The organism is Kitasatospora sp. NPDC041917 (assembly GCF_055589745.1).
Map to the genome: position 1 here is coordinate 56,660 of NZ_JBVJBI010000002.1, position 57,671 is coordinate 114,330.

Sequence of the window (57,671 nt, forward strand, 5' to 3'; positions counted from 1 at the left end):
TGCTGCGCGTCCAGGACCGCGGCCGTGACCGCCGAACCGACCGCGGTACCGAGACTGACGAGGAGTTCGAACAGGCCGGAGCCGGCCGCGGTCTCCTCGGTGCGTACGGCGTCGACGATGAGGATGCGGGTGGCTCCGGAGATCAGACCCGCTCCGCTGCCGGCGAGGCCGAGGGCCACGGTGAGGTCGGCCGCCTGGGAGTGGCGCAGCAGCAGGGCGACGGCTCCCAGGGCGACGAGGACGGCGCCGAGGACGGTGACCCGACGGTGGCCGATCGCCTGTCCGAGCCTGCTGGTGCAGGCGCTGAAGAGGGTCATGCCGCAGAGGGCGGGCAGGAGGACCAGCCCCACGGCGGAGGTGGGCAGGGCCAGTGCGGTGGGCTGGGTGAGGTAGGTCGAGTAGGACACCTGCCCGCCGAAGACGACGTAGTGGACGCTGCAGCCCACCGCGAAGACCGGCAGCAGCCGGGGCCGCAGCAGCCGGCGGACGTCGATCAGCGGGGCGGGGCTGCCCAGTTGTGTCCGGAACCAGGCCCCGAGCAGGAGCGTTCCGGCCGCGATGCTGCCGAGCGTCGCGGGGCTGCGCCAGCCCCAGGCCGCGCCTTCCTGGAGGGCGAGCACGACCAGGACCAGCGCCGCGGCCAGCAGCAGGGCGGCGGGCCAGTCGACGCGGGCGTCCCGCGCCGGCGGCCGGTCGGCGGCGGCCGGCGTGCGGAGCAGCAGGAGAAGGCCGGCGAGTGTGCCCGCGGCCGGGACCCACAGCACGGCGCCGGTGCCCGCGGCGCGCAGGAGCAGGGAGGAACAGGCGCTGCCCAGGAGGACGCCGAGCATCAGTGCGGCCGACAGATGGGCGACGGCCTTGCGGGTGCTCCGGATTCCGTGGCGGTGCCGGACCAGACCGGTCATCAGGGGCAGGAAGGCGGCCAGGCAGCCCTGCAGGACCCGGCCGGCCAGGAGGAGCGGGTAGTCGGGGGCGATCGCGATCAGTGCGGCGCCCGCGGCGACGACGGCCGTGGTCGCGCGCAGGACCCGCCGGTGTCCGTGCCGTTGGGCGAGTGCGGTGAGCAGCGGGGTGGCCAGTGCCGCGGTGAGTGCGGGGCCGGTGACCGTCCACGCCAGTGCCGTCACGCCGACGTGGTAGCGGTCGCCGAGGGTGTGGAAGAGGGGGGTGAAGTAGCTCTGCTGGAAGCCGGCGAACATCGTGATCAGGAGCAGGGCGGCGAGGGTCCGGCGAAGGCCCCGCGGGTCGGTGCCGTCGTCGGCCGCGCCCTCGACGGTGGCGGCGGGCAGCGGTGGCGCGGTCATCCGACCGGGGCCGTCGCGTCGGGGGTGTGGTGGCGTCTGGTCATGCAGTCCTCCGTGGGTGGGGTGAGGGCACTGCTTGCCGGGGTGGTGGCGCAGGTGGGGTGCGGCGGACCGGTTCCCGGTCGGTCGGCGAGGACGTCGCGGCCGTGTTCGCCGGGCTCGGGGGTGGTCAGGCTCCCCTCCGCTCACCCGGTCTTGGGCAGCAGGAGCCTGGCGATGCCGTTCTTCTGGATCTCCGAGGTGCCGGTCAGCACGCGGAACATGCGCACCTTGCGGAACAGGAACTCGACCTCGTGGCCCTGGGTCAGGCCTTCCTTGCCGTGGATCTGTACGGCTTCGTCGAGGATGCGGAACGCCGTTTCGGCGACGTTCAGCTTGCACATGAAGGCCTCCAGCCGCGGCACGGTGCCGGTGTCCAGGGCTGCCAGCGCGGCGTAGGTCATGGCGCGGGCGGCGTAGTAGGAGGTGGCCATGTCGGCGACCTTGTGCTGGATCGACTGCAGTTCGGCGAGCGGTGCCCCGCCGACGGTGCGCGTGCGGGCCCGGTCCAGGGTCAGTTCGAGCGCGCGGCGGGCCAGGCCGAGCACGCTGGGACAGTGCAGCAGTCGATTGACGTTGACCCGGCCGAGCCCGAGCAGCAGCCCGTCGCCCTCGCCACCGAGCAGGTTCGCGGCCGGGACGCGGCAGTCGGTGAGCACGATGTCGCTCTCGATGTGCTCGCCGGACATCGGCGTGGCTCCGTCGAGGACCTGGCAGCCCGGGCTGTCGAGGTCGACGAGGAAGGCGGAGTAGGTCTTCTCGGTGCCGTCCATGCGGGCGATGACGATGGCGAAGTCGGCGACCGGTCCGGCGCTGGAGAAGACCTTGTGGCCGGTCAGCCGGTAGCCGCCGTCGGCCTCGCGGACGGCGGTGGTGCGCATGGCCCGCACGTCCGAGCCGGCGTCGGTCTCGGTCAGGGAGAAGCAGCAGGCGCGCTCGCCGCGCACCACGGGCAGGAAGTAGCGGTCCAGCTGGTGCGCGGTGGCGGCGGCGAGGATGTCGCCGACCCGCAGCGGACCGCCCATCTCGCCCAGCACGCTGTGCGCCAGGACCCGGCCGCTGGCCGCGGTCTCCTCCTTCAGGGCGGCGAGCTGGGTGTACGTCAGGCCGCGGCCGCCGAGTTCGGCCGGCAGGTGGATGCCGTAAAAGCCGAGTTCGCGGCTGCGGCGCCACACCGGCTCCAGCAGTGCGCGGCTGATCGGGGTCTCCGGGGTGACGGCGTGCTCGTGCTCGTAGTCGGCGAGTTCGCCGTCCAGGTAGGTGCGCAGCTTGCGCACGAGCTCGTCCAGGAGCGGGTCGTGGGAGTGGTCGGGGCGCAGCGAGAAGAGCATCGGGGGCCTTTCAGTTGACCCGGCGCGCGGCGCCGGCCCAGTACGTGTCACGGACGGCCTTGCGGTCGAGCTTGCCGTTGCGGTTGTGCGGGAGCCGGGTGACGAAGTCGACCGAGCGGGGCTTCTTGAAGCGGTCCAGGCGCTCGGCGCAGAAGGCGATCAGTTCCTCGGCGTCCGGCCGGGCGCCGGTGCGCAGGACGACGACGGCGTGCACCGCCTCGCCCCAGCGGTCGTCCGGCACGCCGACGACGCAGGACTCGTGGACGGCCGGGTGTTCGTCGAGGGCTGCTTCGACCTCGGTCGAGTAGATGTTGAAGCCGCCGGAGATGATCATGTCCTTCTTGCGGTCCACGATGAACAGGTAGCCGTCCTCGCGCATCCAGGCCAGGTCTCCGGTGTGCACCCAGCCGTCCACGAAGGTCTCGGCGCTGAGCGCCGGTTCGCGCCAGTACTCGCGCACGCAGTCCTGGCCGCGCACGACGATCTCGCCGATCTCGCGCGGGGCGACCTCGCGTCCCCGCTCGTCGACGACCCGGACCTCGGTGTCGTAGCCGGGCCGCCCGCAGGACTGGAGCAGTTCCGGGTCGTCGGTCACGGCGCGGGCGATCTCGGCCGGGGTGAGGCCGGCGACCACGGAGGTGGTCTCGGCCAGGCCGTATCCCTGGCCGACGACGGGGCCGAACGCGGCGACCGCCTCGCGCAGCCGCTGCGGAGAGATCGGGGCGCCGCCCACGCGCAGGTCGGTCAGGCTGGACAGGTCGTGGTCGGCGAGCCCCGGGTGGGCCAGCAGCATGGTGAGCATGGCGGGCACGAGGAAGGTGGCGTCGATCCGCTCGCGCTGGACGGTGGCCAGGAACGCCGCCGGGTCCCAGGCGGGCAGTACGTGGACGGTGGTTCCGGCGAAGACGCAGGCCAGCAGCGGCATTCCGGTGGCGTGGGTGATAGGCCCGCAGGCCAGGTAGCGCGAGCCGGGGCGCGGGCGCGGCTCGGTCGTCAGCTGCTTGCGCAGGTTGGCGAGGCGGTTGCCGAAGGTCTGCACGGCCGCCTTGAGCGCACCGGTCGAACCCGAGGTGAAGTTGAGCACGCACGGATCGTCCTCGCCGACCTCCACGCACACCGGGCCGGCCGCGCCTGCCGCGTCGCCCGCCACCTCACCTACCGCCTCGTCCGCCGCCTCGCTCTCGGCGAGCAGCGCGGCGAAGCCGGACTCGAACTCGACCGGCAGGCAATCGGTGCCGGAGGCGTCCACAGCGGCGAGCGCGTCCTCGCGGTGCGCGGCGTCGAAGAGCAGCACCTTGACCGGCGCGTAGCCGAGCAGGTGCGTGATCTCGGCGCGGCCCAGGCGCGCGTTGATCGGCGCGCGCACCAGCCCCGCCTTGTACAGGGCGAACTCCACGACGATCAGCTCCCCGCGGTTCCAGGCGAGGCTCGCGACCGCGTCGCCGGGTCCGAGGCCGCGTGCGAGCAGTGCGCGGGCGAGCCGGTTCGCCTCCTCCTCCAACTGCCGGAAGGTCCAGCGCCGGTCGGCGCAGACGAGGGCGGGCTCGTCGGGCCAGTAGCGGGCGCTGCGGGTCAGGTACACGCCGAGGTTCACGACACACCATCCGAATCCAGGAGCCACTCATGGACTCCGCGACCATTTCCAGACAGCGTGTCCAGTAACGGAGCAGCTGTCAAGGTTCGCTAGACTCATCACCGAACAGACCCGGCGAGACGACGGAGGCGAAGTGGCCGAGGACAGGCGCACCCGGCGGACCAGGCGCGCGCTGCGTGACGCACTGGTCGAACTGGCCCTGGAGCGCGGGTACGCGGGACTGACCGTCGAGGACATCACCGAGCGGGCCGACGTCGCGCGGGCCACCTTCTACAGCCACTACCGCGACAAGGACGACCTGCTCACCCGCATCACCGCGGACCTGCTCCAGGAACTGGACGAACGGCTGCACCCGCTCGCCGAGGAGACACAGACCGGCTTCACCGGAAAGCCGCTGACCGAACTCTTCCGTCACGCCCGGCAGGAACGCGGCCTGTACCTGGTGATCCTGCGCGGCGAGGGCGACGGCAAGGCCCTGCGCGCCTTCCACGACGAGTCCGCACGGCGGGTCGGGGAGGTCTTCAGCGCCCGTACGCGGCACAGCGGCGTCACGCCGAGACTGCCCGCCGATCTGCTGGCCCGCGCCTGGGTCGGCGAGCAGCTGGCGGTGCTGCACTGGTGGCTCGAACAGGACCCCGCACCCATGCCGGCCGAGGAGGCCGGCCGCATGCTGCTGGACCTCGCCGTCCACGGCCGCCTGTGGGCCAGCGGCTACGGCAGCCCGTCCTGACCGACCCCGGCGGCGACTCCGCCCGGCGGCGGTCGTTGCCGACCACGACAAGCACGGCGACGCGCAACCGGCGCGGGGGCTTCAGCCGCCCCCGGCCCGGTGCGACCTACGGTCGGTCACGAGGCGGACGCACTGCAGGCGTCGTACACGGCCGACATGTCCGACAGGGCCCTGGCGCTGTCGCTGCGGAACGCCGCGAAGTCCGCCACGTCGAGGTCGGCCGCGGCGAGTCGCTCGTCCGCGGCCATGGCCCTGATGGCAGCGCGAACACGAGGGTCGACCGCATGCGAGGCGGCGACGTCGAGACCCTCCGCGTAGGCCCGCAGGCGCGCTACCGCGGAAGCACCTGACGCAGCGGTGGAGGAGGTGTACGCGCTGATGGCCTGTTCGGCCTCCTGGCAGGCCGGGTCCTCCGCCGGTCCGCGCACCGCGGTGCGAGTGACCACCGGCGCAGGGTAGGTCGGCGGTCGCGCCGGCGCCGCCGACGAAGCCGGGGTGCCGGTGATCTTGGCCTTGAGATCGTTCCAGTCCGCGATCCCCAGCCAGGTGAGGATCGTGACGGCTGATGCCGCCAGGCCGATCCGCACCGACCACTTCCGGATCTCGTGGTCAGGATCCTGCTCCGGCGGATCAGCCACGGCCTCTCCCCCCGAGGGTCGCCCGCGAGCCGACGGCTCGGTCGACTCGCCTACCACCATGCCGGATTGCCAAGGGTTCGCCAAGGAGGAAGGAACGATTCCCCAGCCCCGTCGCGCGGCGTCGCGCTCCGGCCCGCCGTCGGCCGGCCTGCCCGGCCGGCCGACGGCGGACGGCCTGTGGTCAGTGCAGCCAGGGCTGGTAGTGCGGGTTGTCCACGCAGCCCGACTCGACCAGGGAGGCGGTGGCCCGGTCGACCGGGCAGGCCCGGCGGATGAAGTGCCGGTCCACGCCGCCGGGGAACGCGACTTCGACCTGGTCGGCGTACTGGTGCTGGTCGCCGATGGTCGCGTTGACGTCGATGCCGCCGGGGGCGTCGATGAAGTAGTCCCAGGGCACCTTCTTCCACTTCTTGTACAGCTCGGGGTCGTAGGTGGTGCTGACGAACGGCGAGGGCTGGTTCTGCAGGACGTAGCCGGTGATGTCGTACTGGCCGTTGACGGTGTCCTTCGGGCCGAAGCCCTCCTCGAAGATGACGGACGGATCGCGGCCGTCCGAGCGGAAGAGCGGGTGGCAGTTCTTGCGCCAGTGCGGTTCGGGGGTGATGCGGGGTACGTCCACCCGGCGGTCCACGGCGGCGTACAGCGGGTCCGGGCCCTTGGGAAGGTTCTCGAAGGTGCTGGCGGGGAGGGTGACGGCGGGCCGGACGGCGCAGTCGTCGGCGCGCAGTTCGGCCTCGTCGGCGAAGTCGATCCGGCGGCCGTCCAGGAGGATGGCGACGGCCTCGGTGCCGAGTTCACGGACGATGACGCCGTCGCACTGGGGACCGCTCCAGAGCGCCTCCCCGCTGGGGTCGAGGCAGCTGAACGGGGCGGGTTCGGTCGCGGCCGCGGGGGCGGCGACGGCCGGGATCTCGGGGATGAGCACGACGGCGCAGGCGAGGGCGACTGCGCCGGCGGCCGTGCGGATGCGGATGTCGATCACGACCGTTACCCTGGCCGCCCCCTGGCCCGGAGATGCCGCAACTCACCCGATCAGGGGCGTGTCCTCGTCGCCGATTGACGCTCCCGGCCGTCCCGGTCCACTCGGACCCCGGGTGAGCGAAGGACGCGGCCCGCCGCCTCGCGTCAGACGTGGACGACCGGCACACCGGTCAACTCCACTCCCGCCTGGTCGAGTTCGGCAAGGGCCCGGGCAGTGGTGCCGGCGGCGACGCCCGCGGTGCAGTCGGGGAGGGCCGGGCGGCTCGGCACGTCGAGGTCGATCACTGGTCGGTCCCCTCGTCCTCCCGGACCGGCTGGGTCCGCTGGGCCGGGAGGCCGGTGCGTTCGTTCTGCAGGTCCCACAGTTCCCTGAACCGGCCGCCCTCCTCGGCCACCAGCTCGGCGAACGTGCCCTCCTGGAGGACCTTTCCGTCTTCGAGCACCACGATCCGGTCGGCGACGGCCACGTTGGTGAGCCGGTGGGTGACCAGGACGACCGCCCGTTCCCGCGCGACCGCCCGCAGGTTCTGGAAGATCCGGTGCTCGGCGCGCGGGTCGAGGGCGGCGGTCGGCTCGTCCAGGACGAGCAGCCCGGCCTCGCGGTGGAACGCCCGGGCGATGGCCAGGCGCTGCCACTGGCCGCCGGACAGCTCCTCGCCGCCCATCCACTCCACCGCCAGCAGGGTGGACAGCCCCCGGCGGAGCTTGGCGACGACGTCGGCCGCCCCGGAGGCGTCGGCGGCGCGCAGCACCGCCGCGTCCCCCTCGGCGGTGGGCTGGCCCAGCGTGATGTTCTCGCGGCAGGTCAGCGGCCAGCGCGCGTAGTCCTGCGGGACGACGGCGACCTGGCGCCACAGGGCGTGCGGGTCGAGGTCGCGGGTGTCGCGCCCGTCCCACCGCACCGATCCGGCATCGGGCAGGTAGAGCCCGGCCAGGAGCTTGGAGAGGGTGGTCTTGCCGGAGCCGTTCTCCCCCACCAGGGCGAGGATCTCGCCCCGCTCGACGTGCAGGTTCACTCCGTCCAGCGCCTTGCGGTCGGAGGCGGGGTAGGCGTAGCGGAGGTTCTCCACCGCGATCCGGCGCGGCGGCTCGGGGGCCTCGGTGCCGCGCCGGGGCCGGTGGCCGCCGGCGGTGTCGAGGAAGCTCGACCAGTCGTCCAGGTACATGCCGGTGCGGAAGAGGTCCGCGCCGTAGCCGACGATGCCGCGCAGGCTGGTGCCGACCGCGGTCAGGGCGAACACGGCCGCGCCGCCGCGCGGCAGACTCATCCGGCCGGTGCTGACCAGCCACAGCATCGCCGCCCACACCAGCGCGCTGCCGAGGCCGGAGGCGGCGGCCCCGATCACCGACACCCGGGCGCTCTGCATCGCCGCCCGCCGCGAAGTGGCGTCCAGCCGCCGGCCGACCTGGTCGTACTTGACGAGCAGGAACTCGCCCATGGTGTCGGAGCGGACCTGGTCGGCGTTGCGCTTGAGGTGGATGTACCAGCGCAGGTTGGCCATGATCCGGCGGTCGCCGACCGCGGCCCGGTTCGCCAGGAACTGCACCCGGGCGACGTGCACCGACGCGATCCCCTGGGGCAGCGCGGCGAGCACCAACAAGGGCAGGAGGGCGGGGTGGAGCACCGTCAGCACGCCTGCCGCACCGAGGAGCGAGGCGAGGGAGGCGAGCAGGTTCTGCGCCTCCCCGACGATGTCCACGCAGACCTCGGCGCCGCGGTCCGCGGCTTCCAGCTCGTCGTTGTAGCCGGCGTGGTCGTAGGCGGTCAGCTCGGCCGCCACGGTGGCGCGCAGCACCGCGGCTTCGGCCTCGCGGGAGATCCGCGGCGACAGGTGGATGGTGATGGTGCGGATCGTGATGCCCAGCAGGGAGCGGGCGCCGGCCGCCGCCGCGATCACGAGGATCGACGGCGCCGCGTGGGCGAGCTTGTCGTCGACCCGGCCCGGGCCGAACAGCGCCGAGATGGTGCCGGTGGTCGCGAACAGGCCGGCCGCGCCGAGCACCGCGGACACGGCCTGGCAGACCAGGAGCAGCGTGACGGAGGCGCGGTCGATGCGCCAGCCGAGGCGGAACGCGCGGACGACGAGCGCGGGCAGGCGGCGGGCCATCGCGTTGACGCCGATCGCCTCGATCGCCTCGATGCGGCGCCCGTCGGCGAGCCACCGCAGTTCCTCGTCGGCGGCCTCGGCCGGGGTCGCGGCGGTCGCGGCGCTCACGCGATCTCCTCCGTGCGCGAAGCACGGGCCACCAGGGCCGCCGTGACGGGTGGGACGTGGGTCGCCGGGGTGGGGTGACAGGCCACAGATCCTCCAGACGAAGAGCGGTGCGCGGACGCGCGGAAGCACCGGCACCAGCCCGGACGAGAAGCTCAAGTCTGCTTCTGCCAGGCTGAGTTGACGGCATTGACGGAGTCGTTACGGGTGGGTGGCGTCCGATGATGGTGCTGTTCGAGCGCGGCGTTCAAGTGGATTTGCCTCCGGGCGAGCCCGGGTCGAACGGGGACTTTTCGAGCACGTTCCGCATGCGGTCCGGACCGCACGCCACTCGGTCGTCCACGGGATCGGGAGGGCGGCGGAGTCCAGTGCGCAGGCGGCGAGAACGTGTTCGAACGCGGTCTTCCGGCCGGGTCCGAGGGAGCCGCGGACACCCCGGCGGACGAGGCGGCCGCGCAGGGCGGGGCCGCCGCCGGATTCACCCGTTCGGGGAGTCGGGCGCCCGAGCGGGTTTCGGGCGCCGGGCGCACCCGCGCCGGCCGCGCGCCGAGCAACGCGCGACCCTTCGCCTCAGGAGAAGGTGTTCGGAGCGGCACCCGGCCCCAGCGTTCGATTCACCCCACCACGGGCCGGGCCGGACTCCTCGACCCGGCACTGTCAGTGCCCCCCGGTATGTTGCCGGGCATGACCACTGTGACGAGCGCGACCGCGTTCCCCACGACCACCGGACAGCCCACCACGGCCGGGCGCACCCCCGGCACCCCCGCCCACGGCTCCGCCGCCACCGTCGAGGTGATCCCGCTGTGGGCCGCACCGTGGTCCCCGGCCGCGCAGGCCCCCGCGCAGCGCTGAGTCGACCGGCAGCTCGCCGGTCGCCCTGCCGCCGCGGCCGGACGGTGGTTCCCACCGGCCCGTCATACCGGTTCCGGCGGTGCGGTCAGTCCAGGTAGCCGGCCGTGCGGTAGCCGCCGCGGGCCGTGCGCTCCACCTCCGAGGCGCCCCAGGTGTGGGGCACGGCGAGATTCCAGCGGGACCGCAGGATCGTGTGCTCCTCCCGGTTCCGGGTCACGTACCACTGCCCCATCCGGCACCACGCCAGCGGCTCGTCGGCCTCGGTGGCCACCGCCCGCACCAGTTGCGCCGCCTGCCGGGCGACCTGGTTCTCCAGCGCGGCAGCCTGCGCCTCCAGGTACTGGTTCATCCGGTAGGTGGCCTGGTCGCCGTGCTGGAACATGGCGTACTCGGAGTCGGCGGCCATGTGCAGGGTGCCGTTCCCCATGGCCACCGTGCCGCTGCGCACCACCTCCTCCTGGGAGTTCCGTGCGATCCCGCTGTTGAGGCGGTTGAGCAGCTTGGCCTTCTCGGGGGTGGCCTCCGGGATCTGGCCGCCACCGGTGCCGCCCTGCGCGGAGTAGACCTCGTGCAGGTCGTAGTCCCCGGTGTAGAGGTACTGCTTCCACCGCGGGTCGGTCTTCAGCTGGGCCAGCTGCGGACCGCCGTCCGTCTCGTTCATGTCGATCGGCACGTACTTCTCGCCCCTGGGGCCGGTCCGGACGATCTCCGGGTCCGTCATCGTGCCGGGCAGGCGGGCGATCCGGACGCCGGCCAGGCCCTCGGCGTTCCAGTGGCCGACGAAGCCGCTCAGGTCGTGCTGCTCCAGCAACTCCAGTACGCGTTCCGGGTCGCCCTGCGTCTGCCCGGGCCCGGGGCCGTACTTCTTGCGCACGGACGCGGGCTTGATGGACTTCTCCAGGATGGTGTGCGGTTTGGGCTTGGCCCCTTCCGCGATGCGCCGGATGGAGTGTTCGCCGGTCTCACGGACGGCGATGGTGTACTTGTGCTTCCTGCACACCTCGGAGATGGCGGCCCAGTGGTCCTCCCACACGATGTTCCGCAGCTCGGACGACCGTCCGCCGGGTGTGACGGTCTCCCCGTCGTACGTGGCGGCCCCGCAGATCCGCAGCACGTTGTTCGGGTCCATCCGCGTCTGCGGCCTTCGCGGCGCCGCCGCCTGGTCGCCCGCCACGCGTTGGAGGGCCGGCGCCGTCCGGCGGTCGTCCGGGCCGGAGCCGTCCCGCTGCTCCGCGATCATGCGTGCCGTCGTCGCGTTGCCGACCGTGCGCTGCAGGGCCTCGGCACCCCTCGGAAACGCGGCCTCCGCTGCGGGTCGTGTGCCGCTGCCGGACCGTCGGGCGGTGGCCGCGTCGCGATGAGGACGCCCGGCCTTCTGCGACTGTTCCCTTGAGTGCATGCTGAACCCCCTCGGTCCCCTCCGCCTCTTTATACCGGGGATGTCGGCGAACGTGGAGGGCAGTTGCGGCCTGGCGCACGGAAGTTGGCCCCTCAGGGCATCGGTTCTGCACTGCGGGGCCGCGGGCCGGCCGATCAGCCCTGCGGACTCGGCCGATGGCGGCGCTCCCGTCCCCGGACACCGGGAGCTCCACCAGGAGACCCGCGTCCGAGCAGCCGGACGTGCCCGTGGGCGGCGAAGCGAAGAGCCGGCCGGGCGCCGCGGGAACGCGGTGCCCGACCGGCTCGGGGCCGGTGGTCTCCCGGGGCTACGGCGCCGGGCTGAGCTTCTTCCACGGCCGGCCGCCGTTCGCCTCCGCCGTGCCGGGGGCGACCGTGGTGTACCACTGGGCGTACCAGTAGGAGCCCTGGTACTTCACGAACGCGGCCGTCGAGGCGGCCGGGTCGCCGGTGAGCAGGTGGGTCTCCCGGGCGGTGGCGCCGCCGGCGAGTTCGATGTCGTTGCCCGCGGCCGAGCGGAGCTTGAACAGGCCGTTGTGCTTCGGCCCGCCGGGTGCTCCCTCACTGCCGTTGTCGGCGATCGGGACGAGCCGCCACTTCTGTTCGGCCCGCCCGTCGCACCCCACGGAGGCGAGGTCCTGCCGGGAGGCGGTGGCGGTCAGGCACCGGCCGCCGCCGGCGATCGTGTAGAGGCCGCCGCCCGCCGGCTGGATCCGCCAGTACTGGTTGGCGTTCTGTTCCATCAGTTCCACGAGGTGGGCGCGGGACTGGTCGGGGTTGTCGTCGATCATCATGGGCTTGCCGGCGGGGCTGTCGCCGTACTCGAACATCCAGCCCTTGTCCCCCTTGTCGTACATCCGCCACAGCCGTCCGCCGTCGGGCCGGTAGACCTGGCCCTGCTTCCAGTCCGGTGCCTGGCAGGAGTTGCCCGCGGCGGGGGCGGGCGGTGCGACGGTCCGGACGTCGCGGCGCTGGTCGCCGGTCGAGCCGTACTCCCGGCCGCCGATCCTGAACGTCACGTTGGACGGCCCGGTGATCGGCAGGTAGTACTTCAGGTCGATGTCCCGGGACTTGCCCGGCGCCAGGTCCTCGCAGTAGCCGAGGGTGAGGGTGAGCCGGTGGAAGTCCCCCTTGAGTCCGCCCGTGTTGGGGCCGGTGTGGCCGGGGACGAGCCCCTTCATCTCCTTGTAGTCGTTGTCCTTGACGACCGGCGGCATCGAGGTGGGCAGGTCGAGGGCGATCTCGGTGCCCTGGGCGAGCGTGACGCCGGAGTCGTTGGTGATCCGCAGCTTCGGCTGGACGGGATAGAAGTCCTTCTCCCCGGTGGGGAAGTCCACCAGTTCGGCCTTGACGTCGATCACCTCGGCCGGCTGCGGCCGCCCGCCGGCCTTGCTGTTGCCGGTGGCTCCGGCGCCCTTGAAGGCGTTGTCCAGGCGGGTGGTCAGGTCGTAGCCCATGCCCCACTCCCCGCCCGGGCGTTGGGCGTAGTCGCCGGCGAGTTCCCAGATCATCGCGCCGCCGATGCCCTTGTCGACGATGTAGCGGGCCTTGGCGTCGAGCGACTTCTCGTTCTCGGTGGAGAGGAACACCTTCTTGGTGTCGTTCCACAGCCAGGGCGACTGGAGGGCGTCCGAGTACTTCTCCGCGTACGTGCCGGTCAGTCGTCCGCTCGGCAGGTTGGTGTCGACGCCGTAGGACCGCAGGTAGCCGGGGGTCCGGCCGTCCTGGAGGTTCTTGGTGTGCCACAGCGGGTTCGACCCGGCGCCGACCTCCCGCTCGTTCTCCACGTCGTGCCAGACGTTGTCGATCCCGACCGCGCCCGTCCCGCAGGACTGCGCGTTGGCCGGGCCGCGCCCGCCGGTGCCCAGCGGGCACTGGGCCTGGTCCGGCATCGCGGCCGTTCCCCACAGCCCGTCCGTGCCGCCCCGGACGTCGCGCCAGCCGCGGGAGTAGTACGGGATGCCGAGGTTGATCCGGCCGGCCGGCAGCGCGCCGCGGTAGTAGTGGTAGGCCCAGTCGACGTTGAAGTAGCCCTCCTTCCGGAAGTCCTTGGTGTCGGGCGCCTGGTCGTTGTAGATGCCCGCGTCCGCCAGCTCGTTGTCGCGTCCGTCGTCGTACAGCGGGGCCTGCGGGCCGACGAACCTGTTCCAGGAGCCGTGCAGGTCGTAGGTCATGACGTCGACGTAGTCCTGGTACTGCAGTGCCTGTCCGGCGTCCAACCCGCGCACCAGGTAGCCGGAGGAGGAGCCCGCGGACGTCAGCAGGTAGTAGCGGCCCTTGTCCGTGCCGGCCCGGTCCAGCCGTTCCCGCAGCGACTTCATCAGGGCGTTATAACCCTGCTGGAGCCCCTTGCGGCGGGGGTTGGAGACGTCCCAGTCCAGCGGGTTGCCGGTGTTGGGCAGCGCGGTCGGGTACTCGTAGTCGATGTCGACGCCGTTGAACCCGTACCGGTCCAGGAAGTCGGTGACGGAGTCCGCGAACGCGTCGATGCCGGCCTGGTTCACCGACCCGTCGGCGTTGGTGGTCATCGCGTAGAAGTTCCGGGTGCCCGCCCAGCCGCCGACCGAGATCAGCGTCTTCACCGCCGGATGCTTCTTCTTGTACGTGTTCAGCAGGTTGAAGTGCCCCTTGTACGGCAGCGAGGCGTCCATGGCGTTCTTCTCGCCCGGCCAGGTCATGCCGGTCGCCGGGTTGGCCGGGTCGTTCGGGTCGCCGATGCTGATCCGGTTGTCCCGCACCTCGGCGAACGCGTAGTTGACGTGCGTGACCTTCGACCAGGGGATGTTCGACGCCAGGTACGTCGGGTCGCCGTTCGCGCCCGCGCGCCAGCCGGTGAAGTAGCCCACCACGCGCCGGGTGCGGTTGTTGCCGACCCACTCGCGGCCCGCGCCGTCGTACACGTCGCAGTACCGGGCGGCCACGCCCGGGGTGACGGCCATGCCCTCGGGACGGCAGTCCCCCGAGGCGGCCGGCTTGGTACCGCGGTCGTCCGGGGCGGCGTCGAACGGGTCGCCCGCGTCACCACCGTCCGGCTGGCCCACCGGGCGGGCGGACAGCTGCCACCTCTGGGAGTCGCGGCGGTTGCAGTCGTAGATCTGCAACGGCCGGGAGGTGTCCGAGTCGGGGACGTCCAGGCACTTGCCGGAGTTCGGGTTCCGCAGCTCCTGCCGCGCGGTGTAGATCCACTTCTGGGCGGGGCTCCCGTTGCACTCGTACAGCTGGACGGCCGTCCCGTTGTCGGCGCGCCCGCCGTCCACGTCCAGGCACTTGGCCAGCGACTGCAGCGAGCCGTCCGCCGACACCGTCCAGGCCTGGCCGTCGGAACCGGCGCAGTCGGCGAGGCGGACGGGCGTCCGGTCGTCCCGGCTGCCGCCGCGCGGCTCGACGCACTTGCCCTCCAGCCCGCGGATCGTGCCCACCTGCGTGCCCGTCCCGGTCTCCCGGAACTTCCACCGCTGGGCCTGGTTGTTCGCGTCGCAGGCCGTCACCGCGAGCGCCTCGCCCGCGCCTCCGGCCGTCAGGCAGCCGCCGTCGGCACTGCTGACCAGGGTGTACCAGCCGCCGCCGGCGCCCTTCGGCTGCCAGACCTGGTTGGCGTTGCCCTCCTCCGCCCGCACGAGATGGGTGGTGTGCGGCCCGGGATTGTGGTCCACGACCATGTCCGGCTCCGCCGAGGCCGCGATCCGCCAGTTGCCGCCGCCGAGCGAGCGCATCACCCAGCGCTGGGCACCGCTGCCGTCGGGTTCCGCGGCCTGGACGCTCGTCCCGGCGTCGGTGCTGCCACCGCTCAGGTGCGCGGCCATGCCGGTGGCCGAGCGCAGCTCCACCTGCTGGCCCTCGCGCGGGTCCGTGCCGGTGTCGGGTTGGCGGGGGGTGATGACCACGTCGTCGGGGTACTCGATGTACCAGTACTGCTTCTCGTTGATGCCTTGGCCGCAGGAGTCGACACTGGCCCAGTTCTTGTCCTCGGACCGCTTCCCCGGGTCCTGCGTGAGGCAGCCGCTCGTCCCGTCGACATCGTCCAGGGACAGCGCGACCCGGCCGTCACCGGTCGCCGAACGGAACCAACCGCGCTCGATGCCGCCCAGGTACGCCCAGTTCCTGCCGCTGAGGATGTTGTGCCAAAGGTCCAGGTAGCGCCCGTTGTGCTGCGCCTGCAGCGTCACCTTCTCGCCCACGTTGTGCAGCAGCCACCGCTGGCTGGCCCGCCCGTCGTCCGTGCGGGTCACGAGGTAGTCGTCCTTGCCGTCCCCGTCGGCCTCCAGCACCTCGTTCGTCCGGGCGTTGCGCAGCCGGACGATGCCCTCACGCACCGCCGACGCGTCCGGAACGACCTTCATCCCGTCGCCCGAACCAGCGCACGTGAAGATGTACCGGTCGGAGCCGACCGCCGACTTGGCGAACTCGGTCAGGCACTGCGACAACACCTGCTGACCGAACGCGTTCGGGTGAACGGCCTCCTGGACATCGCCCTGCGCGTTGGGGGTGGCCCACCCGGCGCCGGGAACGTACGGCACCCAACGGACCCACTCGGCCCTCGCCGCCGGCAACGGAGCGGCATTGCTGTTGGAGTCCGTCGCCTGCTCCGCCGACTTCGCGCACAACTCGTGCCCGGCGAAGGTGTCCTGCACGTTCAGGAACTTCGCCCCGGCCATGCCCGCGGCCTGCCGCAGCATCTCGGTGATGCGGGGCACCACCGAGTTGCGGGCCCAGTCCACGTCCTCGTCGAGGAAGGGGCATCCCCCTGTCCTGAACCGATCGCTGGTCCTCCCACCCTGCTCGTAGCGGAAGTCGTCCTTGGCCGGGAGCGGGTTGGGGTACGACTGGAGCACGAGTTGGTAGTCCGACTGGCCGGCGTCCCTCATCACGTCCCGGATCGCGGTCAGGGTCTTGCTGACCTCGGCCCGCACGGTTTTCAGCCCGAGGAAGAACTCCGCCTCCTTCTCCTTCCGGCAGGGCGCGGCCAGCCCGAAGAAGGCCTTTCCGCACGTCGTCATGATGTCGGAGAACTTCAGGTCGTTGCCGCCGATGGAGACGACGACCATCCTGATGTCATTGGTGCGGGCGAGGTCGGCCAACTGCTGGATCTGGGGCTTCTCGTTGTTGCGCGACTCCGTGAGGATGTCCTTCGTCGTCGCGCCCGAACAGGCGATGTTGAACCGCCGCTCGACGGGGATGCCCTCGAACTCCGTTCCCTTGATGGGGGCCACGTCGGAGCGGTCGCACCGGTTGCCGCCGTTGCTGTAGGACGTCGTGTCGTACACGCAGTCCTGCTTGTCGTCCGGGCAACGGGAGCGCCGGTCCGTGCCCCAGACGTCCCCCTCCTCCTTGGTGAGCGCATTGCCCGCCCAGCGGCCGCCCTCACCGGAGATGTAGCTGTCACCCATGGACACGATCGCGCCCTGACCGGGAAGCGGGCAGGGGTCGGCCGACGCCTCCGGTGCCGCCGCCTCCAGCGCTGCCGCCCTCGGCCTGGTACAGGGCGCGCCGCCACCGATCCGCCGTCCGTAGGAGACGGTGTCGTGGTCGGCGTAGCCCGTCTGATCCGTCACCCTCCCCAGCACATCGGACATCGACGGGTCGTTGGTGACGACGTAGTCCAACTTGCTCGTGGTCCCGTCGGGACTTCGATGGGTGTATCGCTCCGGCCTGGCGATGTGGACGTCCTGCCCGTTGACTTCGGGACCGTCGAGACGAGCCCTGAGGACGGTCGGGTCCAGGTTGAAGTCGCCGCCGACGTACCAGTTGACCGCATGCCGTTCGTGCTCCTCCGCTTCCAGTCGACCCATCTCGGCCACCAGGCGCCGGAGCATCGGCACGATGTCGCGGCCGCCGTTCCCGGAGGAGGCGTGGAAGGAGAAGTAGTACTCCCCGTTCGCATGGTCCTCGCCGTAGCCCACACCGATCAGGGGGCGCAGCGTCCCGGCCACAGCGGGGATGTAGACCAGGCGCCGGGGCAGTTCGTTGGTCATGATCGCCGAGTTGACACGTCCGGCGGGGTCGTTGCCGATGGTCTGCGCGTGGAACAGGTAGGTGTAGTCCCGTCCCACTCGCCGCTTGTAGCCTCGCACTCCGTCGGGGATGACGAGGTTCTGCAACTCGGCGGCTTGGAGCGGAGCCCAGGACGTGGGCGGGACACCCGCCTCCTGCAGCGCCATCACGACGCGTTTCTGCTCAGCGAGGCCGGCACCGCGGGCGGCGTCGGCGACGGCTCGGCTGTACAGCTGGTTGAGCCGTTCGTAGGTGCTGCCCGTCTCGACCGCGGTCGACCCCTGCATGTTCCAGGTCATGATGTTCCGCTCGCCGGCGAGTTGTAGCGGCGGCACCCAGGGGTTTTCGGCGGCGGCAGCAGCGGGCCCGTTCAGGACGGCCATCATCGTGGCCAGGAGAACCGTGGCGAGCGCGGCCGCGACTGCGCGCAGCAACTGGCCCGGGGTCCGGCGTAGGCCCGGGCGGCGTGTCCGCCCGCTCAGCCCTTGCATGTTCATGTACTCCGTTTTCTCGATGGAATTTCCTCAGCTGGCGGATGGTGCACGAACCCGGTAGACAATCGATCAACGTCTCGTCAATCGCCGCGCACAGGGCCGGCTCCGCTCGCACCGGAGCGGCCGGACCGGGCTTCCGTGACCGCGTGACGGATCCACCACGCGAGGACGTAGAGGGCCAGGGCGGCGATCAGGCCGGCGCCCGCACCTTTCGCCGCGTCGGACAGCACGCCTTCGAGCAGGCCGGCCGCAGACGGCCCGGCCGTCTCCGCCTCCGGGCCGGCGCGCCACCACCAGGCGTGAACAACAGCCCCGGCGGCCGTGAACAGGGCCATCGCGAGCAGGACTTGGCGGCGCGGACCGCCGACCGGCCAGGGGCGACCGGAGCCGGGGAGGAGGTGCTCCCGCCTGCGCCACGCGAACAGCGCGATCGCGGCCAGGCCGCCGATCGTGCTCGCGTGCTGCAGGGCCCGCGCCCAGGTGAGGCCGCCCACCGGCGTGGAGGCCAGCCAGGGTGTGCGGGTGACCACGAAGCCGTCCACGTGGGTGAAGGCGTCCCAGACCAGGTGACTGGCAATACCCACCAGTGCGGACAGGACGATCCACCCGGCCCGCCGGACCGGCGGACCGGCAGCCCCCGACGGCGCCCACGGCACGGACGACGGCAGCAGGAAGGCCAGCGGGCGCCGGGCCGCCCGGAGCAGCGCCCACAGCAGGAGCGCGTACGGCAGGGTGACGCTGACGACACCCGAAACGCCGTGCGTGGTGGTGGCGTTGGCGAAGGGCTCGAACCAGGACTGCGCGCTGACGGGCAGGCCTGTGCTGACCAGGAAGTAGGGCAGGTCCGGTGCGACGGCTCCGGCGACCAGCGCCGTCCGGCTGAAGGGCCGCCGCATCAAGGGCAGTACCGCCGCGGGGTGGGACAGGGTGAACGGCATGGGCATCCTCTCGCAGGACCCAATAGTCCGTCGAACGGAATGCTACGTCAAACGGACTATCAGGGGCGCAGCCGGCCCCTCCGATTCCGGCTTCGATGTTCGACAGCGGCAGGCCGCCGGGACCGACGGGCACTCAGGCCGACAGGCGCAGCTCAGGCCGAGAAACGCACCCGGTTCCGCCGCAGGCGACCGACGAGCAGCATCGCCACCGCGGCCGCCGACACCACGGCCACCAGGCACGCGACGGCAGTGACGTCACCCCACGCGGTGACGCAGGCATGCGCCAGGAGCGGCGGGGACGCCAGGGCGATGGCCGCCGACTCGCGCCCGCCCCGCGACCCGCCGCGCCAGGTCAGCACGACCCCGGCCGCGGCGAGGACGAGCAGCGGCCAGCACCCGTAGTCGGTGCTGACCCACGGCACCACGTGGGAATCGATCAGCGCCCGCGGCACGACCACGAGCGCGACCACGGCACCGGCCATGCCCGCCGGTCCCGCGCGGCCCGCACGACCGCGTTCCACCCGCCGGTCCGGCGGGCAGGCGAGCACCACGGCCGCCGACAGGACCGCCGCGGCCGGGGTGGCCACCGGGTCGCCGAAGGCCGGCCCGCTGACCACCGCGGCCACCGCGAAGGACAGCAGCCCGGCCACCGTGCACGGCACCCCCGCCCGCCACCGTCCGGCCAGGGCCGACGCCGCCCCCACGAAGACGAAGAGGGACGACACGAGCAGCACGCCCCACGCCCCCGACAGGTCCACTCCGAGCCGCAGCCCCCACGGGGCCGGGGACGCGACGAGGCTCGCGTACCAGCGCAGCAGATGCAGACCGCACCCGGCCGCGGCGGCGGCCAGGGCAAAGGGGTGGGCAAGGCCCAGGACCCGCGCGGCCGGAGCCGCCGGGCCCGCCCCCAGCCGCATCCGCAGCGCGTGCGCCGCCAGACCCGCGCCGTCGCGCAGCCGCGAGCCCAGCGGCTCCCCCGCCGTCATCTCCCGGAAGGTCGCGGCGACCTCCTCGCCATGGGCCTGCCGGTAGGCGGCGGGATACAGCCGCACCACACGGTCGATCACGTGGCGGACGGCGACGGCCGCGCGGCGGACAGCCGACGATTGGCCTCCCTCGCCGTCTCGGCCAGCCGCTCGGCCTCCGCCGCCAGCCGCTCCCGACCCGCCGGGGACAGGGTGAAGATCCGCCGGGCCCGGCCGTCGACGATCTCCTCGCGTTCGACCTCGATCATGCCGTCGGCCAGCAGACGGTCCAGGGCCCCGTACAGGGCGCCCGTGCGCAGCGCGACACGGCCGCCGGTCATCGCCTTGACCTCCTGCGCGATGGCGTACCCGTGCCGCGGTGCGTCCGCGAGGGCTGTCATCACCATCACGGTCGGCTCTTGCATCACGCGCTCACTCACCCGACGAAGATAGTCACTCCGCCGGAGCATCTCAACGCGGCGGGCCGCGTCGCGGCCGCCGGGCGGCCCTCAGCGGCTCGCCCGTACCGACGCCACCCCTGCCACGCCACTGCTCCGCTCACACGCCGCCGGCCGCGCGCCGGTAGCTGCGACCGTCGCGGGTCCGGGTGAGCCGACCGCTCTCCACCAGGTAGCGGCGCAGCGCCGAGCAGTCGTCGTGCACGGTGCGCAGGGCCTCGTTGACCTCCGGCTCGCCGTACTCCCGCGCCGGCTCGAAGAGGGTGGCGAGGTGGTCGAGCAGGGCGGTACGGGGGCCCGCCTTGCGCGGGATCGCCGTCAGCCGGCCGTCCCGGAACAGGGCGGCCAGATTCGCGGGCGGCTCGGACATCGGTCGCTCCTGTGCAGGTCGGCGGTTCCTCGGGTGCTTCGTCCGCCGAGGCTGCCAGAGCACGACGCCGTGCGTCATCCGGTTTTCCGCCGGCCGGGGGTTCCGGCCGCTCCACCGCACATCACCGACATCACACCCGGTCAGCCCTCCACCGGAAGCGAGTCGGCACCGAGTTCTGTGGAGCCGTCACAACGCGTGCTGGCTTACGGCGGAGGAATCGGGCCCGGGAACGGCCCGCAGACCCCTCTGGGAGGCCAGAGCCCGGAGGGGAGGTCCTGGTGAGCCCCGAGGAAGTAGTCCACCCCCTCCTCGAACAGCGCCGTCTGGACGACTGCCCGCAGCGGACCCTGAGTCTCGCTGGGAACCGGGTATGCACCGGCCATCATCCACTCGTCATCGCCGAGCTCGAACAGGCCCCTCACCTGGAGGAACTGCTCTCGCGTCACCGTGACGGACGAGCAGAGCCACTCATCGGGGCCGAATCCCTCCAGCACCCACATGAGATTGCGGCCGCCCTCGAACGGACAGTCCTCATTCATCGGCCGATCCTACGGCGTGCACGCTGTCGGCCGCTCGCCCCATCGAACTCGTGCGGCCCGGCGCATCCCTCGCTGCCGGGCCGCACGAGAACCCGCTACCGGCCCGTGCGCCGCACCGGACCCGGCGTCAGGGCCGGGTACGGTGCGGCATGCCGAGTGGGCCGTGCGCCGTGGGTCAGCGCACGGTGACGGTGAACACGGGCGAGGCGGTGCTTCCGCTGATGACGCGCAGCTCGTTCAGGCCCTTGATGCCGAGCTTCACGCCGAGGGAGTAGGAGCCGGTGCTGGTCGTGGCGACGGAGGCGGGCAGGGTGACCCACGCGCCGTGCTGCTTCTGCTGCAGGGTCACCGTGCTTCCCGCCTTGAGGGCGGTGGTCGTGCCGGTGACGCGGAACAGCTGCCACGCCTGGACGGTGGAGACCGACGGCTTGGCGGTGATGCCGGCCTGCGCGGTGGCGGGCACGGGCTGGTTGGCGGGCACGGGCCGGGAGACGGGGGCGGCCGCCATGGCGGTGCCCGCCACGGCGAGGGAGACCGCGGCCAGGGTGGTCACGGCGGCCAGGCGCAGGGAGTTCCGCTTGGAGACGATCACGGTGCGTCCTTTCCAAGGTGGATCCGGCCCGAAGGCACCATCGGTGCGACTCGGGCCCTGTCATCCGTGGAGACGCCCCGCGCCGCACTCGGGTTGTGGACGAAACGTCACCACCTTGTAACAGTAAGCGATTTCGCGGAGCGACGGGCGGTCCGGCGGCTCGACCGTACCGGTTCCGCCCGCAACTCCCGCGGCGGGTCGTCGTCGCAGTCCTGCGGCCGGGGGGATGCGGCGGACTTCCCGCGCACCGCAGGCGAGTTGGCTAGACTGCGGCGGGCCTGGCATGATCACCAATGAAGGGGCAGGGAATGAGCACCGACGAGACCGCGGCGACGGCCGCCGAGTTCGGATCCGATGAATCGGCCGCCCTGCACATACGCCAGGACGTTCCGCACAGCGCCCGGATGTACGACTACTTCCTCGGCGGCAAGGACAACTTCGCGGTCGACCGCGAGGCGGCCGAACGCGTCCTGACCGTCTTCCCCACCATGCGCACCGCGGTCCACGCCAACCGCGCCTTCATGCACCGCGCCACCCGGGCGCTGGCCCGGCGCGGTCTGCGCCAGTGGCTGGACATCGGCACCGGCATCCCCACCTCGCCGAACCTCCACGAGGTCGCCCAGGCCGTGGAACCGGCGGCCCGCGTGGTCTACGCCGACAACGACCCCGTCGTGCTGGCCCACTCCCGCGCCCTGATGACCAGCACCCCCCAGGGCCGCACCGCCTACGTGCACGGCGACGTCCACGACCCGGCCGCCATCCTGGCCACTCCGCAGGTCGCGGCGACCCTCGACCTCACCCGGCCCGTGGTCCTGTCGATGGTGGCCCTGCTCCACTTCGTCCCGGACCTCGGCGACGCCCACGCCATCGTCAAGCACCTCCTGGACCCCCTGCCGTCCGGCTCCGCGCTCGTCCTCTCCCACGCCACGGCCGAACTCGACCCGTCCGGCGCCTCCAAGGTGCAGGAGATCTACAACCAGGCCGGTACCTCCCTGCGGCTGCGCCACAAGGACGAGTTCGCCACCTTCTTCGCCGGCCTGGACCTCCTCGACCCCGGCATCGTCCCCGCCCACCGCTGGCACGGCGACGACACCGACGTCTCCACGGACGCTCTGCCTGCGACCGTCACCGACGCCCAGGTCTCCTTCTACGCGGCCGTCGCCATCAAGCCCTGATGCGCGCGGAGTCGGGGGCATGACGATCCGTGGCGTGAGCACCGGCAGGTGGTCACGCCACGGCCCCGGCCACGCGGACCTGGGCGCGCCACGAGAACCGGGCGCGCCGAGCGCTCAGGGCCGGGCAGCGCGGTCAGGCCGAGCCGGGCGGCCGGGTCGGTGCCTGACGGGCACACCTGCGCCCGGGCGGAGGGAATCGATTTCTCGGACTCCGGGCCCTCGGGGCGGTAGGCGTATTCCACGATCGTGAGTTCCCGGCCGCCGCCGAAGTCCACGAACCGCTGGTGCAGCGGCCCGAAGACGTGGTCGTCGTCGCCCTTGATCACGACCTTCCTCGCATCGCCGGTAGTGCGCGCCGGGACGCGGCCCACCCCTGGGGGTGTCAGCGGCTGCACCTATCCTCTTGATCATGAGCCGCACCACCCCGCCCCGGGTGGCCGCCGGCGCACCGCCCCGTCGCGGGAGCCGGTCCTCCGGGGTGCCGCCTTGTTGAGTCCCGTCGGGTGAATCTCAGGGCGCGGGTTCCGCATCGGCCGGTCGGTTGCTCGCATAGTCGGACCGTCATACCCGCCGATGACCGGACGGTCCGACGATGCGATTACCGCACCGAGAAGTTCTCGCCGCCGCCACCGCCCTGCTGCTCGCCCTCACGGGGTGCGGCGCACCGCAGGCCCGGCAGGGCACACCGTCGCCGCTGCGCGATCCGGGCGCCACGGCCACGCCGACCCCGTCGGGGCCACGGGCGTTCACGCTGGTCGCGACGGGGGACGTCCTGCCGCACACCGAGATCATCCGGCAGGCCGCGGAGGACGCCGGCGGCAACGGCTACGACTTCACCCCGATGCTCGCCGGCGTCAAGCCGGTCATCAGTGCCGCCGATCTGGCCATCTGCCACATGGAGACGGTGTACGGCCCCGACGGTGGGCCCTTCACCGGCTACCCGTCGTTCAAGTCGCCCCCGCAGATCGCCCGGGCGCTCAAGGACGCCGGATACGGCTCCTGCGACACCGCCTCCAACCACACGCTCGACGACGGACCCGCCGGCATCCGGCGCACGCTCGACGCCATGGACGCCGTCGGCCTCAAACACACGGGCTCCGCCCGCGGCGCCGACGAGGCGGGCAGCCCCGCGCTCCTCACGGCAGGCGGCGCCACGGTGGCCCAGCTCGCCTACACCTACGGCACCAACGGCATCCCGCTGCCGCAGGGGCAGCCCTGGGCGGTCAACCTCATCGACCGGGAGCGGATCCTCACCGACGCCAGGACCGTCCGGGAGCAGGGGGCGGACATCGTGGTGGTCAGCCTCCACTGGGGCACCGAGTGGCAGGACACCCCGAACGACCAGCAGCTCGCACTCGCCCGCGACCTGGCCGCCGAGCAGAGCCCCGGCCGGCCCGACATCGATCTGATCCTCGGCACCCACGCCCACATCCCGCAGGCGTACGAGAAGATCGGCGACACCTGGACGGTCTACGGCCTGGGCGACCAACTGGCCGGACACATGTTCAACTACACCGGCGCGGAGGACCCGCGCGGGAACTGGAGCTCGATCGCCCGGTTCACCTTCTCGCCGCCGCCCCGGCCCGGGCAGCGATGGGCCGTCACCAAGGCCGAGTTCGTCCCGCAGCTGACGGACCTCGGCCCGCCCTACCGGGTCCTCGACCTGACCGAGGCCGTCCACCACGCCCCAGGCCGCGGCGACTACGCCCGGGCCCTGGAGCACATCCGGACGGTCGTGCTGAGCCGCGGCGGCGCCTCGGCAGGGCTGACCGCGGCCCCCTGAGCGGACCAGCACCCGAACCGTCCTGCGTGCACGGATGGCACCGTAACCGTCCGACGCGAACCACTCCCGGTGTCACGCCAACAGCGCCTCGAACCGGTACTCGGGCGCGGTCAGGGGCTGCTCGGACCAGATGACCTTGCCCCGGGCCGTGTACCTGGTGCCCCACCGCTCGGCCAGCTGCGCCACCAGGAACAGGCCCCGGCCGCCCTCGTCCGTGGTGGCGGCGTAGCGCAGGTGAGGGGCGGTGCTGCTGCCGTCGGAGACCTCGCAGACCAGGCTGCTGTCCTTCAGCAGCCGCACCCGGATCGGCTCGGCGCCGTAGCGGATGGCATTGGTGATCAGCTCGCTGAGGATCAGCTCGGCCGTGAAGGTCAGCTCCTCCAGTCCCCAGGCCGTCAGCCGCTCGACGCACTCGTTGCGGACGCGGGACACGGCGGCGAAGTCGAACGGCACGTCCCAGACGGCCACGCGGTCCGGATCGAGCAGCCGGGTGCGCGCGACGAGGAGGGCGATGTCGTCGCTGCGCCGCGGTGGGACCAGCGCGTCGAACACGGCCCGGCAGGTGTCCTCCGGGGACCGGTGGTCCTGGGCGCCGGTCAGCGACCGGCGCAGCTCGTCGAGCCCGGTGCCGAGGTCGCGGTCGCGGTTCTCGACCAGCCCGTCGGTGTAGAGGACGAGCGCGGTTCCGGGTTCCAGCCGCAGCTCGGTGGTCTCGAAGGGCAGTCCGCCCACGCCGAGCGGCGGGCCGGCCGGCAGGTCGGCGAACTCCACACCGCCGTCGGGGTGGACCAGCGCGGGCGGAGGGTGCCCCGCCCGTGCCATGCTGCACTGGCCGGAGACCGGATCGTAGATCGCGTACAGGCAGGTCGCCCCAGTGACGGGCGCGTTCTTGCCCTCCTCCGCCGTCCCGGCCTCCTCGTCCTGGTCGAGTCGGGTGACCAGCTCGTCGAGGCGGGCGATCAGTTCGTCCGGGGGCAGGTCGAGGGCGGAGAAGTTGAGCACGGCGGTGCGCAGCCGGCCCATGGTGGCGGCGGCGTGCAGGCCGTGGCCGACGACGTCGCCGACGACCAGGGCCACCCGGAAGCCGGGCAGCGGGATGACGTCGAACCAGTCCCCGCCGACCCCGCGCAGCGCGGGCAGGTAGCGGTAGGCCACCTCCATGGCGCTCTGCTCGGGCAGCCCCCGGGGCAGCAGGCTGCGCTGCAGCGTCTCGGCCATCCTGTGCTCACGGGTGTAGCGGCGGGCGTTGTCCACGCAGATCGCCGTGCGGGCCACCAGTTCCTCGACGACGGAGAGGTCCTCGTCGTCGAACGGCGCGGATTCACCCGCCCGCCAGAAGTTGACCGTGCCCAGGGTCAGGCCGCGCGCCCGCAGCGGCGAGGTGATCAGCGAGTGCATCCCGTCCGGGAACACCCGGTCGGCGGCCTCCGGGGCGCCCGCCCGCCGGGCCTGCTCATGGCGCAGGTCGTCGGCCAGCGCGGCGGGCCCGGTCTTCAGGGCGGTCTCCTGCGGGGCACCGGGGAGCGGGCTGAGCTCCGTGCCCACGGGCATGAACGGCCAGTCCTCGCCGCGCCCGCCGGTGGCCGCGCGGTGGAGTCGCGGGCCGTGCTCGATGCCGAGGTCCGGGTACAGCTCCTCGCCGCGCAGCACGGGCTCGGCGAGGTCGACCGTCGCGTAGTCCGCGAACCGCGGAACCACCACGTCGGCCAGCTCCTGCGCGGTCCGTGTCACGTCCAGGGTGGTACCGACCCGCAGCCCCGCGTCGTAGAGCAGTTGCAGCCGGGCCCGGGCCGCCTCGGCCTGCCCGGCCAGTGCCCGCAGGTCGGTGGTGTCCCGGACGGTCGCGACGCTGCCGGCCCCGCCGCCGAACGGTGCGGTGGGGCGGTTGTTGACGGCGAGCAGCCGGTCCCCGGCCCGGTGCACCTCGTCGGTCGCGGTGCGCCCGGAGGCCAGCAGCCCGGCCAGTCCTGGGACGAGCCCGAGTTCGTCGACCGGCCGCCCTTCCACCCGGGGCGGCAGCTCCAGCAGTCGCCGGGCCTCGTCGTTCGCCAGCAGGACCCGTCCGTCCCCGCCGACGATCAGCACGCCCTCGCGGACCGCGTGCAGCACCGCGTCGTGGTGCTCGTACATCCGCGTCATCTCGGCCGGGCCCAGGCCGTGCGTCTGGCGCCGCAGCCGCCGCCGCACCAGCAGCGCCCCGCCCATGCCGACGGCGAGCGCGACCGCCGCTCCGCCGAACAGCAGCGGCAGCTGGCGGCTCACCGCCGTGCCCACGTGCGCGACGGTGATTCCGACCCCGACCGCTCCGGCGACCGAGCCGTCCGGTCGGGTGACCGGCGCTCCGGACTCCACGACCCGCCCGACGGGCGTCTGGAAGCTGTCGGTGGTCGGCCCCATGAGGGAGCGCGCGAACGGGCCGATCACATGCTTCCCGATCAGGTCGGGGGTCTGGGCCGTGTAGCGGATCCCCTCCGGGTTGGCGAACACGACGTAGTCGAAGCCGCCCTGCATCACGATCTTGTCGGCCAGCGGCTGCAGCACCGCGGTCGGATCGGGGCCGTCCATCGCGCTCACCACACCGGGGGCCTGCGCCAGGGCGACGGCCGCGGCACGGGTACGGCCCGCGGCCACGCCCGTGGCGTAGCTCCGGGCCTGCAGGACGAGCGTCGTCAGCGCGGCTCCGACCAGCAGCGCCACCACGACCAGCAGACACACGAACACCTGGCCGGCGACGCTGTGCACCCGCAGCCGCGAGCGCAGGCCGCCCCGCGGCGGCCGCTCCTGCCCGGGTCCGCCCGGGTCCGTACCCGCGGCGTCATGGCCGTCCGCTGCGCGCATCGGCCCGGATCAGCTTTCGGCGCGGTCGTTCATACCGGTCTCCCGTCGTCCGACGGCTGAGAGGAGTTCCGAGGCAGTGGCACCATCCTCGGCCGGACGCCGCCTCGGCCTTCAGCCTAGTACCGGGCCCTCGGCCGTGCCTCCACAGCCGCCGGGGCCCAGGGCCGCACGGGCGGCGCGGGGCCCGGCTGCCGCCTGCGGTCGTCCGAATCGCCGAGGAGCAGGCGGGCGCCTCACAGGTCCGCCGGGACGGGCCGTCCTGCTCCTCGTGCCCCGACCGGCCAGGGCGGGTGCCGCCCCGGGCGGATGCCTGTCGGACGACCGCCGGGCCGGGCCGGTGCCGGATCGACGGCGGGAGGCTGCCACCTCACCTCTCCCGCCCCCTGGAAGCATGGCCGACGCCCTGTCAAACTGCCTGCCTCACAGCCTATTTGGAGAGGAACGAGCCATGACGAACGGCGAAGCGCACAGACCGCCGGCGCACCGGCTACGGGCGCTGCTCAGCCTGCTGGTCCTCGCCGCGGCCGCGCTGCTGGCCGGTCCGGTGCCGTCCGCCGCGGCGGCGGGCGGCGAGGCGGAGGCGTACTACATCGGGGACGACGGGGGCCTGTGGAGCTACCAGTACTCGGACACCGCCGGCAGCTGGAGCACGGCCGCTCGGCGCGGGCCGGCCTCGCTCGCCCCGCCGGGCGCGCGGGTGGCGGCGGTGCGGACCCCCGGTCACCGGCCCGCGGTCTACTTCACCGCGACGGACGGCTCGCTGTACGAGTACTGCGCGGACAACCCGGGCTCGGCGCCGTTCTCGATCAGCGGCCCGGCCACGGCCGAGCCCGGCGGGCGGATCACCGCCGCGTGGGCGGGCACCCGGCTGACCCTGGTCACCGGCACCTGGACGGGCGCCACAGCGGCGGCGGCACCGGCGGTCCCGCAGTTCAACGACGCGTGCCTCCCGATGACCGTGGACTGGCGCCAGCTCCCCGCCCCCGCCCTTCCGTCCTCGGAGGCGGCCTCCTTCGCCGTCACCGGCCGCGCCGGGATCTTCACGGTCGGCGACAGCGGCGGGGTGACCGTCGGCTGGACGTCGCAGGCCACCGGCGGGCTGACCAGCTACACCATCGCCCCGGCGGGCAGCGCCCGACCGGGCGGCGGCATCGCGGTGGCCCCCGGCACCACCTCCGGCACCGTGTCGGTGTTCTTCGCCGGCCGTGACGGACGGCTCAACCTGGCGACGGTCGGCGCGGGGGCCGGGCGCATCGGCTCCCTCCAGGCGAACACCACCGCCCCGACGGGCAGCGTCCCGGACGGCGCCGTCGTCTCGGCGGCCAGGAACGCGGCCGGCACCGCCGTCGGCTACGTCGCCGTCGACGGCTCCATCACCCTCGCCCACCTGTCCTCCGCGGGCCTGTGGCAGAGCACCGAGGCGATCAGCGCCACCGGCTTCTCCAACCCCGGCAGCTCGGTGGCCATCTCGGACGTCGACGGCTACCCGGCCTGCGGCACCAACGGCCCCCGGGTCGTCCACTTCGGCCCCGTCCGCGGCCCGTCCCCCGATCCGTGGGTCGCGGCCGGCCTGAACGCGACCGTCGGCGCCGCCATGACCTTCGTGTAGGCGCGACACGGTCTCGGGCGCACCGCGGGGCGCCCGGGGGTGCCGGCGGCTGAGCGTCGGCACCCCCGGGCGGCGCCCCGTGGCGGCGGCGCCCGCGGGGCTCAGCCCCGGCTCGCCCGGGCGTGCCGGATGTCGGTGAGCGCGGTCGGGGCGCCGCCGAGCCACCAGGTGGGGTCGGCGCTGCCGTCGGTGGTGCGGCCGTCGCGGTGGACGTAGTGGCGCACGTCCCGTCCGGGGTCGGCGAACTCGCCGGCGAGGGCCCGCTGCAGCCACTCCGCCCCGAACCGGAAGACCTCGGCCGCCACTCCCCCGAGCGGGTGGAACTCGTCCTCGTAGACCCGCAGTTCCTTCGGCGCCCGGACCCGCTCGAAGCTCTCCAGCGCCTGGCCGAGGTCGGTGAGCTCGTCGAACTCGCCGATCCCGTACAGCACCGGGCAGGTGATGTCGGCCACCAGGTCGCCCAGCGGCATCCGCCGGGCCAGGTCACGGTCGAAGGCCTCCTCGTCGGTGTACCCGGCCATGAACATGTAGTTGTTCTTGAAGGTCGGCTGGGCGCGCTCGAAGATCGTCGCGAAGTCCCCGGTGACGGCCTCGAAGGCGGCGAGCGCGGCCAGCCGACGGTCGGTGGCGGCGGCCCGGGATCCCCAGTAGCCGCTCATCGAGATGCCGAACATGCCGATCCGCTCGGCGTCCACCTCCGGGAGCGCGGCCAGGTGGTCGAGGTAACGGCCGATCGCCCGCTCGTAGTTGCCGAGGTCGACGGTCAGTCCGCCGGCGCGACTCTCGCCCTGGCCCGGCCCCTCGATGGACAGCGCGACCATGCCGCGCGAGGTGTAGTAGCGCTCGGCCGCCCAGATGTAGTCCTCCTTGATCATGTCCATCCCGGGGCCGAGGATGACGGCCGGCGCGTTCTCGACCGGCCCGGCCGGCAGGTGCAGCAGGGCGAAGATCCGCGAGCCCTCGAAGTCCAGTTCCACCCGCCGCACCCGGCCGTCGCGCAGCGCGCCCAGGCGCTCCACGCAGTGATCGGCACGCCGGCGCATGGCCGTCTTGCGCGGGTCGGCCGCGTCGAAGATCGAGTACTGCGCCCGGCCCCACATCACCGCCGCCCGCAGGTAGAGGTCGGCGGCGGTCTGCGCGAACCCGCCGCGCTCGTGGTGGGCGGCGCGCTCCTCGGCCTGGCCGGCCACCGTCGCCCACGCCTTGGGCAGCATCGCGCCACTCCTGACCAGCGCGAAGACCTTGGCGAAGTCGGTGTGGTCGTGGCCCAGCTGCTCCATGGTCCCGACGGCCTCGGGGTGCAGCGCGTCGAAGCCGCCCTGGGCGAGGGCGGTGTCCAGGGCCCAGGTCTGGCCGGTCGAACGGATGGTCATGGGTGTCCTCCTGGGGATCCGCTCAGCATTTGGCTAAGCACTTAATGAGTAAGTACTTAGCTATTAAGTACTGAGGCTAGGCTGCTGTCAACCCGCCGAGGAGGACCGACCATGGCCGAGACGCCACCCACCGACGACCGCGCCCGGGCACTCGACCGCCTGGCCCGCGCCGCCTACCGGCTCAGCGCCGCCGACGCCCGGCTGCGCGGACGCGCCACCCGCACCCCGGGCGCACTCTCCCTCACCCACGCCCGGGCCCTGCGCACCCTGGCCGAACAGGGGCCCCTCACCATCAGCGGGCTCGCCGCCGCCACCGAGACCACCGGCGCCGCCACCACCCAGCTGGTCAACGGCCTGGTCACGGCCGGCTACGTCACCCGCACTCGCCAGCCCGAGGACAAGCGCTCCGTCCTGGTCGCCCTCACCGACACCGGCCGGGCCCGGCACGACCAGCGCCAGAACGCGCTGGCCGAGGCCCTGCACACCGATCTGGACGACTACGACGACGCCGCCCTCGACCGGGCCGCCGAGGTGCTGCAGCGCCTGTCCGCCGTCTACGACCGGCTGTGAGGCCGCGGGCCGGTCCGGTCACGGCATCCGGAGTGACCGGTTCCCCTTGCCGCCACCGGCTTTGACGATTCATCGGAAATCCTCAACAGGCGGATGCATACGCCGGACGGTCGGCATCGCCCCGGTGGAATCCGACCAGGAACGGCATCCTGCCCGAAGCGGGTGTCCGGGGGCACGCGAAGTGGTGGTTGATCCCGTACTGGTGGGAGTGGACGGCTCCGGACGCCGTGATCGTCGCCGTCGCGCCGGGAAGGGTGTGGGTTCGCTGTCGGCGGAGACGGGGGCGCCCCGCACACGGATTCCGTACGGGGCGCCCGCTCATGTGCAAGGGGTCAGGCGAGGCGGATGCGCTCCGCCTGCGGGCCCTTCGGGCCCTGCACGACGTCGAAGGTCACCTTCTGACCCTCCTGGAGTTCACGGAAGCCCTGAGCGTCGATGTTCGAGTAGTGGGCGAACACGTCGGGGCCTCCGCCGTCCTGCTCGATGAAGCCGAAGCCCTTCTCGGCGTTGAACCACTTCACGGTGCCGGTGGCCATGCTCTTCTCCTTCGCGGGGACTGATCGGGTCCCACGGGTGCGGGCCCGGAGATGATCGCCTTGGTCCGGAGAGGCATTGAGCAATGAGAACGCCCACGGCGGGTAACCGCGGGCGAGAACTTCGGAACCACGACTGCTTGATCAAAACGTTACACCGCAGAACATCCCGAGGCCAGGAAGTCCAACCGCGCGCGAAGCGGCGTGGTTGTCGCGCCCGCAGGCGATGAGGTCGGCGTCGACCCGCCGGACGCCACCCACCGGGGCGGGGCTCCCTCCCCGAAGAGATGCGGGAGGCCCGGAACTGGCAGACCCTTGGAGGAGATCCGACCTCCGAGGAGAGCGATGACCGGTGCCAGTGCCTCACGGGAACCGAGCGTCATGGTGCACATGTCGATCTCCGGTGCGCCACCGGTGGCGAACGTCGTCGCCGACACGGTGGGGCAGTCGTTCGGGCTTATCGCCGTCCCTGGTCCTGGCTCCGCGAGGGACTATGTCTCCCTCGCCGATCAGGTGGTCCACACCCGCTGGCAGGTGGACACGTCGGCGCCGATCACGGAGACCCCCGCCCGACCGGTTGCCCGCGCAGATGCCGGCTCCGGCCCGGTGAAGGTGGAGCTCGGTGGCAGAGCCGACGCCGTGGCCAAGGTCGCGGCGCTGATCCGCGCCCGTTTCCGCACTGGACCCCCGGCGGGATTCTCCCAGGCGTTCGAAGTGTGGCCGGAGAGTCCGCCGGACACCACAGACCGGCCATGACCGAAGCGGCCTGCGTGGCCGTACTCAGGTCGCGGCCGACGGACACCGGCGGCGACCGCGCGGGTCGAGAGCACCGACTCGCCGTCGGGGTCGAACTCCTGTCCGTCGCGTACGGTTCCGTCAGGGCGTCTGGACCGAGGCGCCCAGCCGGTAGTCGTGCGCGGTGAACGCGGCGGCGACGGCGAAGCGGTCCGCCCGGACGAGCGTCTGCCGCCACTCGATCGGACGCCCGTCGGTGTCGCGGCCGAGCCGGTCGATCGCGAGCAGCGCGGTGGTCGCGGGGCAGTCGAGCAGGATGCGCTCCCCCCGGCCGGGGACCACCGCGCGGATGCGTTCCCAGCCACCGCGGATGCTGCGGCCGCAGTGGCGTTCGAGCTCGTCGTAGAGCGAGGTGTGGGTGAAGTCGACGTCCAGCAGCGGGTGGGCCAGGTCCGCGGGAAGCCAGATCCGGTCGACGGCCAGCGGTTCCTCGTCCGCCAGGCGGACACGTTCGAGGTAGACCAGCGGCGTGGACTCCTCCAGTCCCAGGCGGGCGGCGATGACGCCGTCGGCGCGCCGGTCGAGCGCGCGCACGACGCTGCGCTGGACGGCACCGACCTCCTCGACGGAGCGGAACAGGCTGTACGCCTCACCGATGTCCTGCTCCAGGGGGCGGCTCGCGGTGAACCGCGAGGCCCTGCCGCGCTGAGCGGTGACGAGGCCCTCCTCCCGGAGCTTGCGCAGGGCCTCGCGGACCGTGTGCCGGCTGACCCGGTACTCGGCGACGAGGTCGTGCTCGCCGGGGAAGACGTCGTGGAACTCGCCCTCGTCGAGCCGGCGCAGCAGGTCGGCGCGCAGCTGCGCCCAGAGCGGACTGCCCGCGGCCCGGGTGAGGGGCCGGGGGCCGGGACCGGGACCGGGACCGGGATCGGGCGCGGAGGTCACGGCGCCCTCCTGGGAGTCAGGGGTCGGGTGGGTGGTGCGGGACACGAGGTGAATGTACGTACCTTCGGGGGAACAGCACAAAATCGGTGCCTGCCGGGCATCGCCGGGTGGCGACCGGCGGAAGGCGACCGCCGTCCGGACCCGAGGTGTCCGGGCAGCGGTCGCCGCGCTCGCGCGGAGGCCGTCAGGCGAGGGCGCCGATCACCATGAAGGCGGCCACCGCGAGCAGGACGACGGCGAAGGCCCGCTGCAGTGCCGCGCCGGAGAGCTTGGCCGCCAGTCGCTTGCCGTCCCAGGCGCCGAGGACGGCGGCGCCCACGAACGGCCCGAAGACCGCCGGGTCGACGGAGATGTCCGTGACCGTCAGGCGGGTGCCGAGGGAGACCACCGAGTTGACGACGATGACGACCAGGCTGGTACCGACGGCCTTGCGCATCGGCAGCCGGAGCACCGACACCAGCGCGGGCACCGCGAGGAAGCCGCCGCCGACTCCCAGCAGGCCGGTCACCGCCCCGAGGCCCGCGCCGGCCGCGACCGTGCCCAGGTGCCCGTCTCGGCCGGCCGGTTTCGTGGACGGAGCGGCGCCGCCGTCCGCGGCCTCCCCGCCCTCCCCGCCCTCCCGGGCCGCCCCGGCCGGCACGCGCCGCGCGCTTCGGGCGCCGCTTCGGGCGCCGCGCAGCATCACCGCGGCGGCCAGCGCGGCCAGGACGGCGAACGCGGAGGTCAGCACCGGCTGCGGGATGCGGTGGGCGAGCACGGACGCCCCGATGGCGGGAAGCACGCCGGCCGCGGCGAACAGTGCGCCGGTGCGCCACTGGACGGTGCCGCTGCCCGCGTGGCGGGTCAGCGCGGTGACGGAGGTGGCGGTGACGATGACCAGGCTGGTGGTCCCGGCGTCGGAGGGCGACAGGCCCAGCAGGTACACCAGGGCCGGGACCGCGAGCACTCCCCCGCCGCCGCCCAGCGCGCCGAGGGCGACGCCGACCACGGCTCCACAGAGCAGAGCGGTGATCAGGACGCTCACGCCGTGACGCCGTCCGCGGCCCGGTCGGCGGGGCGCACGACCTCGCCGTTCCAGGCGGCGAAGCCGCCGCGCAGGTCGACGGCCTCGAAGCCGCGGGCGCGCAGCACGGACGCGGCCACCGAGGAGCGGTTGCCGCCCGCGCAGATCACGGTCAGCGGCTGATCGGTCGGCAGTTCGCCCAGGCGGGCGAGCAGTTCGGGCAGCGGGAGGAGCCGGGCGCCGGGGAGGGTGCCCTTGTCCTGCGTCTCGCCCGGGCCACGTACGTCCAGCAGCATGAAGTCGGCTTCGCCCTCGACGAGTTGACCGGCGAGGGAGCGGACGAGGTCGTCGGCGTCCACGCGCGCGACCGAGGTCAGGTGCGCGGCGTCGATCGCCTCGACGGCGGTGCCCAGGGCGCCCAGGACGCGGTCGAAGCCGATCCGGGCCAGGCGGGTCCGGGCCTCGGTCGCCGTGTCCGGGTCGCCGCACAGGATGACGGCGTCCTGGGCGTCGAGCACCTGGCCGGCGAGTTCGGCGAACCGGCCGCCGAGGGGGATGTTGACCGCGCCGTGCAGGTGGGCGGCGGCGAACGCCTCCGGATCCCGGGTGTCCAGCACGGTGGCGCCGCCCGCCCGGGCCTGGAGGAACGCCTCCGGGGTGAGCGGCGGGACGGGGGTGTCCTCGTCCAGGACCGGACGGGCCTGGCGGTTGCGCACCGAGGTGAACGCGAAGTAGGCCGGCGCGGCGGGCTGGCCGGCGGTCACCACGGCGACGAACTCGTCCTCGGTCATGTCGGCCAGGGCGTAGTTGCCGCGGCGCTGGTTGCCGATCGTGCAGCTCAGCTCGGTGGAGAGGTTCTTGCCGCAGGCCGAGCCGGCGCCGTGCGCCGGGTGGACGCGCGTGTCGTCGGGGAGGGTCAGCAGGGCCCGGGTGGAGCGGTACAGCAGGCGGGCCATCTCCTCGGCGGACCGGCCGCGCGAGCTGAGCAGGTCGGGGCGGCCGACGTCGCCGATGAACAGCGTGTCGCCGGTGAGCACACCGAACGGGACGGCGTCACCGGCGTGTTCGCGCACGACGACGCAGATCGACTCCGGGGTGTGGCCCGGGGTGTGCAGGATCTCCAGGTCGACCTCGCCGAGTCCGATCCGCTCGCCGTCGCCCAGGGGGTCGGTGTCGAAGTCGAGCACGGCGGCGGAGCCGTAGGAGATGCGCGCGCCGGTGCGCTCGGCGAGTTCCAGGTGACCGGAGAGGAAGTCCGCGTGGATGTGGGTCTCGATGACCCGCTCGATGGTCAGTCCGTGCTGTTCGGCGGCGGCGAGGTACTCGCGGACGTCGCGCTGGGGGTCGACCACGACGGCCCGGCCGGTGGTGCGGTCACCGACGAGGTACGAGGCGTGGGAGAGACAGTCGAGGTAGAACTGCACGAAGACCAGTGGTCCGGCGGGCGTCGTCATCCGGGGCTCCTGAGGGTGGAGGGTGGCTGCGCCCCGCGGCCTTGAGGGCGGGGCGTGGGTACGGGCGGGTGCGGGCGGGTGTGGGTACGGGCGGGATGTCGCCCGGCAGCACGCCGTGGGCGCGCGAAGGGCCGCGACGGCGGGAGGCCCGAGTGGTGGGCCGTACAGGAGATCCGGGGCGCGCGGGCGCCCGGGGGTGCGTGACCGCGAGGGTCAGGCGAGCCCGCGGAGCATGAGGTTCCAGTAGAGGAACGGCAGCCCGCGCCGCTTGAGGTACCACATGTCGGTGCGCTCGCGGACGGTGTTGATCACCGGGATCGACGGGGCGGGCCGCCCGCTGTAGTCGAACTCGGCGAGCAGCATCTTGTTGCGGGCGGTGGTCAGCGGGCAGGAGGCGTATCCGTCGTACGCGGCCTCGGGCTCGCGGCCGTCGAGGGTGGCGAGGAGGTTCTCGACGAGCACCGGGGCCTGCTTGCGCACCGCGGCACCGGTCTTGGAGTTCGGGGAGGATCCGGCGTCACCGAGCGCCCACACGTCGGGGTAACGGACGTGCCGCATGGTGTACTTGTCGATCTCGACGTAGCCGCCCGGGTCGTCCGCGCCGGCGAGCGGGCCGCGCTTGATCCAGTCCGGGGCGCTCTGCGGCGGCACCAGGTGGGCGACGTCGTACGGCAGGGTCGTCCTGCCCCCGGTCCCCAGATCGGTGACGACCACCTCGCGGGCCTCCGGGCGCACCTCGGTGACCTCGCTCCCGTAGTGGACCTTGATGCCGTAGCGGCGCACCACGCCTTCGAGGACGCGGGCGAACTCCGGGACGCCGAAGATGGCGGTGCCGGGGATCACCAGGTGGACGTCGATCCTGCCGAGCACGCCCTCCCTGCGCCAGTGGTCGGCGGCCAGGTAGGCGATCTTCTGCGGGGCGCCGCCGCACTTGATGGCTCCCGCGGGCATGCTGAACACCGCGCTGCCGGAGCGGGTCCCGCGGATGAAGCGCCAGGTCGCGGGGGCGTGCTGCGGCAGGTAGTTGCTGGACAGTCCGTCCTGGCCGAGCCCGGCTTCCAGACCCGGTATCCGGTCCCAGTCCAGCTGGATGCCGGGGCAGACCACGAGGTGGTCGTAGGAGACCGTGCCGCCGTCGTCCAGCGCCACCTCCCGGGCCTCGGGGTCGACGGCGACCGCGGCGCGGCGTATCCACTGCACGCCCTTCGGCATGACGGACGCCTGGGGCCGGATGCTCTCCGCCAGCGGCGCCCGGCCTCCGCCGACCAGCGTCCACAGCGGCTGGTAGTAGTGATGACCGCTCGGATCGAGCACCGCGACGTCCCGCTGGCCGGCGCGGCGCAGCCGGGCCGCGACCGAGATCCCCGCGGTCCCGCCGCCGATGATCACGATCCGGTGATGCCTGGTTATCAAGTGGACCCTCCCTGGCGAAATGTACGGACATTAAGCTAGGTCGGACCCGCCGCAGACCGCAAGCCATTGTCCGGACATTTGCCTCCGGGGCACGGCGCCGCCCTGATCGACCGCCACGGGCGGCGTCCGGCCGATGTGCCGAACGGGACTTGCGCGGATTCCCCAGCACCCGGCAGAGCGTGATGACACGATGAACGGGCCATGGTCAGGCCCGACTTGGAGGTCGTCGTTGCCGGGTGACAAGCGGAGCGTCCAGGAGAGAGTCGTGCCCACCGCACGGATCACCCCCGGAGACTTCCCCACCAGCCCGCTCGCCCTGCGCTTCGCCGACCCCGCCGGACAGGCCACGGCCCGCGCCTTCGCCACCGGGCAGGCGGACGCCGCCACCGAAGCGGCCGGCCTGCTGGCCCGGATGTGGGAGACCGCCGCGGACCGGCCCGCCCGGGTCGCCGCGCTGGCCACCGTCCACGCGCGGCTGGTCGACTGGCGCTACCGCCTCGCCGTCACGATGGGCCCGCCTCCCGGCATCGCCGGCACCGCCTTCGACCCGGAGCGCTTCCGCACCCCGATCCGGGAGGGCGACACCAACTACGACCGCCTCGGCGAGGTCGGCCGTCTGCGCGAGGGCGCCCGATGGGACCGGACCACCCGCACCTACACCGGCGGCCGCGCGACCCCGGCCTGGGACGCCATGCTCCGCTACGGCCGTCTCGCCGAGCGGCGCTTCGCCGCCGAGGGCGTCACGGGCGACATCCTCCAGAACCGGGTGCTCCTGCCGGACGGACGGCGGATCGCCGGCAACCGCCTCCTGCGGGGCGACGCCGCCCGCCGCACCGACGCCGAACTCGTCGCCCGGTACGCGGCCCGCGGCCTCGACACCTCCTGGATCGAGAGCGGCGGCACGCCGATCTACACCGCCACCCCCGCGCCCCGGGACGGCGCCGTCCTGCACGCCGCCGCCCTGGACCTCCTGGCCCGCCCCCGCCTCACCACCGAGGACTACCTGCTGGCCCGCTACCTGCTCTTCCAGGCCCCGCGGACCAAGAAGGGGAGCGACGCCGTGACCAGGACGTTCATCGTCGCGGTCGGCGCCGTCGCCCTCCCCGGCACCGCGCCCGCCCTGCCCGAGGACATCGACCTGCGCAGCTACGTCCTCGGCCGGCCCCGCGTCCGCCCGTAGCCGGGCAGCGCCCGCACGGCTCACCCGACGGTCCCCGGTCGGCCCCCGCCCGAACTCGCCCCCGGGCCCGATCTTCCTCCGGGCCCCAGGATAATGATCTTGTTTGTCGGGCGGGGCCGAGCGAGGACGGGCGGCATGCGGATCAAGGTTCTGGGGCCTCTTCAGGTCGTACGAGGAGAGGACGGGCGCACCGTCGAGGTCGGCGGGGCGCGACTGCGGCTGCTGCTGGTCCGACTGGCCCTCGATCCCGGGCGGGTGGTCACCCGCGAGCGGCTGGTCGACGACCTCTGGGGGGACACGCCACCGGACGAGCCCGCCGGCGCCGTGCAGTCCCTGGTCTCCCGGCTCCGCCGGGCGCTGGGGGCGGACCGGACGGTGATCGGCTCGCATCCCGCCGGGTACCTGCTCGACCTGCCCCGGGCGAGCGTGGACGCCTGGGACTTCGAGCAGCGCGTGACGGCCGGGCGGGCGGCGCTGGCAGCGGGCGGGTTCGCCGAGGCGGCCACCGTGCTGGGCGAGGCGGTGAAGCTGTGGCGCGGGGCGCCGTTCACGGACGCCGAGGGCGCCGGATTCGCCGCCGCACCGGCGGCCCGGCTGGCCGAACTGCGGCTGTCGGCGGCCGAGGACCACGCGGACGCAGTCCTCGCGCTCGGCGCGGCCGACCGGGTACCGGGGCTGGTCGCGGAGCTCACCGAACTCTGCGCGGCCCACCCGCTGCGCGAGCGGGCCGCAGCCCGTCTGATGCGCGCGCTGGAGACGAACGGGCAGCAGGCCGCGGCGCTGGAGGTGTTCGAGCGCACCCGGCGGGCGCTGGCCGGGGAACTGGGCGCCGACCCGTCCGCCGAACTGCGGGACGTCCACCTGCGGGTGCTGTCCGGCGCCGAGCCGCCGAGGTCAGGACCTGCCCCGGCGCCCGTGGGCAGCCCGGCCGGACGCGCCGCGCTGCCCACCTGGCTGACCGGCCTGGTCGGCCGCGACGACGCGGTCACGGCGATCCGGGAGCGGCTCGGCCGGTCGCGCCTGGTGACGCTCACCGGGCCGGGCGGCGTCGGCAAGACCCGGCTGGCGGTCGCGGTCGCGGCCGCCACGCCCGCCGGAATCGACGTACGGCTGGCGGAACTGGCCGAGGTCAGCGCCCCCGACGTCAACGCCCCCGCCGTCAGCACCCCCGACGCGGTGGCCCGGGCCGTCCTGACGGCGGTCCGTCCGCCGCAGGACTCCGGAGTGCCGGCGGACGGACTGCCCGTCGGCACCCCGGCCGGCGATCCGGTCGACCGCATCGTCCGCGCGTTGGAGGGCCGCGAGACCCTGCTCGTCCTGGACAACTGCGAACACGTGGTCGAGGCCGCGGCCCGGCTGGCCCACCGACTGCTGACCGCCGTGCCGGGCCTCACCGTGCTGGCCACCAGCCGGGAACCGCTCGGGCTGACCGGCGAGACCCTCTGGCCGGTACCCCCGCTCACCGTACCCCCGCCGGCCACCACCGCGGAGGAGGCGCTCGCCCACCCCGCCGTCGCCCTGTTCGCCGAACGGGCCGCCGCGGCGGCCCCGGACTTCACCCTCGACCGGAACACCGTCGAGCCCGTCGTCCGGATCTGCCGGGAACTGGACGGCCTCCCGCTCGCCCTGGAGCTGGCGGCGGCACGACTGCGTTCCCTCGGCCCCGGGCACCTCGCGGCGCGGCTGCACGACCGGCTCCGGCTGCTGGACCGGGGCCCCCGCGCCGCCCCCGGCCGGCATCGCACGCTGCGCGCCGTCATCGGCTGGAGCTGGGACCTGCTCGACGAGGACGAACGCGTCCTGCTGCGGCGGCTGTCGGTGTTCGCCGACGGGGCTCTCCTGTCCGACGCCCACCTGGTCTGCTCCGGCCGTTGGCCGGGCGGTCCGGCACCGGACGTGGTGGCCGTGGAGGACCTGCTGGCGTCCCTGGCCGAGAAATCCCTGGTGGTGACCACCGGCCGGGGCGACGGGCCGCTGCGGTTCCGGCTGCTGGAGACCATTCGCGAGTACGCCGCCGAACAGCTCCTCGCGGCCGGGGAGGCGGACCGGACCGGCGCCGAGCACCTGGGCCGCTACCTCGCCCTCGCCGAGACCGCCGAACCCCGGTTGCGCACGGACGACCAGCTGAACCGGCTGGCCCGGCTGGACGCCGAGCACCTCAACCTGGACGCGGCGCTGCGCCGGGCGGTCGCCGTCGGCCCGCCGGAGCACGCGCTGCGGTTGGCGGCCGCCCGGGTCTGGCCGTGGCTGATGCGCGGTCAGGGACACGAGGCCGGTGAGTGGACGACGGCCGTCCTCGCGGCTCACGGCCACACCCCGCCGCCCGGCCTGGAGCAGGCGCACGCGCTGTGCGTGATCCTCTCCGGGCTCACCGCGCCACTGCGGGATCCGGACGGGACGGCGGCCCCGGCCGAGGCGATGGGGCAGGCGTTGGTCACGGCGATGGAGGCCGACCACCCGGTCGCGCTCGGGGCGGCACTCCTGCTGGCCCTGGGCGGGCCGCCCGGGGCCACGAGCGCGGCGGCGGAGCGGTTCCTCGGGCATCCCGACGCCTGGGTCCGGGCCGGCGCCCATCTGGCGCTCGGCCGCATCGAGCTGGGCGCCGGCCGGATCGCGGAGGCCGAACACGGTCTGCGGGCCGCGGTGGACGGCTTCCGGGCGCTCGGTGACCGCTGGGGTCTGGCGATGGCCCTGGTCACGCTGGCCGCGCTGCTGTCCGTCACCGGCGCGGCCGACGAGGCGCTGACCGTGCTCCTCCAGGCCCGCGACTGCGACGCCCGGATGGGCGGCGCCGGCGATGCCCCGCTGCCGCTGCTGCTGTCCGGCCGGCTGCGGACCCGGAACGGCGAGCCGGACGCGGCCCGGGCCGACCTGGAACGCGCGCTGGCCTCCGCCGTACGGGCGCGGGACCCGCACCTCCAGGCCGCGTCCCGCTACGCGCTCGGTGAACTCGCCAGAAGGACCGGCGACTTGAAGGCGGCGCTGCGTGACCAGCAGGAGACGGTGCGGAGGCTGGAGCGCCTCTCCCCGGCCGACGCCGCGGCTCCCACCCGGCGGCACCTGCTCGCCCTGCTGCACACCAGCCTGGGCCGCATCCGGCTTCGCCTCCGCACGCCCGAGCAGGCCGCCCTGCTGCACCGCCGGGCGCTGGAGCTGGCCGCGGACAGCGGTGACCGGCCGGTCCGCGCCGACGTGCTGGAGGGCTTCGCCGAGTACTGCCTGGCCCAGGGCGAGCCGACCCGGGGCGCGGCCGCACTGGGCGCGGCGTACGCGCTGCGCGGAGCCCATGACGCGGGCGACCCGGAGCTGCGCGCCGTCCTGGACGGCTGCGCCGAGGCGCTCGGTGCGGACGGCTTCCGCAGCGCCTGGGAGCGCGGCCGGGCGCTGTCGCGACCGGAGTCGCTGGCCCGGGAGGCAGGCTGACGGTTCCGCCGGGACGGTCGGCGAGGGAACGCCCGCACGGCCCGCACGGCGGACAGGTCCGCACGGCCCCGCTGCCGGGGCTGGGCGGACCGGTCGGCTCAGCCCGCGAAGGGCTGCCGGTCGGGTGCGCAGACCGTCCCGCGCGCCGGGAGCACGCCGTCGATCAGGTAGCGCGTCTCGTACCGGGCCGCACAGCCGCTGGGGTTGGCCAGGACCGTGTGGCCGTAACCGTCGACGGTCAGCAGTTCGGCGCGGGCGAGCGACCGGGCCATGGCGCGGGACCCCTCGTACGGCATGCCCGGGTCCCCGGTGGCGGCGACGACCAGGATCGGCCGGGCGGTCCGGTGGTTCCACGGGCCGTCGTAGCGGTCGCGGTCCCGGACGGGCCAGTCGGCGCAGCGCTCCGCGGCCCAGGCGAAGTACGGGCCGACCTCGCCGGAACGGGAGCGGGCGAATGCCGCCTGGGCCGGGTAGTCGGCACCGGCCGGCGGGTTGGCACTGTCCGAGCACATCACCGCGAGCGCCTGGTCGGGAGACGCGTGGGAGACGGGCGGCAGCGGCGCGGCGGGTGCCTCGGTGGCGGTCCACAGGGCCTGCAGCGTGCCCCCGAGCCGGGACCAGCCCGTGCCGGGCAGGCCGGGGACGGGGTTCGCCGCGTAGAGCGAGAGGAGCGTCGTCTCCAGGGCCGAACCGGCGGTGAAGGTCGTGCCGGAGACGGCGACCGGCCGGGTCCGCAGCCGCTGGAGCAGCTCGGCGAACCGGGCGCGCGTGGCGGTGGCCGTCCCGGCGGAGAAGGCGCACGCCTGCGGGCCGACCCGACCGCACCGGTCGAGGAAGGCGTCGAGGATCCGGCCGGCGGCCAGGTCGTTGCCGTTGCGCAGGAGGGTGCCTTCGACCGCGGCCTGCCCGTTCCGGCCGGTGGACCAGGCCACCGGGTCCATGGCGCTGTCCAGGACCATGGCGCGGACCCGGCCGGGGAACAGGTTGGCGTAGGTGGCACCCAGGTAGCTGCCGTACGAGGTGCCCAGGTAGCTGAGCTGCCGGTCGCCGACCGCGCGGCGCAGCAGGTCCATGTCCCGGGCGACGTTCGCGGTGGAGACGTGGGACAGCAGGGAGGCGTCGCGGGCCCCGCACTGCCGCCCGAGGCTCCGGTAGGCATCGGTCCACGCCCGCTGCTGGACGGTGTCCTCGGGGTAGCCGGCCGCGGTGCCGGCCAGCAGGGCCTGCTCGTCCGCCGGGGTCTCGAAGCACTGGACGCCGGCGCTGCCGCCGGTGCCCCGCGGGTCGAAGCTGACGATGTCGAAGCGTGCGCGGACCTCCTCGGGGAAGAGGTCGAGCATCGCGGGGAGGGCCGCGGTGCCGGGCACGGCCGGGCCGCCCGGGTTGTAGAACAGCGAGCCGATCCGGTGGGCCGGGTCGCTCGCCGGGTGCCGGACGACGGAGAGGTCCAGGCCCGCCCCGCGCGGGTCGTGGTGGTCGAGCGGGACGCGGGCGCTCGCGCACTCGAAGCCGTCCCCGCAGCTCGCCCAGTCGAGCCGCGGCACCGGGGCGGTGTCCGCGGCGGCGGAAGCGGGCGTGGGGGCCGTCGCGGCCAGCAGGGCGGCGGCCACCGCGCCCGCGCCCAGACGCCAGGCGGTTGCCACGCGGTGCCCCGCCGTGCGGGACGCCCTCGGCCGGCGGCGGCCCTCGACGGGGCCGGTGGGACGGGATGTGCGAGTCATACGGGAGTCCTTTCGTCCGTGGCCGGGCGGTCGCGCGCTCCTCGGTCGCGGCGCTCCTCCCGACGCGTCCCACCGTTCCGCACCTCGCTGGCAGACCCCTGGCAGACCGCTGGCAGCCTCCCCGGCCGGCAGGCCTGCGGCTCCCCGTCGCGGGGGGCACGGCCGGCCGGCGGCCGTGCCCCGGCCCTGAGGGGGCGCGGCCCTGCGGCGCGCGGCGCGCAGTGGCGCGGATCACAGCGGGTCGGGCGGGGTCGGCGAAATGCGGGGGCCGCCGGGGTGGTTGGCACGGGCGACCGCTTCCGCCCCGGCGCACGCCATCGCTGCCGCTACCGCGAGGAATCCCATGACCGTCACCGAGAACCCGGCCTCCCGCGCGGCCGGGATCCTGTCCCGGCCCGTCACGATCAACGGGCTGACCGTGCCCAACCGCATCGCGATGGCGCCGATGACGCGCAGGTTCTCCCCCGGCGGCGTACCCGGTGAGGACGTGCGCTCGTACTACGCCCGCCGCGCCGCCGCGGGCGTGGGCCTGATCGTCACCGAGGGCACGTACGTCGGCCACGAGTCGGCCGGCCAGAGCGACGACATCCCGCGCTTCCACGGCGAGGAGCAGCTGGCCGGGTGGGCCCGCGTCGCCGAGGACGTCCACGCGGCGGGCGGCACCATCGTGCCGCAGCTCTGGCACATCGGCATGGTGCGCAAGCAGGGCGACCCGCCGTTCGCCGACGCCCCCGCCGTCGGCCCGTCCGGGATCCGGCTGGACGGGACCGAGGGAACCGGGCGGGCGATGACCCGGGCCGACCTGGACGCCGTCATCGGCGCGTTCGCCGAGGCCGCCGCTGCCGCCGAGCGGATCGGCTTCGACGGCGTGGAGCTGCACGGCGCGCACGGCTACCTGCTCGACCAGTTCCTGTGGGCGGGCACCAACCGCCGCACCGACGCCTACGGGGGCGACGCGGTCGCCCGGACGGCGTTCACGGCCGAGCTCGTCGCCGCGGTGCGCGAGGCCGTCTCCCCGGAGTTCCCGGTGATCTTCCGCTACTCGCAGTGGAAGTCGGAGAACTACGAGGCCCGTCTCGCCGAGACCCCCCAGGAGCTGGAGGCGATCCTCGCCCCGCTCGCCGCGGCCGGCGTCGACGCCTTCCACGCCTCGACCCGCCGCTACTGGGTCCCCGAGTTCGAGGACTCGGACCTCAACCTCGCCGGCTGGACCAGGAAGCTCACCGGCCGCCCCGCCATCACCGTCGGCTCGGTCGGCCTCGACGGCGACTTCGTCCGCGCGTTCGCGGGCGAGGGCTCCCCGGTCCGGGGCATCGACAACCTGCTCGACCGGCTGGAGCGCGACGAGTTCGACCTGGTCGCCGTCGGCCGCGCCCTGCTCCAGGACCCGCAGTGGGCCGCCAAGGTCCTCTCCGGCCGCTTCGACGACCTGCGCCCCTACGACGCCGCCGCGATCCGCACCCTGAGCTGACCGCCGCGCCCGAGGGCCCGGCCGCACCGCCCGTGCGGCCGGGTCCGGCGGGCTGGGCGAGGCCCGACCCCGGGCCCCACTGCCCCACTGCCCCACAACCCGACTGTCCGGCAGCCGAGTTGGCGGGCCGGCCCGAGCGTCGGCCTGCCTCCGCCACGACCCCGCGCCGCACCCCCGGGCAAACGGGCCCCACCCTACCCGGACGTCCCGTCGCCCGTCGGGGAACCGGGGAGGATGCGTCAAGGTCCCGGCAACGGGACCCCGGCCCGGCGCGTCGCCGCCGCCGATCGGCTAGCGTGGGGCGCTCCCCGACCGACACCCCTTCCTGGAGCACAGCGCCGTGTCCGACAGCTTCGCGCACCTGCACGTCCACACCGAGTACTCGATGCTGGACGGGGCGGCGAAGAACGGCAAGCTCTTCGCCGAGGCGGAGAGACAGGGTATGCCCGCCATCGCGATGAGCGACCACGGCAACATGTTCGGCGCCTACGAGTTCTTCCACTCCGCCGCGAAGACCGGGGTGAAGCCGATCATCGGCATCGAGGCGTACGTCGCCCCGGCCTCCCGCTTCCTGAAGAAGCAGGTGTTCTGGTCGCCGGGCGGCCAGCGCCCGTCCGGCGCCGACGGCGAGGGCGGCAAGGACGTCTCCGGCGGCGGCCGCTACACCCACATGACCATGTGGGCACAGAACGCCACCGGTCTGCGGAACCTCTTCAAGCTCTCCTCGCTCGCGTCGATGGAGGGCTACTACATGAAGCCCCGGATGGACCGCGAGCTGATCGCCGCCAACGCGACCGGCATCATCGCCACCACCGGCTGCCCCTCCGGCGAGGTGCAGACCCGGCTGCGGCTCGGGCAGTACGAGGAGGCTGTCAAGGCGGCCGGCGCCTACCAGGACATCTTCGGCAAGGAGAACTACTTCCTGGAGCTGATGGACCACGGCCTGTCCATCGAGAAGGACGTCCGCGAGGACCTCCTGCGCCTGGCCAAGCAGCTGAACATCCCGCTGCTGGCCACCAACGACTCGCACTACGTGACCGCCGACCAGGCCGACGCCCACGACAGCCTGCTCTGCGTCGGCGTGGGCAAGAACAAGGACGACCCGAACCGGTTCAAGTTCAACGGCAGCGGCTACTACGTGAAGACCGCCGAGGAGATGCGCGAGCTCTTCCGCGAACTGCCGGAGGCCTGCGACAACACGCTCGCGATCGCCGAGCGGGTCGAGTCGTACGACGAGGTCTTCAACTACGTCGACCGGATGCCGCAGTTCGACGTGCCGGAGGGCGAGACCCAGGCCTCGTTCCTGCGCCAGAAGATCGCCGCCGGCCTCAAGCACCGCTACGGCGACAACCCGAGCCAGGAGGTGCTGGACCGGGTCGAGCTGGAGATGGGCGTCATCTCCCCGATGGGCTTCGACGCGTACTTCCTCGTGGTCGCCGACATCTGCCAGTACGCCCGGGACAACGGCATCCCGGTCGGCCCGGGCCGAGGCTCGGCGGCCGGCTCGATGGTCTCCTACCTGACCCGGATCACCGAGCTGGACCCGCTGGAGCACGACCTGCTGTTCGAGCGGTTCCTGAACCCCGAGCGCATCAACCCCCCGGACGTCGACATCGACTTCGACGACCGCCAGCGCGACCAGATGGTGCGCTACGTCACCGAGAAGTACGGCTCCGCCTACACCGCCCAGGTCAACACCTTCGGCACGATCAAGGCCAAGGCCGCCGTCAAGGACGCCAACCGCATCCTCGGCTACCCGTTCGCGATGGGCGACCGGATCACCAAGGCGATGCCGCCGGACGTCATGGGCAAGGGCGTCCCGCTGGCGGACCTCTTCAACGAGAAGCACCCGCGGTACAACGAGGGCACCGAGATCCGCTCGCTGTACGAGAACGAGTCCGACGTCAAGAAGATCATCGACACCGGACTGGGCATCGAGGGCCTGATCCGCGGCACCGGTGTGCACGCCGCCGCCGTCATCCTCTCCTCGACGCCGCTGCTCGACCTCATCCCGCTGCACATGCGGGACAAGGACGGCGTGATCATCACCGGCTTCGACTACCCGTCGTGCGAAGCCATGGGCCTGATCAAGATGGACTTCCTGGGGCTGCGGAACCTGGGCATCATCGATCACTGCATCAAGATCGTCAAGGCCAACCGGGGCGTGGACGTCGACATCGAGAAGATCCCGATCGACGACCCCACCACCTACCAGCTGCTGGCCCGCGGCGACACCCTCGGCGTGTTCCAGCTCGACGGCGGCCCCATGCGCGCCCTGCTCAAGCTGATGAAGCCCACCGAGTTCGCCGACATCTCCGCCGTCTCCGCGCTCTACCGGCCCGGCCCGATGGGCATGAACTCCCACACCAACTACGCGCTCCGCAAGAACGCCCAGCAGGAGATCATCCCGATCCACCCCGAGCTGGAGGAGCCGCTGAAGGACGTCCTCGGCCCCACCTACGGCCTCATCGTCTACCAGGAGCAGGTCCAGCGCGCCGCCCAGGTGCTCGCCGGCTACTCGCTCGGCCAGGCCGACCTGCTCCGCCGGGCGATGGGCAAGAAGAAGAAGGAGGTGCTGGAGAAGGAGTTCGTCCCCTTCCACGCCGGCTGCAAGGAGCGCGGCTACTCCGACGAGGCCATCCAGGCGGTCTGGGACGTCCTGGTCCCGTTCGCCGGCTACGCGTTCAACAAATCGCACTCCGCCGCGTACGGCCTGGTCTCCTACCAGACCGCCTACCTCAAGGCCAACTACCCCGCGGAGTACATGGCCGCGCTGCTCACCTCGGTCGCCGACGACAAGGACAAGATGGCGGTCTACCTGGCCGAGTGCCGGCAGATGGGCATCAAGATCCTCTCCCCCGACGTCAACGAGTCCGTGGTCGACTTCACCGCCGTCGGCAGCGACGTCCGGTTCGGCCTCAAGGCCGTGCGCAACGTCGGCGTACCCGTGATCGAGTCCCTGGTGCGCACCCGCGGCGAGCAGGGCAAGTACACCTCCTTCGCCGACTTCCTGGACAAGGTCGAACTGGTGGTGTGCAACAAGCGCACCGTCGACTCCCTCGTCAAGGCGGGCGCCTTCGACTCCCTCGGCCACACCCGGCTCTCGCTCAGCACCGTGCACGAGAGCGCGATCGACGCCGTCACCGGGCTGAAGAAGCAACAGGCCATCGGCCAGGACGACCTCTTCGGCGCCCTCGACACCGGCAACGACGGACCCGGCATCGGGCTGGACTTCCAACTCACCGAGAACGAATGGCCCCGCCGCCAACTCCTCGCCCTGGAACGCGAGATGCTCGGCCTCTACGTCTCCAGCCACCCGCTCGACGGCGCCGAGCACATCCTCTCCCAGAGCCGCGACACCTCGATCGCCGAACTCCTCGGCTCCGGCCGCTCCGAGGGCGAGGTGCGCCTCTCCGGCCTGATCACCGGCGTCGACCGGCGGATCAACAAGGCCGGCAACGCGTGGGCCATCATCACCCTCGCCGACCGCGACGGCTCCGTCGAGGTGCTGTTCTTCCCCGCGACCTACAACCTGATGGCCGAGCAGATGATCGAGGACAACGTCATCTCGATCCGCGGCCGGCTCAACGAACGCGACGGGTCCCTGAGCGTCTTCGGCCAGGAGATCACCACCCTCGACGTCTCCTCCGCCGAGCTCGGCACCAAGCCGCCGGTGCACATCACCGTCCCGGCCGCCCGGATCAACCCCCAGGTGGTCGCCGAACTCAAGCTCGCCCTCCAGGCCCACCCCGGCGACGTCCCGGTCCGGCTGCGCACCACCAACTGGGACAAGGACACCCTCTACGAGCTCGGATACCGGGTGAACCCGGACAACGGGCTCGCCTCGGACGTCAAGACCCTCCTCGGCAACCGCGCCTGGGTGGGCGCAGCCGTCCGGTCCTGACCGGCGCCGGGCCCGCCGCTTCCGGTCAGGACGGAAGCGGCGGGCCCGGCGGTCCGGCTACGCGGTCCTGGTCGCGCCGGACCGCTTCGCGCACTCCGGCAGGTACGAGGAGCCCGCGGCGCCGGCCGCCAGCCAGCCGACGGCCAGCAGCCAGCCGGCGAGGACGTCCAGCGGCCAGTGCACGCCGAGGTAGACGCGGCTCAGGCCGATCGTGCCCGCGAACAGCACGGCGCCGACGACGGCCGTGCGGGTGGCGGCCGGGCGCGTACGGGCGACGGCGAGCGCGAGCAGGCCGGCGCAGAGGGCGGACGTGAAGGCGTGCCCGGAGGGGAAGGCGAAGCCGGAGGCGGTGAACGCCCAGTCCGTCACGGGCGGCCGGGGCCGGCCGAAGGCGTGCATCAGGCCCTGGCGCAGCAGTTGCCCCAGCGCCAGCCACACCACGGGCAGGAGCAGCGCCCGTACCGTCGTCCACCGGCGCCTCGGCGAGCCCGTGGTCCCGACGGCGGTGAGGACGCCCGCGGCCAGGGCGAGGAGGTAGGGGACCACGCCGGTACCGAGGGAGGTGACGGCCATGGCCACGGCGCGGGCGAGCTCCGGGCGATGCGCGGTGCACCAGTCGATGGCGGCCTGCTCGAAGGCGAACGGCGCCCAGCCGTGCGTGGCCACCACGGCCGCGACCACCGCGAAGGCCGACCACGCACCGACGAGCACCACCACCCACCGCCGACGCTCCGTCATCCGGTCAGCCGCCATCCCAGCCCTCCTGCCAGCACCGCCCGGGCCACCGGAACGCGGCCCCGCGCGGCCAGGGTAGCGAGCCCGCGCCCGACGGCACCGGCCGGCGTCCCCACCACGGCCTCGCGCGGGTCGTGGCCCCCGGCCGGTCGACGCCGGTTCACCAGGTCATCCTGAACGGCCCCGGCCACCGCCCCGCGCTGCCCCGCCGGGCCACCGGCGAACCCCGCCGACCAGCGCGGCACGCCCTCGACGGCCGATCAGAGGACCGGCGGCCCCGCCTCGACACGGCGGAGTACCGGGAGCAGCCGGTCCAGGTCGGGGCCGGTCTGCAGCTGGCGCTCGTCCCACCAGGTGGCACCGGCGTCGTGCAGCGGACCGATCACATCCCTGGCCCTGGCCGCGTCCGGCGGTGTGGCGCCACCGAGCACGAACTCGAAGGGGCGCTCGGCCGCGACCGTACGGTGTCTGCGCACATAGCCGACCAGATCCCGTACCTCCGCCACGTCCGGCGCCTGGCCGTGCCGGGCCGTCTCGAAGAGCGGCACCGCGCCGTCCCACCGCGCCGCCCGCCGCATCGGCGGGCGGCGCGGCCAGAACCCGCCGATCCACACCGGCGGACAGGGCCGCTGCGCGGTGGCGGGCAGCAAGGTCACGTCCCGGACCTCGTAGTGCCGGCCGTGGTGGTCCACCGCCTCGCCGGACCAGAAGCGCCTCAACAGCTCCAGCCCCTCGTCCAGTCGTTCGGCCAGGAGGCGCGGTTCGGAGGTGTCGCCGAAGCTGAGGTATTCGTCCTCGATCGGACCGCCCAGGCCGGCGGCGAAGACCACCCGGCCGCCGCTGAGGACGTCCAGGGTGGCGACCTGGCGGGCGAGTTGCTGCGGTCGGTACCGGGGGACCGGCGTCAGCAGGGTGCCCAGCCGGATCCGGGAGGTCGCCAGCGCGGCCGCGGTCAGCAGCATCCAGGGGTCGGCGAACGGACGCCCCTGGTGTCGTCGATGCAGTACGTGGTCCCAGACGAACAGGCCGTCCCAGCCTGCCTGTTCGGCGGCGGCGGCCACGGTCGCGACGTTGCGGGGGTCGGCGAAGTCGCCGAAGTTGGGGAGGTTGACGGAGAAGCGCATTCCAGCAGGATGCGCAGCAGCCCCGGAGCGGGCAAGAGGCGTGCCCCATCAGGATTCCCGAGCACCCGGGAAGTCACCCGGGTCCTGGCGTCAGCGGCCTCACGGAGTCGGACGAGCCCGGCAACCGTCCACCTGCACAGACGTGATCGGGTAGCGGAACGGGCCGCTCTGAGTACCCGTACTCAGGCCGGCCGGGCCGTGATCGCCGGAGCATGAAGGCATGCAATCAGCAGCGATACCGCGGATCGGCATCACCGCCGTCGGCTCCCACCTGCCGGCCCGCCGGCTCACCTCCCAGCAGCTTCAGGACGAGATCGCCGCGGTCGGCCGACTCGCCCTGCCGGAGCGGATGTTCGAGAAGGCGACCGGGATCCGCAGCCGGCACTTCGCCGCCGACGACGAGTACGCCTCCACCCTCGCCGTCGGCGCCGCCCGGCGCGCCCTCGACACCCGCGGGCTGCATCCGCGGGAGGTGGACCTGCTCCTGTTCGCCTCCGCCACCCGGGACGTCTGCGAGCCCGCCACCGCCCACATCGTGCAGGCCGAACTCGGCACCCGGGCCCACGCGTTGGACGTCAGCAACGCCTGCAACAGCTTCCTCAACGGGATCGACCTGGCCCGGGCGATGATCCTGGCCGGACGGGCCCGCCGCGCCCTGGTCGTCACCGGGGAGACCCCCAGCCGGGCCATGCGCCGCGCTCCCTCCGGCATCGCGGAGGTGCGCGACGGCTTCGCCGGCTACACCTTCGGCGACGCCGGGGCGGCCGTCGTCGTCGAGGCCGTCGAGCGGGGCGGCATCCTCGACATCGAGACCGCCACCGCCTCCGAGCACTGGGAGGCCGGCGGGATCCCCGGCGGCGGGTCCCGGCACCCGCGCGGTGACGAGCACAGCTACTTCCGCGGCGGCGGCAAGGAGTTGCGCGGCATCTTCGAGACGATCGGCCCTGCTGTTCTGGCCCGGCTCGCCGCCCGCACCGGCCTCGGCTGGGACGACTACGCCCGCGTCCTGGTGCACCAGGTGACGCTCCCGTACCTGGAACGTTTCGTCGAGCTGACCGGAGCGCCGGCCGGGAAGCTGGTGCTCACCGTCCCGGAGATCGGCAACGTCGCCAGCGCCACCCTGGGTGTCCAACTCGACCGGATACGCGACACGCTGGCCCCCGGGGACAAGGTCCTGCTGGTCGGCCTCGGCGGCGGCGTCAGCCTGATGACCATGGTCTGGGAGGCGTCGTGAGGACCGATCTGTGGGTGGTGGTCCCCGCCTACCAGGAGCAGGACCGCATCGACGGCGTGCTGCGCGCCCTCGCCGCCCAGCGCGACCGCGACTTCACCCTTCTCGTCGCCGACAACGGCTCCACCGACGGCACCGTCGCCACCGTCCGCGCGTTCGCCGCCCGCGCACCGTTCCCCGTCGAGGTGCTGGTCGAGCCGGAGAAGGGCGTCGGCTCCGCCGTGGACACCGCCTTCCGCCACGCCATCGCCCACGGGGCCACCCTGCTCGCCCGCACCGACGCCGACTGCCTGCCCGAACCCGGCTGGACCGCCGCCGCCCGGGCCGGCCTGCTGGACAGCGGAGGGCTCGTCTGCGGCCGGGTCACCGCCCGCCGCGACGAACACGGGCCGGCCGGGCGCGCGGTGTTCCTGCTCCTGGTCGCCCTCGGCGCCTTCTTCGGCCGGATCCGGCCGGCCCACCACCGCCGGCACGGCTACCTGACCCCGTACCGGATGCACGCGGGCAACAACATGGCGATCACCGCCGAGCTCTACCAGGCCGTCGGCGGCATGCCCCGCCGGCCCTCCCCCACCGACCGGGCGTTCCTCAACAGGGTCCGCCGGCACACCACGGCGGTGGTGCGCCGCCGCGACATGGTGGTGCAGAACTCCACACGGCGGATCCGCGCGTACGGGGTGGTGGGCACGGCCCGCTGGTACCTGGAACGTGGGGCCGGGCCGCGCCCGGTCGACGTCCGCTGAGCCGGCATCCAGGCATTCAGGCCTCCATCGGACCGGCCGTCGTCGACCGAACCCGCCGACGGCCGCCCACCCAGCCCACCTCCGCTCCCCGAAAGCAGCCCCCCGTGCTCGACCGCCTCGCCCACGCCCTGCGCACCGACCACCCCGAGCGGCCTGCCGTCCTGCGCCAGACCGCCCTGGGCACCGTCCGCCCGGTGATCCGCCGGGGCGAGCTCGCCGATCTGGCCGACGGCTACGCCGCCGCCCTGCACGCCCACGGCCTCGGCTCCGGCTCTCGCTCCGGCTCTCGCTCCGATCCCGGTCCCGGTCCCGGTCCCGGTCCCGGTCCCGGTCCCGGCGCGACCGTCGGCGTCGCCGTCCGTCCCGGCCCGCGCGCGCTGGCCGTCATGCTCGCCGCCCACCGGCTGGGCCTGCGGATCGCCGTCCTCGACCCGACCGCCGGACCCGACGTGCTCGCCGCCCGACTCGCACTGGCCCGCCCCGATCTCGTCCTCGCCGACGCCGCCGCCCAGGCCGTCGCCGGCTGGGCGGGGCCGCTGGCCCGCCGCGCCGACCTCGCACTCCCGCGGCTCACCGCGCTGGGGCCGGTCGCCACCCTCGGCCGCCGCCTGCCCGGCTGCGCACCCCGGCTGCGCCCGGCGGACTCCGCCCTGCCCGCTGCCCCGCCGGCCGCCCCGTCCGAGGGCGACGGCCACGGCCACGGCCACAGCAGCGAGGACGCGGTGATCGTCTTCACCTCGGGCACCACCGCCCGACCGCGCGCCGTCGTCCACACCCGCGCCGGCCTCGCCGCCGGGCTGGGCACCGTCGCCGACCTGGTCGGCCCGCGCCCCGGCACGGTCGTCCTCGGCGGCACCTTCTTCGTCCTCGTCCCGGCACTCGCCGCCGGCGCCGCCGTCGTCCTGCCCGCCCGCCGCCCCGCCGCGCTCGGCCGCCAGCTCGCCCGGCTCTCCCCCGCCCACACCTACCTCACCCCGCCGCAGCTGCGCGCCGCCCTCGCCGCCGGGGCTCGCTTCACCGGCCGGGTCTGGACGGGCTCCGCCCCCGCCGACGCCGCCCTGCTGCGCCGGGTCAAGCGGTCCGGCGCCGACGAAGCGTGGAGCGTCTACGCGCTCACCGAACTGTTCCCCGCCGCCGCGGTCGAGGAGGCGGACAAGAGCGCCCACGACGGGAACGGCGACCTCGTCGGCCACCCGCTGCCCGGCGTCCGGGCCCGCCTCGCCGAGGACGGCGAACTCCGGCTCACCGGGCCAGGCGCCCGCCACCGCTACCTCGGCGAGGAGCCCGACCCGTGGATCCGCACCGGCGACCACGCCGGCCTCACTCCCGACGGACGGATCGTCCTCGCCGGCCGCCTCAAGGACATGGTGCTGCGCCACGCCGAGAACATCTACCCGGGCCTGTACGAGCCCGCGCTGCACGTGCCCGGCGTCGAACTGGCCGTGCTGGTCGGTGTTCCCGACGGGAACGGGGACGAACGGCTGGTCGCCCTCGTCCAGCCCGCCCCCGGCACCGACCCGCGGCACCTGCGCACCGCCCTGCGCGGGCCGCTCGACCGCATGGGCTCCGCCCGTCCCGACGCCGTCCTGTTCGGCACCGTCCCGCTCACCGGCCGCTCCCGCAAACCCGACCGGGCCGCGGCATCCGCCCACTGCGCACAGGAGTTGACCCGATGAACCCGTCCGACCGCACGACCGCCACCGCGACGCCCGCCGCTACGCCCGCCGGGACCACCACCGCCACGGACCTCGTGTCCCTCGCCGCCGCCTGCCGCCGGGCCCGGCGCCGCGACCGACGCGTCTACCTGCACAGCCACCCCGCGCTCTTCGCGCTGCTCTGCGCCACCCGCCGCCGCCCGGTCCTGCGGCTCGGCCGCACCCTGCTGGTGCACGGCGCCGACGCCTACCACGAGGCCCTCACCCGCGTCCCGCTGCACCGCACCGCGCCCGGCACCACCGGCGGCGCGGCGGCCCGGCTGACCGACGGCGGCGCGCTGTTCGACCAGGACGGCGGCGACCACCGCACCGCCCGCCGTACGCTGGCCGCCGGCGTCGACACCAGCGCCCGCGCCCGGATCCGCCCGCTCTGGCAGGCCGTCCTCGCCGAGCGCGTCCCCGACCTGGCCACCGGGCACCTCGAACTCGTGGACCTCGTCAGGGAACTGGCCGGAACCACCGCCGCCGCCCTCACCGGTGCGACCGTCCCCGCACGTCGACTCGCCGACGCCGCAGCCGAGGCGGCCGCCGCTGCCGCCCGCGACCACCTGCCCGGACCGCGCCCGGGCCGAGCCCGCGCCGCGGCCGAGGCGGTCGACGCCGCGGCCCGCCTCAGCGCCCTGCTGCCCGATCCGCGTGACGCCATGGTCGCCGTCGCCGCCGTCAACACCACCCTCGCGGCCGTCCCCCGCGCCGTCGCCTGGTGCGCCGACGCCGGCCTGTGGGCGGCCGTCGACGGGGCCGGCGCGCCCCGTCTCGCCGCCGAACTGCTGCGCCTCACCGCGCCCTCCCCGCTGCTGCCCAGGGCGGCCGCCGCCGACGCCACTCTCGCCGGCCACCGGGTGCGCCGCGGCGACCGGCTGATCCTGGTCGCCCGGCACGCCGCCCTCGCCCACCACCGCGCTCCGAGCCCGGACCCGGCCGCCACCCAGGCCGTCTTCGGCACCGGCCCCCACGCCTGCCCCGGTGCGGGCCTGGCCCGCGCCCAACTCGCCGACGTGCTCCTCGCGCTGGCCCCCCACCGCCCGGTCGTCACCCGCGCCCGTGTCGACCGCCGCTGCGCCCTGCCCGGCTACGCCGAACTCACGCTCCGCCGAGGACGGTCCTGATGCGCATCGCCGTCACCGGCGCCTCCGGATTCTGCGGCGCCCACCTCGCCCGCACCGCCGCCGTCCTGGGCCTGGACGTCACCTGCCACGGCCGCCGCCCCGGCCCGGTCGGCCGCCACCTCGGCTGGGACGCCGCCGCCCACGACCCCGACTTCACCGGCGCCGACCTCGTCGTCCACTGCGCCGCCGCCGTCGCCGACCTGCCCCCGGGCCACCCGGCCGAGGCCCACCAGCACACCGTCAACGTCACCGGCACCGAGCGCGTCCTGCGCGCCGCCGCCGGCCGCCCCCTCGTCCACGTCAGCAGCGCCAGCGTCTACGACCCCCGCACCACCGCCGCCGTCCTCACCGAGGACCACCCCACCACCGCCGGCCACCTCAACGCCTACGGCCGCACCAAGGCCGCCGCCGAACGGCTCGCCCTCGCGGCCGGTGCCGTCGTCCTGCGCCCCCGCGCCGTCTACGGCCCCGGAGACCCGCACCTCCTTCCGCAGCTGCTCGGCCGGGCCCGGTACGGCCTGCTGCCGCTGCCCGGCCGGGACCTCCCGCTCAGTCTGACCGCCGTCGCCAACCTCACCGACGCCTGCCTGTCCGCCCTCGGCCTCACCGGCGCCGCGCCCTGGGCTCCCGGCGCCTACAACATCGCGGACGCCGCCCCGTACCGGCGCGACGACGCGCTGCGCCACATCCTCACCGTCCACCGCCGCCCCGCCCGGATCGCCCATCTCCCCGCGCCGCTCGTCCGGCTCGCCGCCCGCACCACGGTGGTCCCCGGCCTCACCCCGTACACCGTCGACCTCCTCACCCGCGGTGTCGTCCTCGACCTGACCCGCGCCCGCGCCCAGGGCTGGCACCCCGCCCACGACCTGCGCGACTACCGCCCCTGACACCTGTCCGAGCGAACGGGGGATGCCGGGAGAATCGCAGGAGGATGCTTGACAAACTCAACCTTTCATCCCTAGGGTCGCCATTGCTTCAGGTAGTGAAAAATTTCTACCCGCAAGCACCGGCTCCCCACCTCAAGACCGTGAGACCCCTCATGACTGACGCCATCCCCGCCGTGGTCGCCCGCCTGCGGGCCGAATTCTCCACCGGCCGGACCAGGCCGCTCACCTGGCGCCTGGACAGGCTGGCCGCCCTGCGCGCCCTGCTCACCGAACAGGCCGAGGCGTTCCAGCGGGCCCTGCACACCGACCTCGGCAAGAGCGCCGCCGAGGCGTACCGGACCGAGATCGGCTTCACGCTCGCCGAACTCGACCACACCGTCGCCCACCTGGCCGAGTGGCTGGACCCGAAGCCGGCCGCCGTACCGGAGGTCTTCCGCCCCGCCGAGGCCCGGGTCGTCCGCGACCCCCTGGGCGTGGTGCTGATCATCGCCCCCTGGAACTACCCGCTCCAGCTCGCCCTGGCCCCGCTCGTCGGCGCCCTGGCCGCCGGGAACACCGCCGTCCTCAAGCCCAGCGAACTCGCCCCCGCGACCTCCGCGGCCATCGCCGAGCTGCTGCCGCGCTACCTCGGCGAGGAGGCCGTGGCGGTCGTCGAAGGCGCCGTCCCGGAGACCACCGCCCTGCTGGAACAGCGCTTCGACCACATCTTCTACACCGGCAACGGCGTCGTCGGACGGATCGTCATGACCGCCGCCGCCAAGCACCTGACCCCGGTCACCCTGGAACTCGGCGGCAAGAGCCCGGTCGTGGTCGACCCCGGCACCGACCTCGGCGTCACCGCCCGGCGGATCGCCCGCGGCAAGTTCCTCAACGCCGGACAGACCTGCGTCGCCCCCGACTACGTCCTCGCCGTCGGCGACACCGCGGCCGGCCTGGAACGCGAACTGGCCGACGCCGTACGGGAACTGTTCGGCGAGGAGCCGGCCACCAGCACGGAGTACGGGCGCATCGTCAACGAGCGCCACTTCGACCGGCTCACCGCGCTGCTCGACGACGGACGCACCGTCACCGGCGGCGGGCACGACCGCGCCACGCGCTACCTCGCCCCGACCGTCCTCGCCGACGTGCCCGCGACCGCCCCCGTGATGCGGGCCGAGATCTTCGGCCCGATCCTGCCCGTCCTCACCGTCCCCGACCTCGACGCGGCGATCGCCTTCATCAACGAGCGCGACAAGCCGCTCGCCCTCTACGCCTTCACCGAATCCGCGGACACCAAGCGGCGACTGACCGAGGAGACCTCCTCCGGCGCGCTCAGCTTCGGACTCCCGGTCTCGCACCTGGCGATGCCCGACCTGCCGTTCGGCGGCGTCGGCGAGAGCGGCATGGGCCGCTACCACGGCGAGTACTCGATCGACACGTTCAGCCACACCAAGGCCGTCGTCGACAAGCCCCTCGGCTGATCCCGCCCCTGCCCTCCCCCTCCACCCTCACCCTCGCCACCGGACCGCTGGTCCCGCCGCCCCCTGAATCCCTCCGGAGCAACCGTCCATGACCCCGAACGAGCACGTCG

The 57,671-nt window shown here is 73.7% G+C and carries 44 protein-coding genes (2 of these 44 running past the window's edge); 18 read left to right on the plus strand and 26 right to left on the minus strand.

The window, feature by feature from the left end; all coding sequences use genetic code 11:
- From ACZ6EM_RS02410 to ACZ6EM_RS02420, 3 genes are all read right to left on the minus strand, one after another.
- Nucleotides 1-1,304: the 5' portion of an MFS transporter gene (locus ACZ6EM_RS02410; RefSeq protein WP_465771420.1), read on the minus strand. Its footprint begins 139 nt before the window's first position; 1,304 of the gene's 1,443 nt are visible here — the first part of the coding sequence; it begins with the start codon at nt 1,302-1,304; its stop codon lies off the left edge, out of view.
- Between the two features lie 185 nt (nt 1,305-1,489).
- On the minus strand, nt 1,490-2,674 hold the full coding sequence (locus ACZ6EM_RS02415) for an acyl-CoA dehydrogenase family protein (RefSeq protein ID WP_452180210.1): 1,185 nt from the start codon (nt 2,672-2,674) through the stop codon (nt 1,490-1,492).
- 10 nt (nt 2,675-2,684) lie between these two features.
- On the minus strand, nt 2,685-4,268 hold the full coding sequence (locus tag ACZ6EM_RS02420) for an AMP-binding protein (RefSeq protein WP_465771421.1): 1,584 nt from the start codon (nt 4,266-4,268) through the stop codon (nt 2,685-2,687).
- A gap of 133 nt (nt 4,269-4,401) precedes the next feature.
- On the opposite strand from ACZ6EM_RS02420, the gene ACZ6EM_RS02425 reads away from it, so the two are divergent.
- Nucleotides 4,402-4,998: a TetR/AcrR family transcriptional regulator gene (locus ACZ6EM_RS02425; protein ID WP_452180208.1), complete on the plus strand. Its 597-nt coding sequence runs from the start codon at nt 4,402-4,404 to the stop codon at nt 4,996-4,998.
- Between the two features lie 116 nt (nt 4,999-5,114).
- On the opposite strand, the gene ACZ6EM_RS02430 is transcribed toward ACZ6EM_RS02425, so the two are convergent.
- The 4 genes from ACZ6EM_RS02430 to ACZ6EM_RS02445 form a co-directional block, all read right to left on the minus strand.
- Complete coding sequence (locus ACZ6EM_RS02430; RefSeq protein ID WP_452180207.1) at nt 5,115-5,636, minus strand: hypothetical protein; 522 nt, start codon at nt 5,634-5,636, stop codon at nt 5,115-5,117.
- 181 nt (nt 5,637-5,817) lie between these two features.
- Nucleotides 5,818-6,387, minus strand: a complete 570-nt coding sequence (locus ACZ6EM_RS02435; RefSeq protein WP_452180264.1) for an ADP-ribosyltransferase — start codon at nt 6,385-6,387, stop codon at nt 5,818-5,820.
- A gap of 374 nt (nt 6,388-6,761) precedes the next feature.
- A complete protein-coding gene (locus ACZ6EM_RS02440) occupies nt 6,762-6,902 on the minus strand; it encodes a hypothetical protein (RefSeq protein WP_465771422.1) in 141 nt (46 codons plus the stop codon).
- Nucleotides 6,899-8,833, minus strand: coding sequence for an ABC transporter ATP-binding protein (locus ACZ6EM_RS02445; protein WP_465771423.1), 1,935 nt, complete (start codon nt 8,831-8,833; stop codon nt 6,899-6,901). Before ACZ6EM_RS02445 ends, ACZ6EM_RS02440 begins: the two co-directional genes overlap by 4 nt.
- Nucleotides 8,834-9,514: 681 nt before the next feature.
- Between ACZ6EM_RS02445 and ACZ6EM_RS02450 the strand changes: the two genes are divergently transcribed.
- Nucleotides 9,515-9,682, plus strand: a complete 168-nt coding sequence (locus ACZ6EM_RS02450; protein ID WP_401045169.1) for a hypothetical protein — start codon at nt 9,515-9,517, stop codon at nt 9,680-9,682.
- Between the two features lie 85 nt (nt 9,683-9,767).
- Here ACZ6EM_RS02450 and ACZ6EM_RS02455 read toward each other — a convergent pair whose 3' ends face one another.
- The 8 genes from ACZ6EM_RS02455 to ACZ6EM_RS02490 all read right to left on the minus strand — a co-directional run bounded on the left by ACZ6EM_RS02455 (nt 9,768) and on the right by ACZ6EM_RS02490 (nt 21,427).
- Nucleotides 9,768-10,922, minus strand: coding sequence for a hypothetical protein (locus tag ACZ6EM_RS02455; protein ID WP_465771424.1), 1,155 nt, complete (start codon nt 10,920-10,922; stop codon nt 9,768-9,770).
- Nucleotides 10,923-11,388: 466 nt separating this feature from the next.
- Nucleotides 11,389-17,505, minus strand: a complete 6,117-nt coding sequence (locus ACZ6EM_RS02460) for a glycosyl hydrolase family 18 protein (RefSeq protein ID WP_465771425.1) — start codon at nt 17,503-17,505, stop codon at nt 11,389-11,391.
- Between the two features lie 140 nt (nt 17,506-17,645).
- Entirely contained in the window at nt 17,646-18,503 is an 858-nt protein-coding gene (locus ACZ6EM_RS02465) for a DUF4184 family protein (RefSeq protein ID WP_465771426.1), read from the minus strand.
- A gap of 152 nt (nt 18,504-18,655) precedes the next feature.
- Nucleotides 18,656-19,570 (minus strand): hypothetical protein, encoded by a 915-nt coding sequence (locus ACZ6EM_RS02470; protein ID WP_401045159.1) that lies wholly within the window; start codon nt 19,568-19,570, stop codon nt 18,656-18,658.
- Entirely contained in the window at nt 19,567-19,908 is a 342-nt protein-coding gene (locus ACZ6EM_RS02475) for a PadR family transcriptional regulator (RefSeq protein WP_359909696.1), read from the minus strand. Before ACZ6EM_RS02475 ends, ACZ6EM_RS02470 begins: the two co-directional genes overlap by 4 nt.
- A gap of 118 nt (nt 19,909-20,026) precedes the next feature.
- On the minus strand, nt 20,027-20,296 hold the full coding sequence (locus ACZ6EM_RS02480) for a DUF2087 domain-containing protein (RefSeq protein WP_401045158.1): 270 nt from the start codon (nt 20,294-20,296) through the stop codon (nt 20,027-20,029).
- 203 nt (nt 20,297-20,499) lie between these two features.
- Nucleotides 20,500-20,835, minus strand: coding sequence for a hypothetical protein (locus ACZ6EM_RS02485; RefSeq protein ID WP_465771427.1), 336 nt, complete (start codon nt 20,833-20,835; stop codon nt 20,500-20,502).
- Nucleotides 20,836-21,010: 175 nt separating this feature from the next.
- Entirely contained in the window at nt 21,011-21,427 is a 417-nt protein-coding gene (locus ACZ6EM_RS02490) for a hypothetical protein (protein WP_401055259.1), read from the minus strand.
- 308 nt (nt 21,428-21,735) lie between these two features.
- On the opposite strand from ACZ6EM_RS02490, the gene ACZ6EM_RS02495 reads away from it, so the two are divergent.
- On the plus strand, nt 21,736-22,602 hold the full coding sequence (locus tag ACZ6EM_RS02495; RefSeq protein WP_401055260.1) for an SAM-dependent methyltransferase: 867 nt from the start codon (nt 21,736-21,738) through the stop codon (nt 22,600-22,602).
- Here ACZ6EM_RS02495 and ACZ6EM_RS02500 read toward each other — a convergent pair.
- On the minus strand, nt 22,575-22,928 hold the full coding sequence (locus ACZ6EM_RS02500) for a hypothetical protein (protein ID WP_465771428.1): 354 nt from the start codon (nt 22,926-22,928) through the stop codon (nt 22,575-22,577). The genes ACZ6EM_RS02495 and ACZ6EM_RS02500 overlap by 28 nt on opposite strands.
- Before the next feature lie 266 nt (nt 22,929-23,194).
- On the opposite strand from ACZ6EM_RS02500, the gene ACZ6EM_RS02505 reads away from it, so the two are divergent.
- Nucleotides 23,195-24,385: a CapA family protein gene (locus tag ACZ6EM_RS02505; protein WP_465771429.1), complete on the plus strand. Its 1,191-nt coding sequence runs from the start codon at nt 23,195-23,197 to the stop codon at nt 24,383-24,385.
- A gap of 72 nt (nt 24,386-24,457) precedes the next feature.
- Here the strand turns inward: ACZ6EM_RS02505 and ACZ6EM_RS02510 are convergent, their stop codons facing one another.
- On the minus strand, nt 24,458-27,223 hold the full coding sequence (locus ACZ6EM_RS02510; RefSeq protein WP_465771431.1) for a SpoIIE family protein phosphatase: 2,766 nt from the start codon (nt 27,221-27,223) through the stop codon (nt 24,458-24,460).
- 448 nt (nt 27,224-27,671) lie between these two features.
- Between ACZ6EM_RS02510 and ACZ6EM_RS02515 the strand changes: the two genes are divergently transcribed.
- Nucleotides 27,672-28,832 (plus strand): hypothetical protein, encoded by a 1,161-nt coding sequence (locus tag ACZ6EM_RS02515; RefSeq protein WP_401051667.1) that lies wholly within the window; start codon nt 27,672-27,674, stop codon nt 28,830-28,832.
- A 101-nt stretch (nt 28,833-28,933) separates the two neighbouring features.
- Here the strand turns inward: ACZ6EM_RS02515 and ACZ6EM_RS02520 are convergent, their stop codons facing one another.
- Entirely contained in the window at nt 28,934-30,205 is a 1,272-nt protein-coding gene (locus ACZ6EM_RS02520; protein WP_401051664.1) for an alpha/beta hydrolase, read from the minus strand.
- A 111-nt stretch (nt 30,206-30,316) separates the two neighbouring features.
- Here ACZ6EM_RS02520 and ACZ6EM_RS02525 point away from each other — a divergent pair, with 111 nt between their 5' ends.
- Complete coding sequence (locus tag ACZ6EM_RS02525; RefSeq protein ID WP_401051662.1) at nt 30,317-30,775, plus strand: MarR family winged helix-turn-helix transcriptional regulator; 459 nt, start codon at nt 30,317-30,319, stop codon at nt 30,773-30,775.
- Nucleotides 30,776-31,107: 332 nt separating this feature from the next.
- Here the strand turns inward: ACZ6EM_RS02525 and ACZ6EM_RS02530 are convergent, their stop codons facing one another.
- The gene (locus ACZ6EM_RS02530) at nt 31,108-31,311 is read right to left on the minus strand and encodes a cold-shock protein (protein ID WP_359909730.1); all 204 of its coding nucleotides are present in this window, start codon (nt 31,309-31,311) and stop codon (nt 31,108-31,110) included.
- Between the two features lie 342 nt (nt 31,312-31,653).
- Between ACZ6EM_RS02530 and ACZ6EM_RS02535 the strand changes: the two genes are divergently transcribed.
- Nucleotides 31,654-32,064, plus strand: coding sequence for a hypothetical protein (locus tag ACZ6EM_RS02535; RefSeq protein ID WP_401055755.1), 411 nt, complete (start codon nt 31,654-31,656; stop codon nt 32,062-32,064).
- Nucleotides 32,065-32,184: 120 nt separating this feature from the next.
- Here the strand turns inward: ACZ6EM_RS02535 and ACZ6EM_RS02540 are convergent, their stop codons facing one another.
- The 4 genes from ACZ6EM_RS02540 to ACZ6EM_RS02555 form a co-directional block, all read right to left on the minus strand.
- Entirely contained in the window at nt 32,185-33,033 is an 849-nt protein-coding gene (locus ACZ6EM_RS02540; protein WP_465771432.1) for a GntR family transcriptional regulator, read from the minus strand.
- 139 nt (nt 33,034-33,172) lie between these two features.
- Complete coding sequence (locus ACZ6EM_RS02545; RefSeq protein WP_401055183.1) at nt 33,173-34,012, minus strand: sulfite exporter TauE/SafE family protein; 840 nt, start codon at nt 34,010-34,012, stop codon at nt 33,173-33,175.
- Nucleotides 34,009-35,445, minus strand: a complete 1,437-nt coding sequence (locus tag ACZ6EM_RS02550; protein WP_401055184.1) for an MBL fold metallo-hydrolase — start codon at nt 35,443-35,445, stop codon at nt 34,009-34,011. The genes ACZ6EM_RS02545 and ACZ6EM_RS02550 overlap by 4 nt, the downstream gene beginning before the upstream one ends.
- Nucleotides 35,446-35,658: 213 nt before the next feature.
- Entirely contained in the window at nt 35,659-36,858 is a 1,200-nt protein-coding gene (locus ACZ6EM_RS02555) for an NAD(P)/FAD-dependent oxidoreductase (protein WP_452180439.1), read from the minus strand.
- Between the two features lie 265 nt (nt 36,859-37,123).
- On the opposite strand from ACZ6EM_RS02555, the gene ACZ6EM_RS02560 reads away from it, so the two are divergent.
- Both ACZ6EM_RS02560 and ACZ6EM_RS02565 read left to right on the plus strand, forming a co-directional pair.
- Complete coding sequence (locus ACZ6EM_RS02560; RefSeq protein WP_401053979.1) at nt 37,124-38,038, plus strand: hypothetical protein; 915 nt, start codon at nt 37,124-37,126, stop codon at nt 38,036-38,038.
- Nucleotides 38,039-38,173: 135 nt separating this feature from the next.
- Nucleotides 38,174-41,461 (plus strand): AfsR/SARP family transcriptional regulator, encoded by a 3,288-nt coding sequence (locus ACZ6EM_RS02565; protein ID WP_465771433.1) that lies wholly within the window; start codon nt 38,174-38,176, stop codon nt 41,459-41,461.
- 98 nt (nt 41,462-41,559) lie between these two features.
- Here ACZ6EM_RS02565 and ACZ6EM_RS02570 read toward each other — a convergent pair whose 3' ends face one another.
- Entirely contained in the window at nt 41,560-43,104 is a 1,545-nt protein-coding gene (locus ACZ6EM_RS02570; protein WP_401054101.1) for an alpha/beta hydrolase, read from the minus strand.
- A gap of 421 nt (nt 43,105-43,525) precedes the next feature.
- Here ACZ6EM_RS02570 and ACZ6EM_RS02575 point away from each other — a divergent pair, with 421 nt between their 5' ends.
- Together ACZ6EM_RS02575 and dnaE are read left to right on the plus strand one after the other, a co-directional pair.
- A complete protein-coding gene (locus tag ACZ6EM_RS02575) occupies nt 43,526-44,653 on the plus strand; it encodes an NADH:flavin oxidoreductase (RefSeq protein ID WP_380549655.1) in 1,128 nt (375 codons plus the stop codon).
- Nucleotides 44,654-44,993: 340 nt separating this feature from the next.
- A complete protein-coding gene (gene dnaE, locus ACZ6EM_RS02580) occupies nt 44,994-48,557 on the plus strand; it encodes a DNA polymerase III subunit alpha (RefSeq protein WP_401046011.1) in 3,564 nt (1,187 codons plus the stop codon).
- Nucleotides 48,558-48,614: 57 nt separating this feature from the next.
- Here the strand turns inward: dnaE and ACZ6EM_RS02585 are convergent, their stop codons facing one another.
- Entirely contained in the window at nt 48,615-49,310 is a 696-nt protein-coding gene (locus ACZ6EM_RS02585) for a phosphatase PAP2 family protein (protein ID WP_465771435.1), read from the minus strand.
- A 242-nt stretch (nt 49,311-49,552) separates the two neighbouring features.
- Nucleotides 49,553-50,416 carry an LLM class flavin-dependent oxidoreductase gene (locus tag ACZ6EM_RS02590; protein WP_401046007.1) on the minus strand — a complete coding sequence of 288 codons (864 nt, stop codon included), beginning with the start codon at nt 50,414-50,416 and terminating at the stop codon, nt 49,553-49,555.
- A gap of 220 nt (nt 50,417-50,636) precedes the next feature.
- Here ACZ6EM_RS02590 and ACZ6EM_RS02595 point away from each other — a divergent pair, with 220 nt between their 5' ends.
- The 7 genes from ACZ6EM_RS02595 to ACZ6EM_RS02625 all read left to right on the plus strand — a co-directional run.
- Complete coding sequence (locus tag ACZ6EM_RS02595) at nt 50,637-51,650, plus strand: 3-oxoacyl-ACP synthase III family protein (RefSeq protein WP_401046004.1); 1,014 nt, start codon at nt 50,637-50,639, stop codon at nt 51,648-51,650.
- The gene (locus ACZ6EM_RS02600; RefSeq protein WP_452177494.1) at nt 51,647-52,390 is read left to right on the plus strand and encodes a glycosyltransferase family 2 protein; all 744 of its coding nucleotides are present in this window, start codon (nt 51,647-51,649) and stop codon (nt 52,388-52,390) included. The genes ACZ6EM_RS02595 and ACZ6EM_RS02600 overlap by 4 nt, the downstream gene beginning before the upstream one ends.
- Before the next feature lie 104 nt (nt 52,391-52,494).
- Entirely contained in the window at nt 52,495-54,066 is a 1,572-nt protein-coding gene (locus ACZ6EM_RS02605) for an AMP-binding protein (protein ID WP_465771436.1), read from the plus strand.
- Entirely contained in the window at nt 54,063-55,214 is a 1,152-nt protein-coding gene (locus ACZ6EM_RS02610) for a cytochrome P450 family protein (RefSeq protein ID WP_465771438.1), read from the plus strand. The genes ACZ6EM_RS02605 and ACZ6EM_RS02610 overlap by 4 nt, the downstream gene beginning before the upstream one ends.
- On the plus strand, nt 55,214-56,101 hold the full coding sequence (locus ACZ6EM_RS02615; RefSeq protein WP_465771439.1) for an NAD-dependent epimerase/dehydratase family protein: 888 nt from the start codon (nt 55,214-55,216) through the stop codon (nt 56,099-56,101). The genes ACZ6EM_RS02610 and ACZ6EM_RS02615 overlap by 1 nt, the downstream gene beginning before the upstream one ends.
- Before the next feature lie 152 nt (nt 56,102-56,253).
- A complete protein-coding gene (locus tag ACZ6EM_RS02620; protein ID WP_452177498.1) occupies nt 56,254-57,561 on the plus strand; it encodes an aldehyde dehydrogenase family protein in 1,308 nt (435 codons plus the stop codon).
- 88 nt (nt 57,562-57,649) lie between these two features.
- Nucleotides 57,650-57,671, plus strand: the 5' end (the start) of a protein-coding gene (locus ACZ6EM_RS02625; RefSeq protein ID WP_465771440.1) for a maleylpyruvate isomerase family mycothiol-dependent enzyme. 740 nt of this gene lie beyond the right edge of the window; the window shows 22 of its 762 coding nt (coding positions 1-22); the start codon lies at nt 57,650-57,652; its stop codon lies off the right edge, out of view.

Excerpts from the sequence above, each read along its gene's own strand:
- ACZ6EM_RS02415 (WP_452180210.1), bottom strand. The coding sequence starts at position 2,674 with ATGCTCTTCTCGCTGCGCCCCGACCACTCCCACGACCCGCTCCTGGAC.
- ACZ6EM_RS02450 (WP_401045169.1), top strand. The coding sequence starts at position 9,515 with ATGACCACTGTGACGAGCGCGACCGCGTTCCCCACGACCACCGGACAG.
- ACZ6EM_RS02455 (WP_465771424.1), bottom strand. The coding sequence starts at position 10,922 with ATGATCGCGGAGCAGCGGGACGGCTCCGGCCCGGACGACCGCCGGACG.
- ACZ6EM_RS02465 (WP_465771426.1), bottom strand. The coding sequence starts at position 18,503 with ATGCCGTTCACCCTGTCCCACCCCGCGGCGGTACTGCCCTTGATGCGG.
- ACZ6EM_RS02480 (WP_401045158.1), bottom strand. The coding sequence starts at position 20,296 with ATGTCCGAGCCGCCCGCGAATCTGGCCGCCCTGTTCCGGGACGGCCGG.
- ACZ6EM_RS02485 (WP_465771427.1), bottom strand. The coding sequence starts at position 20,835 with ATGAATGAGGACTGTCCGTTCGAGGGCGGCCGCAATCTCATGTGGGTG.
- ACZ6EM_RS02495 (WP_401055260.1), top strand. The coding sequence starts at position 21,736 with ATGAGCACCGACGAGACCGCGGCGACGGCCGCCGAGTTCGGATCCGAT.
- ACZ6EM_RS02505 (WP_465771429.1), top strand. The coding sequence starts at position 23,195 with ATGCGATTACCGCACCGAGAAGTTCTCGCCGCCGCCACCGCCCTGCTG.
- ACZ6EM_RS02510 (WP_465771431.1), bottom strand. The coding sequence starts at position 27,223 with ATGCGCGCAGCGGACGGCCATGACGCCGCGGGTACGGACCCGGGCGGA.
- ACZ6EM_RS02515 (WP_401051667.1), top strand. The coding sequence starts at position 27,672 with ATGACGAACGGCGAAGCGCACAGACCGCCGGCGCACCGGCTACGGGCG.
- ACZ6EM_RS02520 (WP_401051664.1), bottom strand. The coding sequence starts at position 30,205 with ATGACCATCCGTTCGACCGGCCAGACCTGGGCCCTGGACACCGCCCTC.
- ACZ6EM_RS02525 (WP_401051662.1), top strand. The coding sequence starts at position 30,317 with ATGGCCGAGACGCCACCCACCGACGACCGCGCCCGGGCACTCGACCGC.
- ACZ6EM_RS02530 (WP_359909730.1), bottom strand. The coding sequence starts at position 31,311 with ATGGCCACCGGCACCGTGAAGTGGTTCAACGCCGAGAAGGGCTTCGGC.
- ACZ6EM_RS02535 (WP_401055755.1), top strand. The coding sequence starts at position 31,654 with ATGACCGGTGCCAGTGCCTCACGGGAACCGAGCGTCATGGTGCACATG.
- ACZ6EM_RS02550 (WP_401055184.1), bottom strand. The coding sequence starts at position 35,445 with ATGACGACGCCCGCCGGACCACTGGTCTTCGTGCAGTTCTACCTCGAC.
- ACZ6EM_RS02565 (WP_465771433.1), top strand. The coding sequence starts at position 38,174 with ATGCGGATCAAGGTTCTGGGGCCTCTTCAGGTCGTACGAGGAGAGGAC.
- ACZ6EM_RS02575 (WP_380549655.1), top strand. The coding sequence starts at position 43,526 with ATGACCGTCACCGAGAACCCGGCCTCCCGCGCGGCCGGGATCCTGTCC.
- ACZ6EM_RS02585 (WP_465771435.1), bottom strand. The coding sequence starts at position 49,310 with ATGGCGGCTGACCGGATGACGGAGCGTCGGCGGTGGGTGGTGGTGCTC.
- ACZ6EM_RS02590 (WP_401046007.1), bottom strand. The coding sequence starts at position 50,416 with ATGCGCTTCTCCGTCAACCTCCCCAACTTCGGCGACTTCGCCGACCCC.
- ACZ6EM_RS02595 (WP_401046004.1), top strand. The coding sequence starts at position 50,637 with ATGCAATCAGCAGCGATACCGCGGATCGGCATCACCGCCGTCGGCTCC.
- ACZ6EM_RS02610 (WP_465771438.1), top strand. The coding sequence starts at position 54,063 with ATGAACCCGTCCGACCGCACGACCGCCACCGCGACGCCCGCCGCTACG.
- ACZ6EM_RS02615 (WP_465771439.1), top strand. The coding sequence starts at position 55,214 with ATGCGCATCGCCGTCACCGGCGCCTCCGGATTCTGCGGCGCCCACCTC.
- ACZ6EM_RS02620 (WP_452177498.1), top strand. The coding sequence starts at position 56,254 with ATGACTGACGCCATCCCCGCCGTGGTCGCCCGCCTGCGGGCCGAATTC.